This is a genomic window from Dactylosporangium sp. CA-233914, assembly GCF_050942935.1.
GTDB lineage: Bacteria > Actinomycetota > Actinomycetes > Mycobacteriales > Micromonosporaceae > Dactylosporangium.
In genome coordinates this window covers 7,395,112-7,452,782 of sequence record NZ_CP192030.1, presented here as the reverse complement: position 1 = coordinate 7,452,782, position 57,671 = coordinate 7,395,112, and the positions used below count along the sequence as shown (strand labels likewise).

Below are 57,671 nucleotides of genomic sequence, written 5' to 3'. Positions count from 1 at the left end.
GCAAAGCCTGTGCCTCGATCGGGTCACCCAAGGTGGTGCCGGTGCCGTGCGCTTCCACCGCGTCGACGTCGGCCGGTGTCAGTCGTGCGTTGGCGAGCGCCTGCCGGATCACGCGCTCCTGGGACGGGCCGTTCGGTGCGGTGAGGCCATTGCTGGCGCCGTCCTGGTTGACCGCGGAGCCGGCGATGACCGCCAGGACCCGGCGACCGTTGCGGCGGGCGTCGCAGAGCCGCTCCAGGACCACCAGGCCCACGCCCTCGCCGAGCGCGAAACCGTCCGCCGAGTCCGCGAACGCCTTGCAGCGGCCGTCGACGGCGAGGCCTCGCTGCCTGGAGAACTCGAAGAACGGGGTGGGCGTCGCCATCACCGCCACCCCGCCGGCCAGCGCCAGGGCGGATTCCCCGTTGCGCAGGGACTGGATCGCCAGATGCATCGCGACCAGGGACGACGAGCACGCCGTGTCGACGGTGATCGCCGGACCCTCCAAGCCCAGCACGTACGCCAGCCGCCCGGACGCGACGCTGGGAATGTTGCCGGTCGCCAGGAACCCGTCCAGCTCCGAGGCCGCGGTCACGTGCTTGACGTAGTCGGAGGCGCTGGCGCCGACGAACGTGCCGGTGTTGCTCTGGCGGAGGCCGTCCGGCCCGAGCCCCGCGTTCTCCAGGGCCTCCCAGGCGGTTTCGAGCAGGAGCCGCTGCTGGGGGTCCATGGCGAGGGCCTCGCGCGGGCTGATGCCGAAGAACTCGGCGTCGAACTCGGCCGCGTCGTGCAGGAAGCCGCCGTGCCGGGTGTACGTGGTGCCAGGCTGCTCGGGGTCGGCGCTGTAGTGGGCGTCGAGGTCCCAGCCGCGCTGCGCCGGCGGCTCGGTGATGGCGTCCGTGCCGGTCACGGCCAGGCTCCAGAGCCGCTCCGGGGTGTCGGCGCCGCCGGGGTACCGGCATGCCATGCCCACGATCGCGATCGGCTCGTGGGCGCTCTCCTCCACCTCACGCAGCCGGCGCTTGGCCTTCCGCAGGTCGGTGGTCGCCCGGAGCAGGTAGTCGTGCAGCTCGGCCGGGCTGATGGAGAGGGCGTTGCCGGCGGATTCCGAGCTCGTCATGCGTCACCGTCCATGGGGAGACCGAGTTCCTCGGCGAGTAGGCCGAACAACTGTTCAGTGGTTGCGGTCCGGAGATCGTCGTCGGCCGGCCGCACCGGACCACGGTTGTCGACGCGGCGCAGCAGCGCCTCGAGCCGGGCGATCACGGCGTCCCGGGACTCATCGTCGGCGGCCGTCACCAGCGTCGCCTCGAGCGCGTCGAGCTGGGCCAGGGCACGGTCGGAGGCCGACCCGGCGCCACCGGCCAGCGTCTTGTCGAGGTACGCGGCGAGATCACGGACCGTCGGGTGGTCGAAGACCAGCGTTGCCGGCAGTTTGAGGCCGACGTGGTGCCCGAGCCGGTTGCGCAGGTCGACCGCGGTGATGGAGTCGAACCCGATCTCCTTGAAGGCCAGGTCGGCATCCACCGTCTCGGCGGACGAGCGCCCGAGGACCGTGGCGACATGCCCGCGTACCAGATCCAGCAACGCCCGCTGCCGTTCCTCCGCCGTCAGCCGCAGCAGCGTCTCGGTGAACGAGGCGGCATCGGCCGCCGCGGCCCGCGACGGGACCGGCAGCAGCGGTACGAGCAGCGGCGAAACCTCGGCGTGCTGCCCGGGCGACGACGGCGACGAGACGTCCACCTTCATCGGCAGCAGGACCGGCTCCGCCGTCCCCGCCAGCGCGGCGTCGAGGATGCGTAGCGCGTGCCGGATCGGCAGCGGCAACACCCGGGAACGGCTCATCCTGGCCCGGTCCGCGCCGCTGAGGCCGCCAGCCATCCCGGCGCCGTCCTCCCACACGCCCCACGCGAGCGACGTACCGGCCAGGCCGGCGGCCCGTCGGTGCTGGGCGAGCGCGTCGAGGAAGGCGTTCGCGGCGGCGTAGTTGGCCTGGCCCGGGCTGCCCAGGACCCCGGTGGCGGACGAGAACAGCACAAAGGCGTCGAGGTTCAGGTGCCGGGTCAGCCGGTGCAGGTTCCACGCCGCGTCTACCTTCGGCCGGAGGACCCGCTGGAGCTGCTCGTCGGTCATCGCGGCCAGCGAACTGCCGTCGTGGATCCCCGCGGCGTGAACGACCGCGGTCAGCGGCCGCTCCGGCGGGATCGAGTCGAGCAGGCGGTCCAGCGCCTCCGCGTCGGCGGCATCGCAGGCGGCGACGTCGACCTGTGCACCCAGCCCGCCCAGCTCGGCCAGCAGCTCGTCGAGCTCGGGAACACCGCGCCCGCGCCGGCTGGTGAGCAGCAGGTGCCGTACCCCGTGCCCGGCCACCAGGTGACGGGCCACCAGCCGGCCGAGCGCGCCGGTGCCGCCGGTGACGAGGACCGTGCCGCGTCCGCCGATCCGCGCCCCGGCGGCGTCGAGCGTCGCCCGGCCGAGCCTGGGCCGCAGCACCGTCCCGGCCCGGACGCACAACCGCGTCTCCCCGCCGCGTAGCGCCTGGGGCAGCGCACGGTGCGACTCGTCGGTCCCGTCCAGGTCGACCAGGACGACGCGGCCCGGGTGCTCGGCCTGTGCCGTCACCGCCAGTCCCCAGACCGCCGCACCGGCGAGGTCGACGACGTCGTCGACCGGCTCCGCGGCCACGGCGCCGGAGGTCACCAGGGCGATGCGGGTGTCTGCCAGGCGTACGTCATCCGCCGACTCCCGCAGCAGGGCGAGCACGTCCCGGGTCAGCCGGTGGACCAACTCGACGGTCTCCCCGGATCGCCGCGTCAGCGGGACGACGAGCAGGTCGGGCACGGGCGCGCCCGCGTCCACACTGGCCACGAGCGCCGCGAGCGACTCGACCCGGGCCGCGCCCGGCAGGTCGAGCGCGCCCGACCGGTGGAGGTCGACGATCGCGCACCGCGGGGCGGCGAGTGGGAGGGCCGTCGGCTCGTCCTTGGCCCACTCCAGCCGGAACACCGTGTTCGCCGGGATGCGGGCCGCGCCGCCGAGCTCACCCGCCGGCACCGGCCGCGCCACCATGCCGCCCAGCGTCAGTACGGGCGCGCCCGCGGTGTCGGCCACGGTCATGGCGATGGTGTCCGGACCGCTGTTCTCGATCTCGACCCGCAGCCGCCGGGCGCCGGACGCGTGCAGGGCGACCTCCGTCCACGTGAACGGCATTCGTACGCCGGCTCCGTCGCTACCCGGCAGCAGGGCGGCCGGGTGCAGGGCGGCGTCGAGGAGCGCCGGATGGATGCCCCAGCCGGAGCTGTCGCTGTCGGCGGCCAGGCTCACCTCGGCGTACACCCGGTCGCCCGCTCGCCACGCCGCGGTCAGGCCGTGGAATGTCGGCCCGTACTCCAGGCCGCTGCTCATCAGCTCGGCGTAGAAGTCGCCGACCGGAACGGACGTCGCGCCGGCCGGCGGCCACGCTGCCGGTCGAGTCGCCGGTGCCGCACCCGATGCTGAGGCGAGCAGCCCGGCGGCGTGCCGGATCCATTCCCCGTCGCCGCCCCGCGACCGGATGGTGATCGGGCGGTGCCCGTCCCCGTCGGGAGCACCGACCTCGACCAGCAACGCGGGAGTTTCCGCGTCGGCGAGGACCAGCGGCGCTTCCAGGGTGAGCTCGCGCAGGTACGGGCACCCGGTGCGCTGCCCCGCGTGCAGCGCCAGCTCCAGCAGCACCGAACCGGGCACCAGGACGGTGTCGTGGACGGTGTGCTCGGCGATCCACGGGTGCACGTCGGGCGAGATCCGCCCGGTGAACGCCACCGACTCCGACTCCGGCAGCTCGATGGCGGCGGCGAGGAGCGGGTGTTCGCCGGAGGCTTGACCGAGGTCGGCGGGTTCGCTGACGGTGTGCGTGTCGTCAAGCCAATAGCGCTGCCGTTGGAAGGGGTATGTCGGCAGTGCCACGGGCTGTGGGGCGGGGTCGGGCAGTGGCCAGTTGATGGGGAGTCCGTGGACGTGTGCGGTGGCGAGGGCGGTGGTGAATGCGGTGTGTTGGTCGCGGTGTTGGCTGGGGATGGCGACCGGTGCGTGTTCCAGGTTCGGGATGAGGGTGGGGTGTGGGCTGGTTTCGATGTAGGTGTGGTGGCCGTCGCGGAGGAGGGCCTCGGTGGCTTGCTGGAATCGGACCGGGTGTCGGAGGTTGTCGTACCAGTAGTCGGCAGTCAACTCGGTGGGATCGATCCGATCGCCCGTCAACGTGGAGTAGATCGCGACCGCCGTTGGTTGGGGTGTGATGCCGGTCAGGTCGGTGAGGATCTGGTCTTTGATGATGTCGATGTGTGGGGTGTGGGAGGCGTAGTGGACTGGTAGCACGCGTGCCCGGATGCCGTTGTCGCGGCAGTGTTCGACGACCTCGGCGACGGCGTCGGGGTTGCCGGCGATGACGGTGCTGGTGGGTCCGTTGTAGGCGGCGATGTGGATGTCGGGGTGTTGGTGGAGCTGGTTTGGGGGGAGTTCGATGGCGGCCATGTCGCCGTGGCCGATGAGGGTGCGCAGGGTTTGGGAGCGGCGGGTGATGATGTGGGCGGCGTCGTGGAGGGTGAGGGCGCCGGCGGTGTGGGCGGCGGCGATTTCCCCTTGGGAGTGGCCGATGACCGCGTCAGGTGTGATGCCGTGGTGTCGCCAGAGGGCGGCCAGCCCGGTCATCACCGCGAAGAGCGCGGGCTGGACCAGATCGACCTCGGTGAGCCAGTCAGTGTTGTCGCGGTGGAGGAGTTCGTGGAGGTTCCAGTCGACCCAGGGCTGGAACGCTTCGGTGCAGGCGTCGAGGTGGTGGGCGAAGACGGGGTGGGTGGCGGCGAGGGTGCGGCCCATGCCGGCCCATTGGCCGCCTTGGCCGGGGAAGACGAACACGGTTTTGTGCCCGGCGCGGGCGATGCCTCGAACCAGGCCCGGGTGGGTGCTGCCGGTGGCGAGCGCCCGCAACGTCTGGTCCGGGTCGTGGCCGGGGAGGATGACCGCCCGATGCGGTAGGAGTGCGCGACCCGTGGCGAGGGTGTACGCGACTGCGGCCAGGTTCTTGTCGAGGTGCTCGACGAGTTGTCCGGCGGAGGCTGCCAGTGCCTGGTCGGTCTTGGCCGATAGGAGGAGGGGCAGGTCGGTGGTCGTGGGCTCGGCTGGCGGTTCCGGGGCTTGTTCGAGGATGAGGTGGGCGTTGGTGCCGCTGATGCCGAAGGAGGACACCGCCGCCCGGCGGGGCCGGCCGTGGTCGGGCCAAGCAACGGGCTCGGTCAGCAGCGACACCTGCCCGGACTCCCAGTCCACGTGGCTGCTGGGTGTGTCGACGTGCAGCGTCTTGGGCAGCACCCCGGCATGCATGGCCTGGACCATTTTGATGATGCCGGCGACACCGGCCGCTGCCTGGGCGTGGCCGATGTTCGACTTGATCGATCCGAGCCATAGCGGCTGGCCGTCGGTGCGGTCTTGGCCGTAGGTGGCGAGGAGTGCTTGGGCTTCGATGGGGTCGCCGAGGGTGGTGCCGGTGCCGTGGGCTTCGACCGCATCAACGTCGGCGGGGGTGAGGCCGGCGTTGGCGAGTGCTTGTCGGATGACGCGTTCTTGGGATGGGCCGTTGGGTGCGGTGAGGCCGTTGCTGGCGCCGTCCTGGTTGACGGCGGAGCCGGCGATGACGGCTAGGACGTGGTGGCCGTTGCGTTTGGCGTCGGAGAGGCGTTCGAGGACGAGGATGCCGACGCCTTCGCTCCAGCCGGTGCCGTCGGCTTGGTTGGCGAAGGATTTGCAGCGGCCGTCGGTGGATAGGCCGTGTTGGCGGGAGAATTCGATGAAGATGCCGGGTGTGGCGAGGATGGTGACGCCGCCGGCGAGGGCGAGGGTGCATTCGCCGTTGCGGAGTGACTGCATCGCCAGGTGCGTGGCGACCAGCGACGACGAGCATGCGGTGTCGATGGTGATGGCTGGGCCTTCGAGGCCGAGGGTGTAGGCGAGTCGGCCGGAGGCGACGCTGCCGGCGCTGCCGTTGCCTAGGTAGCCTTCGTAGCCGGTGGGGATGTGGTGGAGGCGGGTGGCGTAGTCGTCGTACATGACGCCGGTGAAGACTCCGGTTGGGCTGGTTTTGAGGCTGGTGGGGTTGATGCCGGCGGTTTCGAGGGCTTGCCAGGTGGTTTCGAGGAGAAGTCGTTGTTGGGGGTCGGTGGCGGTGGCTTCGCGGGGGCTGATGCCGAAGAAGTCGGCGTCGAACTCCGCCGCCGTATGCAGGAAACCGCCGTGGCGGGTGTAGGAGGTGCCGGGGTGGTCGGGGTCGGGGTGGTAGAGGGCCGCGAGGTTCCAGCCGCGGTCGGTGGGCATGCCGGTGATCGCGTCCGTGCCGTTCTCGACCAGCCGCCACAGCTCGTCCGGCGAGTCGGCACCCGGGTAGCGGCAGGCCATCCCCACGATCGCGATCGGTTCGTCCATCGCCGCTGCGATTGGCGTGGCTGGGCGCGGGTCGGTTGTGGTGGCAGGGGCGAGTCGCCGGGCCAGGTGGGTGGTCAGGGCGTGGACGCTGGGGTGGTCGAACACCGCGGTCGCCGACAACCGCAGACCCGTGGCGGCATTCAGCCGGTTGCGCAACTCCACCGCGGTCAGCGAGTCGAACCCGAGATCCTTGAACACCCGCTGCACCTCGACCCCGGCAGCATCCTGGTGACCCAGCACAGCCGCGACAGTGTCCCGCACCAGCTTGGCAAGCACCTGATACCGCCCGGCCTCGTCCAGACCCGCCACATCAAGCCGACCACCCCGCACCGGGCGACGCGAACCCGCCGGGACCAGGTCCCGCAGGATTGCCGGGAACGCCGGGTCGTGTACGCCGGCTCGTAGCGCGGCGGTGTCCAGTGTCGTGGCCGTGACTGCTGGCTCTGGGGTGACGATCGCCCTCTCCAGTAGGCGTAGGGCGTGGTCGGTGGCCAGGGGAATGAGGCCGCTGCGCGCGATGCGTGCGCGGTCGGTGTCGCTGAGGTGCGCGGTCATGCCGCTGGTGTGTTCCCAGTACCCCCAGGCGACGGAGGTGGCGGGCAGGCCGTGGGCCTGGCGGTGCTGGGCGAGGGCGTCGAGGAACGTGTTCGCCGCCGCGTAGTTGCCTTGGCCGGGGCTGCCGAGCACACCGGAGACGGACGAGTAGAGGACAAACGCGGCCAGATCCAGGTGTGCGGTGGCCTGGTGCAGATTCCACGCCGCGTCGACCTTCGGACGCAGTACGGTCTGCAGTTGCTCGAACGTCAGCCCGTGCACTGTCGCGTCGTCGAGGACACCGGCGGTGTGGAAGACCGCGGTGAGCGGGCGGTCGGCGGGGATGCCGGCGATGAGATCGTTGACGGCGTCCGGGTCGGCGGTGTCGCAGGCGACCACGGTGGCGGCGGCGCCGAGCTGCCGCAGACGGGTGGCCAGGTCGTCCGCGCCGGGAGCGTCGGGGCCGCGCCGGCTGACCAGCAGCAGGTGCTTCGCGTGGCCGCTGGTTGCCAGGTGCTCGGCCAGCAGCGCGCCGAGGGTGCCGGTGCCGCCGGTGATCAGCACCGTGCCGTCGGCATCGAGGTCCAAGGGGGGTGTCTGGCCGGCGGTGGTCCGAGCCAGGCGGGGCGCCAGCAGCTGGCCGTCCCGCACCGCCAGCTGCGGCTCGCCACTGCCGACCGCCGCGGCGATGTCGTCGGTGTCGGTGTCGATCAGCATGAACCGGCCGGGGTGTTCCGACTGGGCCGAGCGGAGGAGACCCCATACCGCCGCCCCGGCCAGATCGGTGACATCCTCGCCCGGCACCGCGGCCACCGCACCCCGGGTCAGCACCACCAACCGCGAACCGGCGCACCGCTCATCGGCCAGCCAGCCCTGCACCGCCCGCAACGTCTCCGCAACCAGGCGGTGGGTCCCGGCCACGACCTCACCGCCGCCCCGGACGGTGAACACCACCGCCTCCGGCACGTCCCCGACGTCGGCAAGCCCATCCAGACCCAGCATCGGGCCGGCGGTGACCGTCGGTGCGGGAATGGCGGCCCAGGTGGTGTGGAACAGCATATCGCGAGCCGGGGTACCGAGGTGCCCAGCCGGCAACGCCCGCACGGTGAGCGCATCGATCGTCACCACAGGTGACCCGGCCTGGTCCGCGGCCGTGACCCGGACCGTGTCCGAACCGGTGCTCTCCACCAGAACCCGGAGATGCCGCACACCCGCAGCATGCAGGGTGATGCCCGACCAGGCGAACGGCAACCGCACCCCAGACCCGTCACCCGCAAGCAGCGCGGCAGGATGCAGCGCAGCATCCAACAGCGCCGGATGCACACCCCAACCGGCGACGTCGACCTGCTCGGGCAGCGTGATCTCGGCGTAGGCGGAATTGTCGGCGCGCCAGACACCCGTGACGCCCTGGAACACCGGACCGTACTCCAGGCCGGAAGCCGCCAGATCGGTGTAGAAGTCCTCGATGCCAACGACGGTGGCCCCGGTGGGCGGCCACTGTGCGGGCAAAGCGGTCGGGGCGGAGGCCGGCGTGGTGGCGAGGATGCCCGTCGCGTGACTGACCCAGTCCTGGTCTCCGGTTCGAGAGCGGATGGTGATCCGCCGGTGTCCGTCGTCGTCGGCGGTCACCTCGACCAGGACGGCACACACCTGGTCGCCGATGAGTGTCAACGGCGCCTGCAGTGTGAGCTCGTGCAGGTACGGGTGGCCGGTGTGCTGCCCGGCGTGCAGCGCCAGTTCGACGAATGCGGTGCCGGGTAGCAGTACCGTGCCCTGCACCGCGTGGTCGGTGATCCACGGCTGGCCGGCCGCCGACAGCGTGCCGGTGAACAACACCGATCCGTTGTCGGGCAACTCGATCGCCGCGGCGAGCACCGGATGGTCCGCGCTGATCAGGCCGAGGTCGGCCGGTTCACCGGCGGCACGGCCAGGATGCAGCCAGTACCGCTGGCGCTGGAACGGATAGGTGGGCAGTGTGACCGGTGCGGGCGCCGGTTCGGGCAGCGGCCATCGCACCGGCAGGCCGTGGACGTGTGCGGTGGCGAGGGCAGTGATGAATGCGGTGGTCTGGTCGTGGTCGCGGTGCTGGGTCGGGATGGTGACCGGGTCGGTGAGGGTGTCGGCGGTGAGGGTTGTCAGCACGGCGTCGGGTCCGATCTCGAGGAATCGGGTGACGCCGAGTTCGTGTAGGCGTTCGGTGGCGGTTGTGTATTCGACGGTGTGGCGGATGTGCCGGACCCAGTAGTCGGGGTCGGTGGGTTCGCCGGGGAGGGTGGATACGACCGGGATGGCCGGTGGCTGGTAGTCGATGCCGGCGGCGATTTCACGGAACTGGTCGAGGATGGCGTCGGTGTGGCTGGTGTGGAATGCCCGGTCGACGTGCAGTCGGCGGGTGCGTACACCGTCGGTGGTGAGTCGTTCGGCCAGGGCGGCGATCGTGTCCGGGTTGCCGGCCAGGACGTGGGCGGTGGGGCTGTTGTGGGCGGCGACCTCAACGCCGTCCAAATAGGCGTCGATGGTGTTGGTGGTGACGGCGAGCATTGCTCCGGGTGGGAGTTGTTGCATCAGTGTGCCGCGGGCTGTGACCAGCCGTGCCGCGTCGGTGAGGCTGAAGACGCCGGCGATGTGGGCGGCGGTGATCTCGCCGATGGAGTGGCCGGTCAGGTAGTCGGGGGTTAGGCCGAAGTCTTGTAGCAGGCGGTACAACGCGACCTCGTAGGCGAACAGGGCCGGCTGCGTGTAGCGGGTCTGGGCGAGCAGGTCGGTGTGGGCGCCGAACATGACCTCCCGCAGTGGGTGTTCCAGGAGCGGGTCGAACACCGCGCACACCTCGTCGAGGGTGGTGGCGAAGACCGGATAGCGGTCGTAGAGGTCGGCACCCATACCCGGGTGCTGGGAGCCCTGGCCGGTGAACAGGAACGCGGTGCTGCCGTGAACCGAAGTGCCCTGGACCACGCCCGGATGCGGTTCCCCGCCGGCCAGGGCTCGCAGCGCGGTGGCCGGGTCGTGGCCGGGGAGGATGACGGCCCGGTGTGGCATGAGTGCGCGGCCGGTGGCGAGGGTGTACGCGACCGCGGCGAGGTTCTTGTTGAGGTGCTCGGCGAGTTGTCCGGCTGAGGCTGCCAGGGCTGTCTCGGTCTTGGCGGACAGGAGCAGGGGCAGGTCGGTGGTTGTCGGTTGGGTTTGTTCAGCTGGCGGTTCCGGGGCTTGTTCGAGGATGAGGTGGGCGTTGGTGCCGCTGATCCCGAACGAGGACACCGCCGCCCGCCGCGGCCGCCCGTGATCCGGCCAGACCGTCGACTCGGTCAGCAGCGACACCTGCCCGCAGTCCCAGTCCACATGAGACGACGGGGCGTCCACGTGCAACGTCTTGGGCAGCAAGCCCACGTTCATGGCCTGGACCATCTTGATGATGCCGGCGACACCGGCGGCGGCTTGGGTGTGGCCGATGTTCGATTTGATCGATCCGAGCCATAGCGGCTGGCCGTTGGGGCGGTCTTGGCCGTAGGTGGCGAGGAGTGCTTGGGCTTCGATGGGGTCGCCGAGGGTGGTGCCGGTGCCGTGGGCTTCGACCGTGTCGATGTCGGCGGGTGTCAGTCGTGCGTTGGCGAGTGCTTGTCGGATGACGCGTTCTTGGGAGGGGCCGTTGGGGGCGGTGAGGCCGTTGCTGGCACCGTCCTGGTTGACCGCTGAACCCGCGATGACGGCCAGGACCCGGTGGCCGTTGCGTTCGGCGTCGGACAACCGCTCCAGCACCAGGATGCCGACGCCTTCGCTCCAGCCGGTGCCGTCGGCCTGGTCGGCGAACGACTTGCACCGGCCGTCCGCGGACAGACCCCGCTGCCGGGAGAACTCGATGAAGATGCCCGGTGTCGCCAGCACGGTCACACCGCCGGCGAGGGCAAGGGTGCATTCGCCGTTGCGCAGCGACTGCATCGCCAGGTGGGCGGCGACCAACGACGACGAACACGCCGTGTCGATGGTGATGGCCGGACCTTCCAGGCCGAGGGTGTAGGCGAGTCGGCCGGAAGCAACACTGCCGGCGCTGCCGTTGCCCAGGTAGCCTTCGTAGCCGGCGGGGATGTGGTGCAGTCGGGTGGCGTAGTCGTCGTACATCACCCCCGTGAACACCCCGGTCGGGCTGGTCTTGAGGCTGGTGGGGTCGATCCCAGCGGTTTCGAGGGCTTGCCAGGTGGTTTCCAGGAGGAGTCGTTGTTGGGGGTCGGTGGCGGTGGCTTCGCGGGGGCTGATGCCGAAGAAGTCGGCGTCGAACTCCGCCGCCGTATGCAGGAAACCGCCGTGGCGGGTGTAGGACGTCCCCGGGTGGTCGGGGTCGGGGTCGTAGAGGGTTGTGAGGTTCCAGCCCCGGTCCGTGGGCATGCCGGTGATCGCGTCCGTGCCGGACTGGACCAGCTGCCACAGTTCCTCGGGGCTGTCGGCGCCGGGGTAGCGGCAAGCCATCCCCACGATCGCGATCGGCTCGTCCATCACCGGCGCGACCGGCGTTGCCGTGCGAGGCCCGGCGGTGGTCGGCACCAGTTGCTGCGCCAGATGAACGCTCAGCGCATGGACGCTGGGGTGGTCGAACACCGCGGTCGCCGACAACCGCAGACCCGTGGCGGCATTCAGCCGGTTGCGCAACTCCACCGCGGTCAGCGAGTCGAAGCCCAGATCCCGTAGGGCGCGGTCCGGGTCGATGCTCCTCGAGTCCTGATGGCCCAGCACGCTGGCGACGGTGTCCTGCACCAGTTTGGCGAGCACCTTGCGCCGTTCGCCGCCATCCAACCGCGCTAGGTCCAGCAGGTCGGCACGCCCGGCACGACGCGACCCCGCCGGGATCAGCCCGCGGAGGATCGCCGGAAACGCCGGATGCTGCACACCGGCCCGCAACGCGGCGGTATCCAGTGTCGCGGCCGTGACTGCTGGCTCTGCGGTGACGATCGCCGTGTCCAGCAGGCGCAGGGCCTGATCGGTGGGCAGGGGAATCAGGCCGCTGCGGGCGATGCGTGCGCGGTCGGTGTCGTTGAGGTGTGCGGTCATGCCGCTGGTGTGTTCCCAGTACCCCCACGCCACAGCCGTAGCGGGCAGCCCCTGGGCATGGCGGTGCTGGGCCAGGGCGTCGAGGAACGTGTTCGCCGCCGCATAGTTGCCTTGGCCGGGGCTGCCGAGCACACCGGAGACGGACGAGTAGAGGACAAACGCGGCCAGATCCAGGTGTGCGGTGGCCTCATGAAGGTTCCACGCCGCGTCGACCTTCGGGTGCAGTACGGTGTGGATCTGGTCGGCCGTGAGGCCTTCGAGGGTGGCGTCGGCGAGGACGCCGGCGGTGTGGAAGACCGCGGTGAGCGGGCGGTCGGCGGGGATGCCGGCGATGAGAGCGGTGACGGCGTCCGGGTCGGCGGTGTCGCAGGCCGCCACGGTCGCCGTCGCGCCGAGTTGCCGCAGGCGGGTGGCCAGGTCGTCCGCGCCGGGGGCGTCGGGGCCGCGTCGGCTGACCAGGAGCAGGTGCTTCGCGCGGCCGCTGGTTGCCAGGTGCTCGGCCAGCAGGGCGCCGAGGGTGCCGGTACCGCCGGTGATCAGCACCGTACCGTCGGCATCGAGGCCCGGCGGTGGTGTCTGGTCGGCGACGGTCCGGGTCAGGCGGGGTGCCAGCAGCTGGCCGTCCCGCACCGCCAGCTGCGGCTCACCACTGGCCACCGCCGCGGCAACGTCGTCGGTGTCGGCGTCGACCAGCACGAACCGGCCCGGGTGCTCCGATTGGGCGGAGCGGATCAGGCCCCATACGGCGGTGGCGGCCAGGTCGGTGACGTCCTCACCGGGGGCCACGGCGACCGCGCCGTGGGTGTGGATGACCAGCCGGGAATCGGCGTGGCGGTCGTCGGACAGCCAGTCCTGCACCTTCCGCAGGGTCTCCTCGACCAGCCGGTGGGTGCCGGACACGACCTCGCCGCCGCCCCTGACCCGGAGCACCTCCATCGGGCTCGGCGAGGACGTGGACACGGGCGCGGGAACGGTGGTCCAGGCGGTGTGGAACAGGGCGTCGCGGGCCGGGGCGCCGAGGTGTCCTGCGGGCAGGGTCCGCGTCGTCAGTGCGTCGATCGTGGCGACGGGTGCACCGGCCTGATCCGCCGTGGTGACCCGGATGGTGTCCGGGCCGGTACGTTCGACCGCGATACGCAGCCGCCGGGCGCCGGTGGCGTGCAGGGCGATGCCCGACCAGGCGAACGGCAACCGGACCTCGGACCCGTCACCCGCGCCGGGAAGGAGCGTGGCGGGGTGCAGCGCTGCGTCGAGCAGCGCGGGGTGGATACCCCAGCCGGCGACGTCGACCTGCTCGGGCAGCGTGATCTCGGCGTAGACGGAATCGTCGGCGCGCCAGACACCCGTGACGCCCTGGAACACCGGACCGTACTCCAGGCCGGCGGCGGCCAGATCGGTGTAGAAGTCCGCCAGTTCCATCGGCGCGGCGTCCGGTGGCCAGGTCATCCCGCTGTCCGTGGGTTCGGTGCCGGGCGTGGTGGCCAGGGTGCCGGTGGCGTGACGGGTCCAGCCCTGCTCGCCGGCCCGGGAGCGGATGGTGATGGCGCGGTGTCCGTCGTCGCTCGGTGGGCCGACCTCGATCTGCAGGGAGCGGGACTCGTCGCCGGTCAGGGACAGTGGCGCCTGCAGCGTGAGTTCGTGCAGGTGCGGGTGGCCGACGTGGTTTCCTGCGTGCAGGGCCAGTTCGACGAATGCGGTGCCGGGTAGCAGCACCGTGCCCCGCACCGCGTGGTCGGCGATCCACGACTGGGTGTCCAGCGAGATGCGGCCGGTGAACAGCGTCGTGTCGCTGTCGGGTAGGTCGATTGCGGCGGCGAGGAGTGGGTGGTCGCCGGGAATCTGGCCGAGGTCGGCGGGTTCGCTGAGGGTGGTGGCGGCGTTGAGCCAGTACCGCTGGCGCTGGAACGGATAGGTGGGCAGTGTGACCGGTGTCGGCGCCGGGTCAGGCAGCGGCCACCGTACCGGCAGGCCGTGGACGTGTGCGGTGGCCAGGGCGGTGATGAACGCGGTGGCCTGGTCGCGGTCGCGGTGCTGGGTCGGGATGGCGACCACGTCGTCGAGGGTTTCTGCGGTCAGTGTTGCCAGCACCGCGTCCGGGCCGACCTCGAGGAACCGGGTGACGCCCAGTTCATGCAGTCGTTCGGTTGCCGAGCCGTACTCCACGGTGTGGCGGATGTGCCGGACCCAGTAGTCGGGGTCGGTGAGTTCGCCGGGGAGGGTGGATACGACCTGGATGGCCGGCGGTTGGTAGTTGATGCTGGCGGCGATTTCACGGAATTGGTCGAGGATGGTGTCGGTGTGGCTGGTGTGGAATGCCCGGTCGACGTGCAGTCGGCGGGCCCGTACACCGTCTGCGGTGAGCCGTTCGGCCAGGGCGGCAATCACATCCGGGTCGCCGGCCAACACATGGGCGGTGGGGCTGTTGTGCGCGGCGACCTCAACGCCGTCCAGATACGCGTCGATGGTGTTGGTGGTGACGGCGAGCATTGCTCCGGGTGGGAGTTGTTGCATCAGTGTGCCGCGGGCTGTGACCAGCCGTGCCGCGTCGGTGAGGCTGAAGACGCCGGCGATGTGGGCTGCGGTGATCTCGCCGATGGAGTGGCCGGTCAGGTAGTCGGGGGTCAGGCCGAAGTCTTGTAGCAGGCGGTACAACGCGATCTGGTAGGCGAACAGGGCGGGTTGGGTGTAGCGGGTCTGGCCGAGCAGGTCGGTGTGGGCGCCGAACATGACCTCCCGCAGTGGGTGTTCCAGGAGCGGGTCGAACGCGGCGCAGACTTCGTCGAGGGTGGTGGCGAAGACGGGGTAGTGGTCGTAGAGGCCGGCGCCCATGCCGGGGTGCTGGGAGCCCTGGCCGGTGAACAGGAACGCCAGGCCGCCCTGACCGGTCATCCCGCGGACTAGGCCGGGATGCACACCGCCGTCGGCGAGGGCTCGCAGCGCGGTGGCCGGGTCGTGGCCGGGGAGGATGACGGCCCGGTGTGGCATGAGTGCGCGGCCGGTGGCGAGGGTGTACGCGACCGCGGCGAGGTTCTTGTTGAGGTGCTCGGCGAGTTGTCCGGCTGAGGCTGCCAGGGCTGTCTCGGTCTTGGCGGACAGGAGCAGGGGCAGGTCGGTGGTCGTGGGCTCGGCTCGCGGCAGTTCCGGGGCTTGTTCGAGGATGAGGTGGGCGTTGGTGCCGCTGATGCCGAACGACGACACCGCTGCCCGGCGCGGCCGCCCGTGATCCGGCCAGGTAACGGGCTCGGTCAGGAGGGACACCTGCCCGGTGTCCCAGTCCACATGGGACGACGGGGCGTCCACGTGCAGGGTTTTGGGCAGCAGGCCGATGTTCAACGCCTGGACCATTTTGATCACGCCGGCGACGCCGGCGGCGGCTTGGGTGTGGCCGATATTCGATTTGATCGATCCCAGCCACAGCGGCTCGTCACTGGTGCGGCTCTGCCCGTAGGTGGACAGCAGTGCCTGTGCCTCGATGGGGTCGCCGAGGGTGGTGCCGGTGCCGTGCGCCTCGACCGCATCAACGTCGGCCGGTGTCAGCCGCGCGTTGGCGAGTGCTTGTCGGATGACGCGTTCTTGGGATGGGCCGTTGGGTGCGGTGAGGCCGTTGCTGGCGCCGTCCTGGTTGACGGCGGAGCCGGTGATGACGGCGAGGACGTGGTGGCTGTTGCGTTTGGCGTCGGAGAGGCGTTCGAGGACGAGGATGCCGACGCCTTCGGAGAACGCGGTGCCGTCGGCCTGGTCGGCGAACGGCTTGCAGTGGCCGTCCGGCGAAAGTCCCCGCTGGCGGGAGAACTCGACATAGGGGGTGGGCGTCGCCATGACGGTCACGCCGCCGGCGAGCGCGAGGGTGCATTCGCCGTTGCGGAGCGACTGCATGGCCAGATGGGTGGCGACCAGGGAGGAGGAGCAGGCGGTGTCGATGGAGATTGCTGGGCCTTGGAGGCCGAGGGTGTAGGCGAGTCGGCCGGAGGCGATGCTGCCGGCGCTGCCGTTGCCGAGGTAGCCTTCGTATGCTTCGGGGGCGTGGTGGAGGCGGGTGGCGTAGTCGTTGTAGATGACGCCGGTGAACACTCCGGTCGGACTGGTCTTGAGGCTGGTGGGGGCGATCCTAGCGATTTCCAATGCCTGCCAGGTCGTTTCCAGCAGGAGTCGTTGTTGGGGGTCGGTGGCGGCGGCTTCGCGGGGGCTGATGCCGAAGAAGTCGGCGTCGAACTCCGCCGCCGCGTGCAGGAACCCACCATGCCGGGTGTAGGACGTCCCTGGGTGGTCGGGGTCGGGGTCGTAGAGGGCCGCGAGGTTCCAGCCGCGGTCCGTGGGCATGCCCGTAATCGCATCCGTGCCGCTCTCGACGAGCCGCCACAGCTCCTCCGGCGAATCGGCACCCGGATACCGGCAGGCCATCCCCACGATCGCGATCGGCTCGTCAACCGCGGCCACGACCGGCGCCGCCGCGCGAGGCCCGGCCGCCGCCGGCACCAGCTGCCGCGCCACGTGGTCGCTCAGGGCGTTGATGCTGGGATGGTCGAACACCACCGTGGCCGACAGTCGCAGCCCCGTGGCGGCGTTGAGCCGGTTCCGCAGCTCGACCGCCGTCAGCGAGTCGAAGCCCAGATCCCGCAGGGCACGATCGGGATCGATGCCACTCGCGTCCTGATGGCCGAGCACGGCGGCCGCGTGTGTGGCGACGAGCTGCCGCAGCACTCGGCCCCGTTCGTCGGGGGTTGTCCTCGCCAGCTGGTCGACCAGACCGTCGACCGGCCCCGTCGTGGCCGCCGTGCGCCGGGCCGACACCGGCGCGAGGCTGCGCAGGACCGCCGGGAACGCCGGATCGTGCGCGCCGGCCCGCAACGCGGCGGTGTCCAGGGTCGCCGTCACCACTGCCGGATGCGCGTTGCCGACCGCCGTCTCCAGTAGCCGCAGGGCGTGGTCGGTGGCCAGGGGGATCAGGCCGCTGCGGGCGATGCGAATGCGGTCGGCGTCGCTGAGGTGTGCGGTCATGCCGCTGATGTGTTCCCAGTACCCCCAGGCGAGGGAGGTCCCGGGTAGCCCACGGGTGCGGCGGTGCTGGGCCAGAGAGTCGAGGAACGTGTTCGCGGCGGCGTAGTTGCCCTGCCCCGGGCTGCCGAGGACGCCGGCGACCGACGAGTAGAGGACGAACGCGGCGAGGTCGAGGTGTTTGGTGGCGTGGTGGAGGTTCCAGGCGGCGTCGACCTTGGGGCGTAGGACGGTGTGGATGTGGTCGGAGGTGAGGGTTTCGAGCGTTGCGTCCTGGAGCACGCCGGCGGTGTGGAAGACCGCGGTAAGTGGCCGGGTGGCGGGGATGCCGGCGATGAGTTCGTTGACCGCGTCGGGGTCGGCGGTGTCGCAGGCGACCACGGTGGCTGCCGCTCCGAGTTGCTGGAGACGGGCGACGAGGTCGCCCGCGCCTTGTGGTCCGCGTCGGCTGGCCAGAAGTAGGTGTTTCGCCCGGCCGGTCTCGGCGAGGTGTTGGGCGAGGAGTGCGCCGAGGGTGCCGGTGCCGCCGGTGATGAGGACGGTGCCGTCGGGGTTGATGGGGGTGGGGTGGGTGAGGACGATTTTGCCGATGTTGTGGCCTTGGGCGAGGTGCCGGTAGGCGGTGGGGGTGTCCTGGACAGGCCAGGCGGTGTAGGGCAGCGGCTGTAGAACGTTGCGGTCGAACAAGTCGAGGAGGTCGGTGAGCATCTGCTGGATGCGGTCGGGTCCGGCGTCGAACAGATCGAAGGGCCGGTAACGCACGTCGGCCGGGTCGCGGAGGTCGGTTTTGCCCATCTCCAGGAAGTGGCCACCCGGGGCCAGGAGGTCGAGGGAGGCGGTGATGTGTTCGCCGGTGAGGGCGTTGAGGACCACGTCGAGGTTGGGGAACTGGTCCCGGTAGTCGAGGGTGCGGGACGAGGCGATGTGGGTGGGTTGGATGCCGAGCCGGTGCAGGGTCGGCCATTTGCTGGGGCTGGCGGTGGTGTAGATGTCGGCGCCGAGGTGGGTGGCGAGTTGGATGGCGGCCATGCCGACACCGCCGGCGCCGGCGTGGATGAGGATCCGTTGGCCGGGGCGCAGCTGGGCGAGGTGGTTGAGGGCGTAATAGGCGGTGAGGAACACGACGGGGACGGTCGCCGCTTCCGGGTAGGTCCAGCCGGCCGGGATGTGGGTGAGGAGGCGGGCGTCGGTGACGGCATGGTCGGCGAGAGCACCGAAGAACAGGCCCATGACCCGGTCCCCGACCGCCACGCTGGTGACGTCGGCCCCGACCTCGGTGACGATGCCGGCCGCTTCGGCGCCGATCACCGCGGCGCCGGGGTACATGCCGAGGGTCATGAGCACGTCGCGGAAGTTGACGCCAGTGGCTCGGATCGCGACCCGCACCTGACCCGGCTCCAACGCTGCGGGCCGAGGATTGTCGACGACGGTCAGTCCCTCCACGGTGCCGGGTGTGCCGACGTCCACGCGCCAGTGTTCGGTGGGGAGCTGGAGCCGGTGCACGGTGTGCAGCGGCCGTAGCCGCGGCACCCACATGGTGCCGTTCCGCAGCGCCGCCTGCGGCTCACCGCTGGCGACCGCGGCGGTGATGTCGTCGGTGTCGGTGTCGAGCAGCATGAAGCGGCCGGGGTGCTCGGACTGCGCCGAGCGCAACAAACCCCACACCGCCGCACCGGCCAGGTCGGTGACGTCATCACCGGGCACCGCGGCGACCGCGCCCCGGGTCAGCACCACCAGGCGGGAGTCCGTGTCGGTCAGCCAGGCCTGCACCTTCCGCAGTGTGTCCTCGACCAGGTCATGGGTGCCGGTTACGACATCGCCGCTGCCCCGGACCCGGAGCACGACCACGTCGGGCACGTCCTCGACGTCGGCGAGCGGCGCCGCCTGCTGCCATCCCAGGCTGAGCATGCTGTCGTCGCCACTGTCAGGGCGCTGCCCGATGCCGATGGCGGGCCGCGTGGCCAGGGCCTCGACGGTGGCGACGAGGGCGCCCGCCGGGTCGGTGGCGGTGACCCGGATGGTCGCGGGGCCGGTGTTCTCCAGCTGTACGCGCAGGTGCCGGGCGCCGGTCGCATAAAGCGTGATGCCGGTCCAGGCGAACGGCAACCGTACGCCGGGCTCGTCACCGATGGCCGGCAGCAGGGCGGCGGCGTGCAGGGCGGCGTCGAGGAGAGCGGGGTGGATGCCCCAGCCGGCGACGTCCACCTCCTCCGGCAGGCCGACCTCGGCGAACACCAGGTCGCCGGCCCGCCAGGCGCCCGCTACCCCCTGGAACACGGGGCCGTACTGCAGGCCGGTGGCGGCCAGGCCGGCGTAGAAGTCCTCGACGGGGATCGGCGTGCCCCCGGCGGGTGGCCAGGTCGTCGGCGTCGCGGGCGGGCCGGTGGGCGTGGCGTTCAGCGTGCCGGCGGCGTGGCGGACCCAGTCGCGGCCGGGCTCGCGCGACCGGACGGTGACGGGCCGGTGCCCGCCGTCGTCGGGTGCGCCGACCTCGACCTGCAGGTCCCGGACCTCCTGGCCGGCGAGGACCAGCGGCGCCTCGATGGTGAGATCATGCAGGTACGGGCAGCCGCCGCGATGCCCGGCGTGCAGCGCCAGTTCCACGAACGCCGTGCCGGGCAGCAGGACGGTGTCCAGCACCGCATGGTCGGCGATCCACGGCTGGGTGTCCAGCGAGACCCGGCCGGTGAACAGCACCGATCGGCTGTCGGGCAGGTCGATGGCGGCGGCGAGCAGCGGGTGCTCGGCCGATGCCTGGCCGAGCGCGGCGGGTTCGCCGAGCGCGGTGCCCGAGTTGAGCCAGAAGTGCTGCCGCTGGAACGCGTAGGTGGGCAGCACCACGGGCGTCGGGGCCGGGTCCGGCTGCGGCCAGCGGATCGGCAGACCGTTGACGTGGGCGGTGGCCAGCGCCGTCGTGAGGGCCGCCACCTGATCGTGGTCGCGGCGCTGGCTGGCGATCGCCACCGTCGGACCGTCGGGGCCGTGCGCGTCGAAGATTTGTTCCAGGCTCGGGATCAGCGTGGGGTGCGGGCTCGGCTCGACGTACGTGCGGTAGCCGTCGCGCAGCAGCGCCACAGCCGCCTGGTGGAACCGGACCGGTTGGCGGAGGTTGTCGAACCAGTAGCCGGCGGTCAGCTCGAGCGGGTCGATCCGTTCGCCGGTGAGGGTGGAGTAGATGGCGACATCGGTTGCCCGCGGGGTGATGCCCGCCAGGTCGTCCAGGATCCGCTCGCGCAGGTCCTCGACGTGCGGGGTGTGGGAGGCGTACTTCACGGCGAGCACGCGGGCGCTGATGTCGCGCCGGCGGCAGCGCTCGACCAGCTCGGCGACCGCCTCGGGAGCACCGGCGGCGACGGTGCTGGCCGGGCCGTTGTAGGCGGCGACGTACAGGCCCGGGAGCTGCTCGGCGAGGGCCGCTGTGTCGTCGGCGGACAACGCGACCGAGGCCATGTCGCCGTGTCCGATCAGTCCCCGCAGGGCCTGGCTGCGCAGTACCACGACCCGGGCGGCATCGGCGAGGGTGAGCGCCCCCGCGGTGCAGGCGGCGGCGATCTCGCCCTGGGAGTGGCCGATCACCGCGTCGGGCGTGATGCCGTGGTGGCGCCACACGGCGGCCAGGCCGGTCATGACCGCGAACAGCGCCGGCTGGACCAGCTCGACCCGGGTCAGCCAGTCGGTGTCCGTACGGTGCAGCAGTTCCCGCAGGTCCCAGTCCACCCATTCGGCGAACGCCTCGGCGCAGGCGTCGAGGTGCGCGGCGAAGACCGGCTGGGTGGCGGCCAGCTCGCGGCCCATGCCGGCCCACTGCCCGCCCTGGCCGGGGAAGACGAACACCGTCCGGTGCCCCGTCCCGGCCACGCCGTGCACCAGGCCGGGGTGTGGCGCGCCGGTGGCCAACGCGCGTAGCGCCGTGCGCCAGTCGTGGTCGGTCAGGACGGCGGCACGGTACGGCAGCAGCGCACGACCCGAGGCGAGGGTGTGCGCCACCGCGCCCAGGTCCAGGTCGGGGTGCTCACCCAGGTGCTCGGCCAGTTGCCCGGCCGAAGCGGACAGAGACGCCTCGGTCTTGGCGGACAGCAGCAGGGGCAGGCCGGTTTCGGCGGCGGGGACGTCCGCCGCGGCAGGTGCCTGTTCGAGGATGAGGTGGGCGTTGGTACCGCTGATGCCGAACGACGACACCGCGGCCCGGCGCGGCCGTCCGTGGTCGGGCCAGGCAATCGGCTCGGTCAGCAGGGACACCTGGCCGGAGTCCCAGTCCACGTGCGAGGACGGGGCGTCCACGTGCAGGGTCTTCGGCAGGACACCGTCGCGCAGGGCGTGGACCATCTTGATGATCCCCGCGACACCGGCCGCCGTCTGCGCGTGCCCGATGTTCGACTTGACGGAGCCGAGCCACAGGGGCTGGCCGTTGGTACGGTGCCGGCCGTACGTCGTCAGCAGCGCGTGCGCCTCGATGGGGTCGCCCAGCGGGGTACCGGTGCCGTGGGCCTCGACCGCGTCGACGTCGGCGGGGGTCAGGCCGGCGTTGGCGAGCGCCTGCCGGATGACCCGCTCCTGGGACGGGCCGTTCGGTGCGGTCAGCCCGTTGCTGGCGCCGTCCTGGTTGACGGCCGAGCCGGGGATGACCGCGAGCACCCGGTGGCCGTTGCGCTGGGCGTCGCAGAGGCGTTCCAGGAGCACCAGGCCGACGCCCTCGGCGAGGGCGAAGCCGTCCGCCTGGTCGGCGAAGGACTTGCAGCGCCCGTCCGGGGCCAGGCCGCGCTGGCGGGAGAACTCGACGAACACCCCCGCGGTGGGGAAGACCGTCGCGCCGCCGGCCAGGGCCAGCGTGCATTCGCCGTTGCGCAGGGACTGCATGGCCAGGTGTACGGCGACCAGCGACGACGAGCACGCCGTGTCGATCGTGACCGCCGGGCCCTCGAGAGCCAGCACGTACGCCAGCCGGCCGGACGCGATGCTGGCCGTACTGCCGGACAGGAGGAACCCTTCCAGCTCGGCGAACTTGTGCCCGACCCGGGGCGCGTAGTCCTGGGCGGCGACGCCGGTGAATACGCCGGTGGGCGTCGAGCGCAGCGCCGCCGGCACGATCCCCGCGTTCTCGAACGCCTCCCACGCGGTCTCCAGCAGGAGCCGCTGCTGCGGGTCCATGGCCAGCGCCTCGCGGGGGCTGATGCCGAAGAACGCCGCGTCGAACTGGGTGGCGTCGTGGAGGAAGCCGCCCTCCCGCACGTACGTCGTGCCGGGCCGATCCGGGTCGGGGGAGTACAGCGCCTCGAGGTCCCAGCCCCGCTGCGCCGGCGGTTTGCCGATGGCGTCGGTGCCGGACAGCGCCAGGCGCCAGAGCCGTTCGGGGGTGTCGGCGCCGCCCGGGTACCGGCAGGCCATCCCGACGATCGCGATCGGCTCGCGGGCGTTGGCGACGAGCCGGTCGTTCTCCCTCCTCAGGCCCTCGTTCGCCTTGAGGGCAGCGCGCAGCGCGTCAACGACTTTGGCATCTGGCGTGGTCATCCGTGGTGCTCCTGAGTGTTCAAGAGGGCCGGGCGTCAGTTGTCGAGGGCGAGCCGGACGAGGTCGTCGACGTCCATCTCGTCGATGGACGCCTGGGCGGGCTGGTCATCGGCCGGCTGCCCGGCCAGCTTCAGCAACGTCTCCATGAGGCCGACCTCACGGAGCCGCTGCAGCGGGATCGCCGCGAGGAGCGCCCGGACCTGCGCTTCGTGTACGTCACCCGCTACGGCGGGTGCGTCCGCGGGGAACAGCTCGGCGAGAATGCGCCGCGTCATCGCCTCGGCGCTGGTGTGGTCGAAGACGACCGTGGCGGGCAGGCGTAGCCCGGTCGCGGTGTTGAGCCGGTTGCGCAGCTCGACCGCGGTCCGGGACTCGAACCCCAGGTCCTTGAATGCCCGCTGCGGGTCGATCGTGGACGGATTGTTGTAGCCCAGTAGGGCGGCCGTCTGCGCCTGCACGAACTGCAGCAGCAGCAGGCTTCGCTCGCCCGCGTCCACCCGGGCGAGCCGGTCCGCCAGCCCACCCACCGGGCCGGCCGTGCCCGCGACGCGGCGGGCGGCCGCGGGCAGCAGCCCGCGCAGCACCGCGGGCGGATTCGGGTCGAGCCGCAGCGCCGCCTGGTCGAAGACGGCGGCGACCAGCGCCGGGCGATCCGCGGACAGGGCGGCGGTCAGCAGCCGGAGCGGCTGCTCCTCGGCACCCCACGCGAGCGCGGTGGCGGCCAGGCCGTGGGCGCGACGACGGTGGGCGAGGGCGTCGAGGAACGCGCTCGCGGCGGCGTGGTCGGCGTCTCCCGGGCTGCCGAGCACGCCGGAGACCGAGGAGTACAGCACGAACGCGGCCAGGTCCAGACCCGCGGTCGCCAGGTGCAGGTTCCAGGCCGCCTCCAGCTTCGGCCGCAGCGCCGGCTCGGCCGCGGTGTGGAACACGGCCGTGAGCGGCCGGTCGGCGGGGACGGACGCGATGAGCGCCCTGACCGCATCGGCGTCGGCCGTGTCGCAGCCGGCCACCGTCGCCGCCGCGCCGAGCTGCCCCAGCCGGGCCACCAGTTCATCGGCGGCGGAGGTGTCCTGGTCGGGGCGGCGCACCAGGAGCAGTTGCTTCGCCCGGCCGGTGGTCACCAGGTGCTCGGCCAGCAGCGCGCCGGCGGCGTCGGTGCCGCCGGTGATCAGCACGGTACCGTCGGCGGCGAACCGCGGCCCGGATCGGCCGGCGGTGCCGACCCGCGTCAGGCGCGGCGCGAGGAGCCGGTCGCCCCGCACCGCGAGCTGCGGTTCACCGGCGCCCACCGCCGGTGCGATCTCATCCGTACTGGCATCGATGAGCACGAACCGGCCCGGGTGCTCGGACTGCGCGGAGCGCAGCAACCCCCACAGGGCGGCACCGGCCAGATCGGTGACGTCCTCACCCACGGCGGAGACGGCGCCCGACGTCAGCACCACCATGCGGGCGTCGGCGAACCGGGCGTCGGCCAGCCAGGCCCGCAGCGCCCGATCGACGTCCGCGACCAGCCGGCAGGTGCCCGCGACAACGTCCCCGTCCCCGTGTACCCGCAGCAGAACAGTGTCCGGTACCACCGCGTCGGACCGGGCCAGCAGAGCGCCGAATCCGGCCAGGTCGAACACCGGCCCCGGGGCGGGCGCGGATGCCACGGGAGCGGGCACGGTGACCCAGCCCATCTCGAACACCGGGTCGCGCCGACCGCTGCCCGCCATTGCGGCCAGGTGCTCGGCCGGCATCGTGTGCGTGGTCACCGTGCCGACGGTCGCGACGACATCACCGGCGGGGTCGGTCGCGGTGATGGCGATGCTGTCCGGGCCGAGCTGCTCCAGCCGGACGCGGAGCCGGCGGGCGCCGGTGGCGTGCAGGGTCGCACCCGCCCAGGCGAAGGGCAGCCGCACCGTGTGCCCGTCGGTGCCGCAGAGCAGGGCGGCGGGGCGGAGGACGGCGTCGAGCAGGGCGGGGTGGATGCCCCAGCCGCTGACGTCGACCTGCTCGGGGAGCACGATCTCGGCGTACACGCGGCCGTCCGCGTGCCACGCGCCGGTCACACCCTGGAACGCGGGCCCGTAACTCATGCCGGTGGTCGTGAGGTCGCCGGAGAGCGTTTCGAGGCGAACGGCGGTGGCTGCCGCGGGCGGCCACCGATCGGGCAGGTCCACCGGGGCGATGGCCGGTGCGGTGGTGAGGGCGCCGGTGGCGTGGCGAATCCAGTCCTCGTCCGCGGCCCGCGATCGGATGGTGATCGAGCGGTGGCCGTCGTCCGGCGGGCCGACCTCGACGTGCAGAGCGCGGGACTCGTCGCCGGCGAGGGTCAGCGGTGTCTCGATGGTGAGCTCGTGCAGGTACGGGTGGCCGGTGTGCTGCCCGGCGTGCAGCGCGAGTTCCACGAAGGCGGTGCCGGGCAGCAGGGCGGTGCCGTGGACGGTGTGGTCGGCGATCCAGGGCTGGGTGCCCAGCGAGATACGGCCGGTGAACAGGGTCGTGTCGGTGTCGGGCAGGTCGATGGCGGCGGCGAGGAGCGGGTGATCGCCGGGGGCCTGGCCGAGGTCGGCGGGTTCGCTGAGGGTGGTGGCGGCGTTGAGCCAGTACCGCTGCCGCTGGAACGGATAGGTGGGCAGCGCGACCGGTGCCGGCGCCGGGTCAGGCAGCGGCCACCGTACCGGCAGGCCGTGGACGTGTGCGGTGGCCAGGGCGGTGATGAACGCGGTGGACTGGTCGCGGTCGCGGTGCTGGGTGGGGATGGCGAGTGCGTCTGCGGTCAATGTCGCCAGCACCGCGTCCGGGCCCACCTCGAGGAACCGGGTGACGCCGAGTTCGTGCAGTTGTTCGGTGGCGGTGGCGTATTCGACGGTGTGGCGGATGTGCCGGACCCAGTACTCGGGGTCGGTCAGCTCTCCGGGGAGGGTGGATACGACCGGGATGGACGGTGGCTGGTAGTCGAGGCCGGCGGCGACTTCACGGAACTGGTCGAGGATGGCGTCGGTGTGGCTGGTGTGGAACGCCCGGTCCACATGCAGCCGGCGGGCCCGTACACCGTCGGCGGCGAGCCGTTCGGCCAAGGCGGCAATCGCATCCGGTTCACCGGCCAAGACATGCGCGGTCGGGCTGTTGTGGGCGGCGACCTCAACGCCGTCCAGATACGCGTCGATGGTGTCGGTGGTGACGGCGAGCATTGCTCCGGGCGGGAGTTGTTGCATCAGTGTGCCGCGGGCTGTGACCAGCCGTGCCGCGTCGGTGAGGCTGAAGACGCCGGCGATGTGGGCTGCGGTGATCTCGCCGATGGAGTGGCCGGTCAGGTAGTCGGGGGTTAGGCCGAAGTCTTGTAGCAGGCGGTACAACGCCACCTGGTAGGCGAACAGGGCGGGTTGGGTGTAGCGGGTCTGGGCGAGCAGGTCGGTGTGGGCGCCGAACATGACCTCCCGCAGTGGGTGTTCCAGGAGCGGGTCGAACACCGCGCACACCTCGTCGAGGGTGGTGGCGAAGACCGGATAGCGGTCGTAGAGGCCGGCACCCATACCCGGGTGCTGGGAGCCCTGGCCGGTGAACAGGAACGCGGTGCTGCCGTGAACCGAAGTGCCCTGGACCACGCCCGGATGCGGTTCCCCGCCGGCCAGGGCTCGCAGCGCCGCGGCCGGGTCGTGGCCGGGGAGGATCACCGCCCGGTGTGGCATGAGGGCGCGGCCGGTGGCGAGGGTGTGTGCGACCGCGGCCAGGTTTTCGTGGAGGTGCTCAGCGAGCTGTCCGGCGGAGGCGGCCAGGGCTGTCTCGGTCTTGGCGGACAGCAGCAGGGGCAGGTCGGTCGTTGTCGGCTGGGTTTGTTCAGCTGGTGGGGGTGCTTGTTCGAGGATGAGGTGGGCGTTGGTGCCGCTGATCCCGAACGAGGACACCGCCGCTCTCCGTGGTCGGCCGTGGTCGGGCCAGGCGGTCGGCTCGGTGAGCAGAGCGACCTGCCCGGAGTCCCAGTCCACATGGGACGATGGAGCGTCCACGTGCAGGGTCTTTGGCAGCACGCTGGCGTTCATCGCCTGGACCATTTTGATGATGCCGGCGACACCGGCCGCCGCCTGGGCGTGGCCGATGTTCGACTTGATCGACCCCAGCCACAACGGCTGACCATCGGCGCGGTCCTGGCCGTAGGTCGCCAGGAGTGCCTGTGCCTCGATCGGATCGCCCAGAGTGGTGCCGGTTCCGTGCGCCTCCACCGCATCAACGTCGGCCGGCGTCAGCCGCGCGTTGGCGAGTGCTTGTCGGATGACGCGTTCTTGGGATGGGCCGTTGGGTGCGGTGAGTCCGTTGCTGGCGCCGTCCTGGTTGACGGCGGAGCCGGTGATGACGGCGAGGACGTGGTGGCTGTTGCGTTTGGCGTCGGAGAGGCGTTCGAGGACGAGGATGCCGACGCCTTCGCTCCAGCCGGTGCCGTCGGCTTGGTTGGCGAAGGATTTGCAGCGGCCGTCGGTGGATAGGCCGTGTTGGCGGGAGAATTCGATGAAGATGCCGGGTGTGGCGAGGATGGTGACGCCGCCGGCGAGGGCGAGGGTGCATTCGCCGTTGCGGAGTGACTGCATCGCCAGGTGCGTGGCGACCAGCGACGACGAGCAGGCCGTGTCCACCGAGATCGCCGGGCCTTCCAGACCGAGGGTGTAGGCGAGCCGGCCCGACGCGACACTGGCGGTGCTGCCCGAGAGCAGGAAGCCTTCCAGGTCGGCGAACTTGTGGCCGGTGCGCGGTGTGTATTCCTGCGCCACCACACCGGTGAACACGCCGGTCGGTGTCGACTTCAGCGACTCCGGGACAAGCCCGGCCGACTCGAGCGCGTGCCACGCCGCTTCCAGCAACAAGCGCTGCTGAGGGTCCATGGCGAGCGCTTCGCGGGGGCTGATGCCGAAGAAGTCGGCGTCGAAGTCGGTCGCGCTGTCGAGAAAGCCGCCGTGGCGGGTGTACGACGTGCCGGGGTGGTCGGGGTCCGGGTCGTAGAGCGCCGCGAGGTTCCAGCCCCGGTCCGTCGGCATCGTGGTGATGGCGTCGGTGCCGGACTCGACCAGCCGCCACAACTCGTCCGGTGTGTCGGCGCCCGGGTAGCGGCAGGCCATCCCCACGATCGCGATCGGCTCGTCCGCAGCGGCCACGACCGGCGCCGCCACGCGAGGCCCGTCCGCCGGCACCAGCTGCCGCACCAGGTGAGCGACCAGTGCGTCGATGCTCGGGTGGTCGAAGACGATCGTGGCGGGCAGCCGCAGACCCGTGGCGGTGTTGAGCCGGTTGCGCAGCTCGACCGCCGTCAGCGAGTCGAAGCCCAGGTCCCGGAACGCACGCTGCGAATCGACCCCGTCAGCGGTGCTGTGGCCGAGGACGGCCGCGGTGTGGGCGGCGACGATCTGGTGCAGGAACCGCGTCTGTTCGTCGCTGCCCAGCCCGGCGAGCTGATCGGCGAACGTGTTGGTGGCGTTGACGACGCTGGTGGCAGCCGTACGGCGGGTGGTCGTTGCCAGGTCGCGCAGGATGGCGGGGGTGGCTGGGTCGTCACTGTGGAGGGTGTTGGTGTTGAGGGTGGCGGCGGTGAGGGCGGGGTGTGCGGTGTGTAGGGCGGTGTCGAGGAGTTGGAGGGCGTGTCCGGTGGGCATGGGTGTCAGGCCGGTGCGGGTGATGCGGGCGCGGTCGGCGTTGTTGAGGTGTGCGGTCATGCCGGTGGTGTTTTCCCAGTAGCCCCACGCCACCGCCGTGGCGGGCAGGCCGCGGGCGCGGCGGTGTTGGGCGAGGGCGTCGAGGAAGGTGTTCGCGGCGGCGTAGTTGGCTTGTCCGGGGCTGCCGAGGGTGCCGGCGACGGAGGAGTAGAGGACGAATGCGGCGAGGTCGAGGTGTTGGGTGGCGTGGTGGAGGTTCCAGGCGGCGTCGACTTTGGGGCGTAGGACGGTGTGGATGTGGTCGGGGGTGAGGCTTTCGAGTGTGGCGTCGTGGAGTACGCCGGCGGTGTGGAAGACGGCGGTGAGTGGGTGTTCGGTGGGGATGCTGGCGATGAGGTCGTTGACGGCGTCGGGGTCGGCGGTGTCGCAGGCGACCACGGTGGCTGTCGTGCCGTGTTGCTGGAGGCGGGCGATGAGGTCGTCCGCGCCGGGGGCTTGTGATCCGCTGCGGCTGACCAGGAGCAGGCGTCGCGCGCGGCGGGTGGTGGCGAGGTGTTCGGCGAGGAGGGTGCCGAGGGTGCCGGTGCCGCCGGTGATCAGCACCGTGCCGTCGGGATCGATCGGAATCGGATTGGTCAGGACGACTTTGCCGATGTTGTGGCCTTGGGCGAGGTGTCGGTAGGCGGTGGGGGTGTCTTGGACGGGCCATGCGGTGTGCGGCAACGGTTGCAGGGTGCCTTGGTGGAACAGGTCGATGAGGTTGGTGAGTATGTGTTGGATGCGGTCGGGTCCGGCGTCGAAGAGGTCGAAGGGTTGGTAGCGTGTGTCGGGGTTGTCGCGTTGGTCGGTTTTGCCCATTTCTAGGAAGTGGCCGTTGTTGGTGAGGAGGTTGAGGGAGGTGGTGATGTGTTCGCCGGTGAGGGCGTTGAGGACGACGTCGAGGTTGGGGAATTGGTTGCGGTAGTCGAGGGTGCGGGAGGAGGCGATGTGGGTGGGGTGGATGCCGAGTTGGTGGAGGGTGGGCCATTTGGTGGGGCTGGCGGTGGTGTAGATGTCGGCGCGGAGGTGGGTGGCGAGTTGGATGGCGGCCATGCCCACACCACCGGCCCCGGCGTGGATGAGCACCCGTTGGCCGGGTTGGACGTCGGCGAGGTCATGTAGGGCGTAGTAGGCGGTGAGGAACACGACGGGGACGGTCGCCGCCTGAGGGTAGGTCCAGCCATCGGGGATGCGGGTCAGGAGGCGGGCGTCGGTGACGGCGTGGTCGGCGAGGGCGCCGTGGAAGAGGCCCATCACCCGGTCGCCGACTGCCATGGTGGTGACATCTGGTCCGGTCTCGGTGACGACACCGGCGGCTTCGGCGCCGATGACGGCGGCGCCGGGGTACATGCCGAGGGTCATGAGGACGTCGCGGAAGTTGACGCCGGTGGCGCGGATCGCGACCCGCACCTCACCGGCCGCCAGGTCGCGGTGTCCGGCGTCGGTGGTGGTGACGGTGAGGCCTTCCACCGTGCCCGGGGTGGTGACCTGCACCCGCCACGGTCCGCCGGGCAGGTTGAGGCGGTGCACGGTGTGCAGCGGCCGTAGCCGTGGCACCCATATGGTGCCGTTCCGCACTGCCACCTGCGGCTCACCACTGGCGACCGCGGCGGTGATGTCGTCGGTGTCGGTGTCGAGCAGCATGAACCGGCCGGGATGCTCCGACTGCGCCGAGCGCAACAGACCCCACACCGCCGCACCGGCCAGATCCGTGACATCCTCGCCGGGAGTTGCGGCAACCGCGCCCCGGGTGAGCACCACTAGCCGGGCATCGGCGTGGCGGTCATCGGCCAGCCACGCCTGCACCTTGTGGAGCGTGTCCTCGACCAGGTCATGGATGCCGGCCACAACATCACCGCCGCCACCCCGGACCGGAAGCACGTCCTCGACGCTCGGACCGAGCGCGGGCGCAGCGACAGTGGTCCAGCCGGTCTGGAACAGCGAGCCACGCCCAACCACCTTCGGCTGACTGGCCGGCAGAGCCCGGACGGTGAGCGCATCGATCGTGACCACCGGCTCCCCGGCGGGGTCGGTCGCGGTGACCCTGACCGTGTCCGGGCCGGTGCGTTCGACCGTGACGCGTAGCTGGCGGGCGCCGGTGGCGTGCAGCCTGATGCCGGACCAGGCGAACGGTAGCCGGACTTCGGGCCCGCCGATGAGCAGTACCGCCGAATGCAGCGCGGCATCCAGCAGCGCAGGGTGGATGCCCCAGCCATCGACGTCGACCTGCTCCGGGACGACGACCTCGGCGAACGCCCGGTCATCGGCCCGCCACGCGGCCGTCACGCCCTGAAACACCGGCCCGTAGACCAGGCCGATGGCCGCCAGATCGGTGTAGAAGTCCGCCAGCTCCATCCGCGCGGCATCGGGCGGCCAGGTGAGCCCGCTGTCCACCGGCTCGGTGCCGGGCGTGGTGGCCAGGGTGCCGGTGGCGTGGCGGGTCCAGTCCTGCTCGCCGATCCGGGACCGGATGGTGATCGGCCGGTGTCCGTCGCCGTCCGGTGGGCCGGCCTCGACGTGCAGGGAGCGGATCTCGTCACCGTGCAGCGTCAAGGGCGTCTGCAGCGTGAGCTCGTGCAGGTGGAGGTGGCCGGTGTGGTGCCCGGCATGCAGCGCCAGCTCCACGAACGCCGTCCCGGGCAGCAGCACGGTGTCCTGCACGGTGTGGTCGGCGATCCACGGCTGAGCGTCGAGCGACAGCGTGCCGGTGAACAGGACCGTGTCGCTGTCGGGCAGGTCGACCACTGCGGCGAGCACCGGATGGTCCGCGTTCGTCAGGCCGAGGTCGGTGGGTTCGCTGGGCGTGGTGGCCGCGTCGAGCCAGTACCGCTGCCGCTGGAACGGATAGGTGGGCAGTGTGACCGGTGCCGGCGCCGGATCGGGCAGCCGCCACCGCACCGGCAGGCCGTGCACGTGTGCGGTGGCCAGGGCAGTGATGAACGCGGCGGCTTGGTCGCGGTCGCGGTGCTGGGTCGGGATGGCGACCACGTCGGTGAGGGTGTCGGCGGTGAGGGCCGTCAGCACTACGTCCGGTCCGACCTCAAGGAACCGGGTCACGCCGAGTTCGTGCAGGCGTTCGGTGGCGGTCGTGTATTCCACGGTGTGGCGGATGTGCCGGACCCAATACTCGGGGTCGGTCAGCTCCCCGGGGAGGGTGGACACGACCGGGATGGACGGTGGCCGGTAGTCGATGCCGGCGGCGACTTCACGGAACTGGTCGAGGATGGCGTCGGTGTGGCTGGTGTGGAATGCCCGGTCGACGTGCAGTCGGCGGGTGCGTACACCGTCGGCGGTGAGTCGTTCGGCCAGGGCGGCGATCGTGTCCGGGTCGCCGGCCAGGACGTGGGCGGTGGGGCTGTTGTGGGCGGCGACCTCAACGCCGTCCAGATACGCGTCGATGGTGTCGGTGGTGACGGCGAGCATTGCTCCGGGCGGCAGCTGCTGCATCAACGCACCCCGAGCCGCCACCAGCCGCGCCGCGTCGGCCAGCCCGAACACCCCGGCGATGTGCGCGGCGGTGACCTCACCGATGGAGTGCCCGGTTAGGTAGTCGGGGGTCAGGCCGAAGTCTTGTAGCAGGCGGTACAACGCGACCTCGTAGGCGAACAGCGCCGGCTGCGTGTAGCGGGTCTGGGCGAGCAGGCCGGTGTGGGCGCCGAACATCACCTCCCGCAGCGGGTGTTCCAGCAGCGGGTCGAACACCGCGCAGACCTCGTCGAGGGTGGTGGCGAAGACCGGCCAGTGCTCGTAGAGGCCGGCGCCCATGCCGGGGTGCTGGGAACCCTGCCCGGTGAACAGGAACGCCAGCCCGCCCTGACCCGCCACCCCACGGACGACACCCGGATGCACACCGCCATCGGCCAGCGTTCGCAGCGCCGCGGCCGGGTCGTGCCCGGGAAGGACCACCGCCCGGTGCGGCATGAGCGCACGGCCCGTGGCCAGGGTGTACGCGACCGCGGCCAGGTTCTCGTGAAGATGCTCCGCGAGCAGCCCGGCCGAGGCGGTCAACGCCGTCTCGGTCTTCGCCGACAGCAGCAACGGCAGATCGGATTCGGTCGCGGGAACATCCGCTGCGGCAGGTGCCTGCTCGAGGATGAGGTGGGCGTTGGTACCGCTGATGCCGAACGACGACACCGCCGCCCGGCGCGGCCGCCCGTGATCCGGCCAGGCAACCGGCTCGGTCAACAGGGACACCTGCCCGGACTCCCAGTCCACATGGGACGACGGGGCGTCCACGTGCAAAGTTTTGGGCAGCACGCCGGCATGCAGGGCTTGGACCATCTTGATGACGCCGGCGACGCCTGCGGCGGCTTGCGAATGGCCGATGTTCGACTTGATTGATCCCAGCCACAGCGGCTCATCACTGGTGCGGCTCTGCCCGTAGGTTGCCAGGAGCGCCTGTGCCTCGATCGGGTCGCCGAGGGTGGTGCCGGTGCCGTGCGCCTCGACCGCATCAACGTCGGCGGGGGTGAGGCTGGCGTTGGCGAGCGCCTGCCGGATGACGCGTTCTTGGGATGGGCCGTTGGGTGCGGTGAGGCCGTTGCTGGCGCCGTCCTGGTTGACGGCGGAGCCGGCGATGACGGCTAGGACGTGGTGGCCGTTGCGTTGGGCGTCGGAGAGGCGTTCGAGGACGAGGATGCCGACGCCTTCGGAGAACGCGGTGCCGTCGGCTCCGTCGGCGAAGGACTTGCAGCGGCCGTCGGCGGACAGGCCGCGCTGGCGGGAGAACTCGATGAAGCGGGCCGGGGTCGACATGATGGTCACGCCGCCCGCGAGGGCCAGAGTGCATTCGCCGTTGCGCAGCGACTGTATCGCCAGGTGCGTTGCTACCAATGACGACGAGCAGGCGGTGTCGATGGAGATTGCTGGGCCTTCGAGGCCGAGGGTGTAGGCGAGTCGGCCGGAGGCGATGCTGCCGGCGCTGCCGTTGCCGAGGTAGCCTTCGTATGCTTCGGGGGTGTGGTGGAGGCGGGTGGCGTAGTCGTTGTAGATGACGCCGGTGAAGACGCCGGTTGGGCTGGTTTTGAGGCTGGTGGGGTCGATCCCGGCGGTTTCCAGGGCCTGCCAGGTTGTTTCCAGCAACAACCGCTGCTGGGGGTCGGTGGCGGCGGCTTCGCGGGGGCTGATAGCGAAGAAGTCGGCGTCGAATTCGGCGGCCGCATGTAGGAAGCCGCCGTGGCGGGTGTAGGACGTCCCCGGGTGGTCGGGGTCGGGGTCGTAGAGGGCCGCCAGGTTCCAGCCGCGGTCCGTGGGCATGCCGGTGATCGCGTCGGTGCCGGACTGCACCAGCTGCCACAGCTCCTCGGGGCTGTCGGCGCCCGGATAGCGGCCGGCCATGCCCACGATCGCGATCGGCTCGTCCCCGGCCGGGACGGCGGTCGGCGTGACCACGGGAGCGGGTACGGCCTCCGCGGTGAGCAGTTGCGCCAGATGGGCGGTGAGGGCCTGGACGCTCGGGTGGTCGAAGATCGTGGTGGCCGGCAGACGCAGGCCGGTGGCGGCGTTGAGCCGGTTGCGGAGCTCCACCGCGGCCAGGGAGTCGAACCCGAGGTCCTTGAACGCTCGCTGGGGATCGATCCCGTCCTCGTCCCGGCGGCCTAGCACGGCGACGGCGTTGGTGGTGACGATCTGGGTCAGCACCTGCGTGCGTTCGTTGCCACTGAGCCCGGCGAGCCGGCCCGCCAACCCTTCGTCGGTGCCACCGGGGCGGCCGGCGGTGGCGACGCGCCGGTTGGCCACCGGTGCCAGGCCCCGCAGGACTGAGGGCAGCGCGGGATCGCCGGCGCGAGCGCGTACCGCTGCCAGGTCGACGGTGGCCACGAACGGAGCGGGGTGCGCGCTGTCCAGCGCGGCGTCCAGCGACCGCAGTGCCAGCTCATTGGCCAGCGGATGCAGGCCGCTGCGGGTGATGCGGGCGCGGTCGGCGTCGTCGAGGTGTGCGGTCATGCCGGTGGTGTGTTCCCAGTAGCCCCACGCCACCGCCGTGGCGGGCAGGCCGCGGGCGTGCCGGTGTTGGGCGAGGGCGTCGAGGAAGGTGTTCGCGGCCGCGTAGTTGCCCTGCCCAGGGCTGCCCAGCACGCCGGCGACCGACGAGTAGAGGACGAACGCGGCGAGGTCGAGGTGTTGGGTGGCCCGGTGGAGGTTCCAGGCCGCGTCGACCTTGGGGCGCAGCACGGTGTGGACCTGATCCGGGGTGAGGCTTTCAAGCGTGGCGTCGGCGAGGACGCCGGCGGTGTGGAAGATGGCGGTGAGTGGGTGTTCGGTGGGGATGCTGGCGATGAGGTCGTTGAGGGCGTCGGGGTCGGCGGTGTCGCAGGCGACCACGGTGGCTGTCGTGCCGTGTTGCTGGAGGCGGGCGATGAGGTCGTCCGTGCCTGGGGCGTGTGGTCCGCGTCGGCTGGCCAGGAGGAGGTGCTTGGCGTGGCCGGTTTCGGTGAGGTGTTGGGCGAGGAGGGTGGCGAGGGTGCCGGTGCCGCCGGTGATGAGGATGGTGCCGTTGGGGTTGATCGGAGTCGGGTGGGTGAGGACGATTTTGCCGATGTTGTGGCCTTGGGCGAGGTGTCGGTAGGCGGTGGGGGTGTCTTGGACGGGCCATGCGGTGTGCGGCAACGGTTGCAGGGTGCCTTGGTGGAACAGGTCGATGAGGTTGGTGAGTATGTGTTGGATGCGGTCGGGTCCGGCGTCGAAGAGGTCGAAGGATTGGTAGCGTGTGTCGGGGTTGTCGCGTTGGTCGGTTTTGCCCATTTCTAGGAAGTGGCCGTTGTTGGTGAGGAGGTTGAGGGAGGTGGTGATGTGTTCGCCGGTGAGGGCGTTGAGGACGACGTCGAGGTTGGGGAATTGGTTGCGGTAGTCGAGGGTGCGGGAGGAGGCGATGTGGTCGGGGTCGATGCCGAGTTGGTGGAGGGTGGGCCATTTGGTGGGGCTGGCGGTGGTGTAGATGTCGGCGCCGAGGTGGGTGGCGAGTTGGATGGCGGCCATGCCGACTCCGCCGGCGCCGGCGTGGATGAGGATGCGTTGGCCGGGTTGGAGGTCGGCGAGGTCGTGGAGGGCGTAGTAGGCGGTGAGGAATACGACGGGGACGGTTGCGGCTTGGGGGTAGGTCCAGCCGGCCGGGATGTGGGTGAGGAGGCGGGCGTCGGTGGTGGCGTGGTCGGCGAGGGCGCCGTGGAAGAGGCCCATCACCCGATCCCCGGGCGCTACGGTCGTGACATCGGGCCCGACCTCGGTGACGACACCGGCGGCTTCCGAACCGATGACCGCCGGCCCCGGGTACATGCCGAGCGTGATCAGCACGTCGCGGAAGTTGACGCCGCTGGCTCGTACGGCGACCCGAACCTGACCCGGCTGCAGTGCTTCGGGACGGCCGTCGTCGATGACGGTCAGCCCTTCCACCGTGCCGGGGGTGCTGACGTCCACGCGCCAGCGTTCGGCGGGGAGCTGGAGCCGGTGCGCGGTGCGCAGGGCACGCAGCCGCGGCACCCACACCGTGCCGTTGCGCACCGCCACCTGCGGCTCGCCGCTGCCGACCGCGGCGGTGATGTCGTCGGTGTCGGTGTCGAGCAGCATGAACCGGCCCGGATGCTCCGACTGCGCGGAGCGCAGCAGACCCCATACCGCGGCGCCGGCCAGGTCGGTGACGTCATCACCCGGCACTGCGGCGACCGCGCCCCGGGTGAGCACAACCAGGCGCGAATCGGTGTCCGCCAGCCACGCCTGCACCTTCCGCAGTGTCTCCTCGACGAGGTCGTGGGTGCCGGTCACGACCTCGCCGCTGCCCCGGACCGGAAGCACGACCGTCTCGACGCTTGGACCGGGCGTGGGTGCGGCAACGGTGGTCCAGTCGACGTGGAACAGCGTGTCGTGGCCGGGCAGGCTGTCCAGGTGCCCCGGCGGGATGGGGCGGACGGTGAGCGCGTCGACGGTGGCGACCGGCTCCCCGGCGGGGTCGGTCGCGGTGACGGTGATCGTGTCCGGGCCGGTGCGCTCCACCACGACACGCAGCCGGCGGGCGTCGGTGGCGTACAGACTGATGCCGGACCAGGCGAACGGCAACCGCAGCCCGTCGCCGGCGCCCGGGAGGAGCGCGGCGGCGTGTAGCGCGGCGTCGAGCAGCGCGGGGTGTACGCCCCAGCCGGCGACGTCCACCTCCTCCGGCAGAGCGACCTCGGCGTACGCGCGGTCGCCGGCCCGCCACGCGGCGGTCACGCCCTGGAACACCGGGCCGTAGTCCAGGCCGGTGGCGGCCAGGTCGTCGTAGAGGCCGCCGACCCGCACCGGCGCGGCATCCGCCGGCGGCCAGTTCGTGCCCGCTCCGGCCGGCTCGGCGGGGACCGCGGCGGTCAGGACGCCGGTCGCGTGCCGGACCCAGTCCTGTTCGCCGGTCCGGGAGCGGATGGTGATCGGCCGGTGCCCGTCGTCGCCCGGGGCGGCGACCTCGACGAGCACGGCACGCGTCTCGTCACCGTGCAGCGTCAGTGGTGCCTGCAACGTCAGTTCCCGCAGGTGCGGATGGCCGGTGTGGTGCCCGGCGTGCAGCGCCAGTTCGACGAACGCGGTGCCGGGCAGCAGTACCGTCCCCTGCACCGCGTGGTCGGCGAGCCACGGCTGGGTGTCGAGCGACAGCGCGCCGGTCAGCAGCACCGACGTGCTGTCGGGCAGGTCGATCGCCGCGGCGAGCATCGGGTGGTCGGCGTTCGTCAGGCCGAGGTCGGCGGGTTCGCCGGCCGAGCGTCCCGGCTGCAGCCAGTACCGCTGCCGCTGGAACGGATACGTCGGCAGGGCCGCCGGCAGCGGGGCGGTCTCCGGCTGGTCCCACCGCACCGGCAGGCCGTACACGTGGGCGGTGGCGAGGGCGGTCGTGAAGGTCGCCGGCTGGTCGTGGTCGCGGCGCTGGCTGGCGATGGCGAGCATGCCGGTGCCGGACGGGCTGTGCTCCTCGAAGGTCTGTTCGAGGTGCGGGATCAGGATCGGGTGGGGACTGACCTCGATGTACGTGTAGTGGCCGTCGCGGAGCAGTGCCTGGGCGGCCTGGTAGAACCGGACGGGCTTGCACAGGCCGTCGAACCAGTACTCGGCGGTGAGGCGGGTGGGGTCGATCCGGTCGCCGGTGAGCGTCGAGTACATCGCGATGCCGGTCGGCTGTGGCGCGACGCCGGCAAGATCGGTCAGCACCCGGTCCCGTAGCGGTTCGGCGTACGGCGTGTGCGAGGCGATGCCCACGGGCAGCACGCGGACCCGGATCTCGCGTTGCCGGCACTGCTCGACGAGGTCGGCGATCGGCTCGGCGGCACCGGCGACGACGGTGTTGGCGGGCCCGTTGTAGAGGGCGATGTGCAGGTCCGGCCGGCCGTCGACCAGCGCGGTCGTCTCGTCGGCGGAGAGCTCGAGGGAGGCCATGTCCCCGAGGCCGGCCAGGGGGAGCAGGGCGCGGCTGCGCAGGGCGATGACGCGGGCGGCGTCGGCGAGGGTGTACGCCCCGGCCGTGTAGGCGGCGGCGATCTCGCCCAGGGAGTGCCCGACCACCGCGTCGGGGGTCACGCCGCGGTGGCGCCACATGGCGGCGAGGCCGGTCATGACGGTGAACAGGACGGGGTGGAGCAGCTCGACCTGGGTCAGCCAGTCGGTGTCGGTGCGCCGCATGACCTGCCGCAGGTCGAGCCAGGGGGCGAACGCCTCGGCGCAGGCGTCCAGGTGGGCGGCGAACACCGGGTCGCGGTCGGCCAGCTGCAGGCCCATGCCCACCCACTGGCCGCCCTGGCCGGGGAAGACGAACACGGTCTTGTGGCCGGCCGCGTTCGCGGCGCCGTGGACGACGCCCGCGGCGGGTTCGTGCCGCGCCAGCGACTCCAGTCCGCGGATCACCGCGCCAGGGTCGTCGCCCACGACGACGGCCCGGTGGGGCAGCAGGGCCCGACCCGTGGCGAGGGTGTGTGCCACCGTGCCCAGGTCGAGGTCGGGGCGGTGCCGGAGGTACTCGGCGAAGCGGTCCGCCGTGGCCGTCAGCGCCTGGTCGGTCTTGGCGGACAGCAGCAGCGGCATCGCCACGGTCGTGGGCGCGGCGGTCGCGGGCGGCGCCTGTTCCAGGATCAGGTGGGCGTTGGTGCCGCTCATGCCGAACGACGACACCGCCGCCCGGCGCGGCCGTCCGTGGTCGGGCCACGCGACGGCGTCGGTCAGCAGGGCGACCCGGCCGGAGGTCCAGTCGACGTGGCTGGTGGGGGTGTCGACGTGCAGCGTCCTGGGCAGTACCCCGGCCCGGATCGCCTGCACCATCTTGATCACCCCGGCCACGCCGGCGGCGGCCTGGGTGTGCCCGATGTTCGACTTGATCGACCCGAGCCACAGCGGCTGGTCGCCCGGGCGCTCCTGGCCGTAGGTGGCGAGGAGGGCCTGCGCCTCGATCGGGTCGCCGAGCGGCGTGCCGGTCCCGTGCGCCTCGACGGCGTCGACGTCGGCGGGGCTCAGCCCGGCGTCGGCCAGCGCGGCCAGGATGACCTTCTGCTGTGCCGGGCCGTTGGGGGCGGTGAGCTGGCTGCTGGCGCCGTCCTGGTTCATCGCCGAGCCGCGGATGACCGCGAGGATGGGGAGGTTCCTTTCGCGGGCGCGGCTGAGCGTGGTCAGCAGCAGCAGGCCGACGCCCTCGCCCCAGGCGGTGCCGTCGGCGCCTTCGGCGAATGCCTTGCAGCGTCCGCCCGCCGACAGCGCGCGGTTGCGGGTGAACTCGGTGAACGGCAGCGGCGTGCTCATGACGGTCGCGCCGCCCGCCAGGGCCAGGTCGCACTCGCCGGCGCGCAGGGCCTGGCCGGCCAGGTGTACCGCGACCAGGGACGACGAGCAGGCGGTGTCGACGGAGATCGCGGGTCCTTCGAGGCCGAAGGTGTAGGCGACGCGGCCGGACGCGACGCTCGAGGCGATACCCGTCGACAGAAGCCCCTCGAAGCCCACGGGGGTGTCCGGGAGCAGGGGGAAGCCGTAGTCGGCGATCATGACGCCCGCGTACACACCGATGTTGGCCCGGCGCACGTCGTGCGGGGAGAGGCCCGCGTTCTCGAAGGACTTCCACGCCGTCTCCAGCAGCAGCCGCTGCTGGGGGTCCATCGCCAGGGCCTCGCGCGGGCTGATGCGGAACAGATCCGGGTCGAACATGTCCGCGTCGCGTACGAAGCCGCCCTCGCGGGTGTACGTCCGGCCGGGCTGGTCGGGGTCGGGGTGGTACAGCCGATCGACCTTCCAGCCCCGGTTGTCCGGGAACGGCGACATCGCGTCCCGGCCGTCGCGGACCAGGTCCCACAGGTCCTCGGGGGAGCGGACGTCGCCGGGGAACCGGCAGGCCATGCTCACCACCGCGATCGGCTCGCCGTCCCGCGCGGTCGCGTCGGCCAGCCGCTGCCTGGTCCGCTGAAGCTCGGCGGTCGCCCGCCGTAGGTACTCCCGCAGCTTCGCCTCGGTGGACAACGGGTCAGCTGACTGCTCAGCGGTCATGACTGGGGCGCTCCTCGACATCGACGCCACGCTGCACGGGGATTCCTGCACCGGGGGAGCCGGCGTGCGCGGGCTGCCTCCCCACTGTCCGAGCCGGGCTAACGACGTCCTTAGCCGCCACTAAATTGCCGATCAACGGGGCCGGCCGGCGCCGGGGCTTAGGCGGGGCTAAGCACCGCTTAAGTGGCGGGCGGCTAGATCGGAGGGTTCTTGCACGACCTGGTCCGATCCGGCGGGATGCTTCCACGCCGATGCCGCGATGCCTGAAAGGTGCTCACATGGTCGGCGAAACCGTCAAAGACATCTCCCAGGAACAGGTGCTCGGTTCCTACGAGAACCTGGACCCTGATCGCCTGCTGGCGAAGCGCAGCTCGTACATGAACCGCGGATACTGGGCGGGCGACTGCCCCGACATGGACGAGGCCAGCGAGGCACTGGCCCGCCTGCTGGCCGAGTCGGCGGGCTTCCAGCCGGGCGACCGTGTCCTCGACGCCGGGTGCGGGTGGGGCGACCAGGACTTCTTCTGGGCCACGACCTGGAACCTCGGGCACGTCACGGCGCTGAACATCGGCGCGAAGCAGGTTGCGACCGCGACCAGGCGTGCGCAGGAGAAGGGCCTGTCGGGGGTGGTCGAGTTCAAGCAGGCGTCGGCGACCGACCCGCTGCGGCCCCACGGCGAGTTCGACAAGGTCGTCGCCCTGGAGTCGGCGTTCCACTTCAACACGCGGGAGACGTTCTTCCGCAACGCGTTCGAGGCGCTGCGGCCCGGGGGTGTACTGGCCACCGCGGACCAGCCGAAGCTGGACTCCTTCGACTTCGCCGGCCTGAGCGCCGACGAGGAGACCGCCATCCGAACCAGCATCTTCGCGGGCATCCCGCCGGTGGAGAACTGGTACGGCTCGGTGGAGTACGCCGAGCGGCTCGCGACCGCGGGGTTCGTGGACGTGCGCATCACCTCGATCCGTGAGCATGTGTACGAGCCGTTCCTGAACTACTCCATCGCCGCGATGCACGAGGCGGCGTACGCGGCGCGGGTCGGGGACAAGAACATCGAGCTGGCGCAGCGCCTGCTGAGCAACGAGGCCGGCCTGCGCCGGAGCATCTCCGCCCTCGACTACGTGATCGCGGTGGCGAAGAAGCCGCTGTAGTCCCGCACCGCGGAGGGCCTGTCGCGCGGCGTGCGACAGGCCCTCCGTCCTGTGCGCAGCAGCGCCCGGCTCACAGGTCCGTGATCAGCCGCAGGTGCCCGGGTGGGTCGGCGATGGCGACCAGGTCGTGCCGGAACACCGCCTCGACACCGTCGTCGGAGACTTCGATGAAGCCGTTGGTCGCGTAGAACGGCTTCATCCGGGTGTTCTTCGGCGAGTAGCGGTACACGGCCTGGACGGCCCGCGCGCCGTTGGCGTGTTCGTGCCGCAGCAGTGCGGACAGGCACGCGTTCTCGATGCCCCGCGCGAACACCCGGCAGCTGAGCAGAAAGTTGTCGATGTGGGTGACACCGTCCGCACGCCGGCACAGCACCGCACCGACGAGCCCGTTGTCGGCGAACCGGTCCGCGGACCGGATCGTCAGCACGGAGTGGTCCGGCCGGCCGGCCAGATCGCGCACCTCGGCGGCCTCCAGCCGGCGCAGCCCCATGTTGAACTGGTTCGTCCGCTGCGTCAGCTGCGCCACCCGCGGCACCTCGGCCTCGGCGACCGCGGCGAACCGCACCGTGATCCCGAGCTCGCGCAGGTACTGCCCGATATCGGTGAACGTGCCGGCGAACTCCTCGCGCCGCAGCTCGACCCGGTACTGCTCGGTGCGGCCGAGGTCCTCGGCGGTCAGTTCCCGCACGCCGAACCAGCGGTCCGCGAGCAGCTTCTCCAGGTGCAGCGCGGGCTCCGGCCCGACCTCGATCACCTCGACCTCGGGCAACGCCCGCCGGACCAGCGCGCATTCGTACGGGCTGTCGTCGACGAAGACGAAGCTGCCCGTCGCCAGGTTCAGCGCCCGGGCCAAGGATTCGATGTTGTCGTGCTTGGGCTCCCAGTTGGCGATCACCCGGACGAAGTCCTCGTCGCGCAGCACCATCCCGGGGTGCTCGCCGAGCACCCGCCGCACCGGCTCGGCGTCGTTCTTGCTCACCACGGCGAGCAGGATGCCCTGCGACTTCAGCTGCGCGACCGCCCGCTGGAAGGCGGCGAACGCCTCCCCCCGGGGGCCGGGCCCGATCTCGATGCCCTCGGCGCCGTCGTCGCCGAGGATCCCGCCCCACATCGTGCCGTCGAGGTCGACGACGAGACATTTCCTGGTCTGGCCGGCCAGCTGCCGGGCGAGGTGGCCGACCTCCCGCGCGTAGCGGCCCAGCAGGCCCGCTCCCAGGTGAGCCTTGACGTACTGGCTCATCTGCCGGTCGCAGACGGGTGTCCCCCCGGCGATCAGCGGGTCGAGGTCGACGACGACGACCGAGGAGCGGCGGGTGCCCATCCGCAGCAGCCGCGCGTTCGCCTCCCGCCACACCGCCCCCAGCTCCGCGCGGTGGCGATCACTGGTCAGCAACGCCGGCAGGTCCGGCGGCAGCGGGAGCGTATTGAGCACGAGCAACCTTCCGGGCGCGGTCTCGAACCGCTCGGTCAGCCGGTCGATGAGGCCCACCTTCTCGGCCAGCACCCGCTCGGCGTCGGCCACGGTCCACGGGGTCGGCAGCTCGTCGAGGACGATGTGCGGATCGAGTACGCACAGCACGATGTCCGGGCGGGAGCGGTACAGCTCGCTGTCCGGGTCGAGCAGCTCCGGCAGGTACGTGTCGAAGCTCGCCGTGTAGGGCCGCAGCAGCAGGCCGTGCCGCGCCAGTTCGGCGGTGAGCGGGGGGAGCAGTTCGGAGAGTGTGCCGTGCCCGGTGACGGCGACGTTGAGGACCGGCTGCGCCGGGTGGTGGCGCAGCACCTCGTCCGCGTCGAGGCGGGACAGCAGCCGGCCGGCGCGCGGCAGCTCGCCGTGCGGCACGCTGCGCAGCAGCGCGCGCACCCGCGGGTAGTCCGCCACCGGGTCGCCGGTCCGTAACACTGTGAAGAAATCGGCGTGGGGATCATCGCCGCCGGCCGGGCCGGGTCGTGCCGTCGTCGTCCGGTCATGACTGAACGACATGGTGAACGCATTGTTCATTCGATTGACTCCGCCTCACCGTTGCTCGCGCCGGACGATTTCCTGTCACCCGGCGCGGATCACGTGGAATTTCGACGCTCGGGGCGATGCTCACGGCGTCTCGCGGATTGAATATCGCCGGGCCGTCCCGCGCTGCGCCGGACGGTCGCCCGGATCGCGATCAACTCACGCCGGATACCAGCATCACGCCCGGGCGCTCCAGCCGCGCATCTCCGAGCAGGATCGCGTGTTGTAATTCCCGCAGTGCGTTTCCGGGCTCGAGGCCCAATTCGTCGACCAGGGTCTGCCGTGCGTTCTGGTACACGCGCAGCGCGTCGGCCCGCCGGTCGGCGAGGTACAAGGCCAGCATCAGTTGCTGGTGAAATCGCTCCCGCAGCGGATGTGCTTCGGTCAGCGCGTACAGCTCCGGAATGGTGTGCGGGGCCCGCCCCAAGGCGATCGTCGCGTCGATGAGATATTCCGTGCAGGCCAGTTTGGCCTCCTCGAACCAGGCCACGAACGTGGAGATGCTCGGGCTTTCCCGCAGGTCGCTCAGCACCGGCCCGCGGCAGCGGGCGAGGGCGCTTTCGAACGCCTCGGCCGCCAGTTCGTAGGCCTCGCGCCGGATGTGCTCCTGACCTGCCCGGACGTCCTGCTCGAACAGGTCGACGTCCACCTCGGCGGATCCCTTGGACAGCATGTAGCCGCCGGCCGACGTCTGAATGTGGCCCCTGTTTCCGTTGCCCCACAGAAAGCGGCGCAGTTGCGAGATGTACACGTGGATGGCCGCATTCGCCCGGCGCGGCATTTTGGTCGGCCACAGCTCCGCGAAGATCTGCTCGGTCGTCACCACCTGATTGATTCGCAAAATCAGGATCGTCAGCAGCGTATTGATCTTTCGAGCCTTCGGCTGCAGAACCTGGCTGTCGTGGATGACCTGCAGTGGGCCGAGGATCTCATACCTCATAGCAACCTCCCCGCCTTCTCTATGAGGTTTACCCATGACGCGACGCACTCCGAGTGGTATCGGCTACGTCGCTGATACCGCCCGAGGCGGAAGTCTTGGCGTGATCGGCTCTGGCCGCAATATCGATGAGCAGCGATCTGTATCGGACACTAACACACGCTGTGGCCGGGATCGAGGTTCTTAGTTTTCAGAATCTATCGAGTGTCTGACGTTTCGACGACCCGTTGCCCACCCTTCGGTCGTGCAGCGCACCGAGCGGGGAGGTAGCCGCTCGGCGTGCTCACCGCGGCGAGGCCGCCGCCGGGACCGGTGTCCCCGTGCCGAACCGCATCGCCTCGTCGAGCCGCCCCCGCCGCAGCGTCACGGCGTCCACGAGGTAGTTCGCGGGCATCCGGTACGGATGCCGGTCGCCCTGCCTCGGGAACTCGTGGATGGTCCGCCGCACGTACCCGGCGGCGAAGTCCAGCAGCGGCCCGGTGCCCACCGACGCGTCGCTCTGCGGGGCGCAGTGCACGTAGCCGCGCTTGCCCATGTAGGCCAGCAGCCGGCACACGTACTGGCTGACCAGCTCGACCTTGAGGGTGTACGACGCGTTCGTGTACCCGGCCATGAACGCGAAGTTGGGCACGTCCGTCAGCATCATGCCCTTGTAGGCCACGGTCCGCGGGAAGTCGACCTCGCGCCCGTCGACGTACAGCCGCGCACCGCCGAACGGCAGCAGCCTCAGCCCCGTCGCCGTGACCACCACGTCGGCGGGCACGTCCGCACCCGACGCCAGCCGCACCCCGTCCGCGGTGAAGGTCTCGATCTCGCCGGTCACGACCGAGACCGCGCCCCGGCCGATGGCCGCGAAGAGATCGCCGTCCGGCGCCACGCACATGCGCTGGTCCCACGGGTTGTAGCGGGGCGTGAAGTGCGTGCCGATGTCGTAGCCCGGCGGCAGCTGCTCCGCGAGCTTTTTGCGCAGCCGCTGCTTCACCAGCTCCGGCCGGCGCCGGCTGAGCTGGTAGCTCGCGCTCTGCGCCAGCACGTTCTTCCAGCGCACGATCGCGTACGCGACCCGCTCCGGCAGCACCCGGCGCAGCCGGGGCAGCAGCTTCTCCTCGCTGGGCAATGACACGACATAGGTGGGGGAGCGCTGGAGCATGGTCACGTGGGCCGCGCTGCCGGCCAGCGCCGGCGCGAGCGTGATCGCCGTGGCGCCGCTGCCGATGACGACAACGCGCTTGCCCGCGTAGTCGAGGTCCTCCGGCCAGTGCTGCGGGTGCACGACGCGGCCGCGGAAGTCCTCGATGCCGGGGAACTGCGGCGCGTGACCGGCGTCGTAGCGGTAGTAGCCGGCGCACGAGAACAGGAAGCCGCAGGTCATGCGTACCGTCTCGCCCGTGTCGACGCGGTGGGCGACGACGCTCCAGCGGGAATCGGCGCTGGACCACTCGGCGCGCAGGACCCGGTGGTTGAAGCGGACCGACTCGTCGACGCCGTACTCACGGGCGGTGTCGCGCACGTAGCGCAGGATCGACCCGCCGTCGGCGATCGCGGTCGCGCCGCGCCACGGCCGGAACCGGTAGCCGAGCGTGAACATGTCCGAGTCCGATCGCACGCCCGGGTAGCGGAACAGGTCCCATGTCCCGCCGATCGCGTCCCGCGCCTCGAGGATGGCGATCGTCTTGGCGGGCAGGGCGCGGCGCAGACGGCAGGCTGCGCCGATGCCCGCCAGGCCCGCACCGATGATGAGGACGTCGACGTGGTCGGGTGAGGTCATCGCGGCAGCTCCGGTCCGGCACGGCGGGATTGGTAAGGGAGCAGCGTGACACCGGCCGCTTATTCCCACCTGAAGCGGCTGGTCCCGGCGGTGCGCACGGCGGGCTTAGCCCGAATTAAGGGCGGCTCCCTAGCATCGCGTCCATCAGCGACGGAGGCGATGTCGATGTTATGGGATGAGCTGTACATCGCCGGGGTCGGCGCGTTCCTGCCGCCCCCGGTGAGCACGGACGTGGCGGTCGCTGCCGGGCACATCACCGACCGGCACAGCAGGGAGCTCGGGTACACCTCGGTGCTCGTCTCCGACGGGCCGGCGCCCGCGGAGATGGCGGTCGCGGCGGGCCGGGCGGCGGTGGCCCAGTCGGGGCTGGCCCCGGCCGAGTTCGGCCAGGTGCTGCACAGCACCACGTGGTTCCAGGGCCGCATGATGTGGCCGACGGCCACCTACGTGGCGAACGAGACGCTCGGCACCGCCGTGCCCGGGGTCGAGCTGCAGCAGCGGTGCAACGGCGGCATGGCCTCGCTGGAACTCGGGGCGGCCTTCCTCGCCGGCCGGACCCGGGGCAGCGCGGTGCTGCTGACCACCGGCGACCGCTTCAGCGAGCCCGCCATCAACCGGTGGAACTCGCACAGCCGCACGTTCTTCGGCGACGGCGGCACCGCGATGGTGCTCGCCCGCGGCGGCGGGTTCGCCCGGGTGCTGTCCACCGTCACCCTGACCGACAACCTCTTCGAGGGCGCGGCCCGCGGTACCGCTGCGTTCGACGAATGCCCGCCACCGCCGGAGGAGACCATCAACCTGGCCGCCCGGCACAAGGAGTTCATCGTCGGCAAGAACCCGGTGGAGATCCTCCCGCGGATCCGGACCGTCCTGACCAGCACGTGGCAGACGGTGCTCGCCGAATGCGACGCCAAGATGGACGACGTGCGGCGGGTGATCGAGCCCGCCTCCCACTCCGGCGCATCCGACGACGAGTTCGCCGCCAGCTACGGGTGCCCCCTGGCGAAGAGCACCTGGGAGTTCGGCCGGACCACCGGCCACCTCGGCAGCGGCGACCAGTTCGCCGGCCTCGACTTCCTCGTCCGTACCAAGCAGGTCGCCGAGGGTGACCTGGTCCTGCTGATCGGCGGCGGCACCGGGTACACCTGCACCGCCGCGCTCATCGAGATCCAGGCCGTGCCGGACCCCGTCCCGGCCGGGCCGCCCGCGCCCAACTGACCGGCGACGAACACTGATCACGAAAGGTCGCGGCACATGACTTCGACGCAGCACAGCGCACCCGCCTACCCGTTCGGCGCGTACGAGCGGCTGGACCTGCACCCCCGCTACGGCGAGCTGCGCAGCACCGAGCCGGTGGCCCGGGTCGCCATGCCCTACGGCGGCGAGTGCTGGCTCGTGACCGGATACCAGGAGGCCCGCGTCGTCTTCGCCGACCCCCGGTTCAGCCGCGCCGCCACCGTGGGCCGCGAGGACGTCGCGCGCCTCACCCCGCAGCCGCTGTCCGCGCGATCGCTGCTGGGCATGGACCCGCCCGAGCACACCAGGCTCCGCAGGCTCGTCGCCAAGGCGTTCACCCTGCGGCAGGTCGAGCGCCTCCGCCCGCGCGCCCAGGAGATCGTGGACGGCCTGCTCGACACGATGGAAGCGGGCGGTCAGCCCGCCGACGTGGCCTCGACCCTCGCCTGGCCGCTGCCGGTCACCGTCATCTGCGAACTGCTCGGCGTGCCCACCGACGACCGTAACCGGTTCCTCGCCTGGACCGAGCAGTCGCTGTCACCGTCGGCGGCCGGCGTGCAGGACGTGGCCGCCGCCCTCGCCGAGCTGCACAAGTACATGGGCGAGCTCGTGGACGCCCGCAGCGGGGAGCCCGGCGACGACCTGCTCGGCGAGCTGATCAAGGCGCGGGACGAAGGGGACCGGCTCACCCACCCCGAACTGGTCGAGTTCGGAGTCGTCCTGCTCGTCGCCGGGTACCGCACGACGGCGAACCAGGTCGGCAACATGCTGTTCACCCTGCTGTCCCAGCCGCAGCTGTGGCAGCAGCTGCTCGACGACCGCACGCTGGTGCCCCGCGCCGTCGACGAGCTGCTCCGGCACATCCCGCTGACCGTCGGTACCACGTTCCCCCGCGTCGCCACCGAGGACGTCGAGCTCGGCGGCAAGCTCATCAAGGCGGGCGACACCGTCGCCGTGCACCACCACGTCGCCAGCCGGGACGAGTCGGTGTTCGACCGCGGCGACGAGATCGACCTCGGCCGCGCGCACAACCCCCACCTGGCCTTCGGGCACGGGCCGCACCACTGCGTGGGGGCCTCGCTGGCGCGGATGGAGCTCGGCGTCGCGCTCGACACCCTCCTGCGGCGGTTCCCCGGACTGCGCCTCGCGGTGCCCGCCGACGAGGTGCCCTGGCAGGAAGGGCTCATCCGCGGGGTCAAGCAACTGCCCGTGCGGTGGTAGCCGCAGCCCCGTCCGATCGCGAAGGTGGAGATGTCGACCATCGTTTTCGACCAAGAATTCCGGCGCGTCGCCAAGCAGTTGGTCGACGCGGCCGTCGACGACTACTACAACCCGTACAAGACCTTCGACTGGCCCGGCACGATCGATGTCGGCGACGGGCTGTGGCTGTCCGCGGACCTGATGACCGTGGCCGGCACCGACGCGGCCCGCACACTCGAGCGTGACACGCTGCGCGAGCTGTCGAAGTGGGAGAGCATCCATTTCTACAGCCTCAACGTGCACGGCATCCGCGAACTGCTGCAGGAGGTCGTCGCCCGGGTCCAGACGGACGGCTTCCTCGACGCCACCGAGTTCTTCCACCACTTCATCGGTGAAGAGAACGAGCACATGTGGTTCTTCGCCGAGTTCTGCCACCGCTACGGCGGCAAGGTGTACCCGGCCATGAACATGCCCTTCCCGCAGGTCGAGCGCACGCCGCTGGGCCACGCCTTCGTGGTGTTCAGCCGGATCCTGGTGTTCGAGCAGATCGTCGACCACTTCAACAAGCGGATGGGCGGCGACCCGGACCTGCACCCGACCATCCAGGCGATCAACCGGATCCACCACCAGGACGAGTCCCGGCACATCGCCTTCGGGGCGCAGATGGTCCGCGTACTGTTCCGCGAACTGCAGCGGCAGGGGACACCGGAGGAGGTCGAAGACGTGAAGCAGTACGTCCGCCGCTATGTCGACGCGTCGATCGCGTCGCTCTACAACCCGGCGGTGTACGCCGACGCGGGCATCGCCGACCCGCTCGGCTTCCGGCGCAGCCTGCTGGCCGACGCCGCACGCGTCGGCGCCCACCGCCAGATCCTGCGGCGGACCCAGGACGTGTTCGGCCGGCTGGGTGTGCTCCCCGCGGCGGTGACGTCATGACCGCGCGTGGGCCGGTCGAGCTGGCCACCGGCGCCGTCGTCCTCAGCGGCGCCCACGCCGATCTGTTCCTCCACGTCGACCGGGCGTTCGCCGCGCTCGCCGCCGAAGTGGGCGCGGACAACGTCGTGCCCGCCGGCCTGGTCGCGGACAAGCTGCTGGAGCGGATCGACTACTTCCGCAACTTCCCGCATCTGGGGCTCGGGACGTACCGGTTCGCGCCGGACGCCCTCGACGGGCTCGCCCAGGGCGACCGGCCCGGCGGCCCGCCGATCAAGCCCACCGGCGACTTCCTGCCGTCCGCCACCTGCTACTCCGTGTTCGGCGCCCTGGACGGGCAGGAGCTCGACGCGCCCCGCACGTACAGCGCCGTCGGCCGCTGCTACCGCAACGAGGCCGCCTACGACGGCCTGTCCCGCCTCCACTCGTTCACCATGCGCGAGATCGTCTACGTCGGCGACGCGCCGGGGGCGGACGCGTTCCGTGCGCGGTTCCAGGAGCGGGTTCTGGCGCTGGCGTCCCGCTGGGGTGTCCCGCTGCAGCGGCAGGCAGCCTCCGACCCGTTCTTCCTCAAGGACTCCCGAGCCCTGCTGACCGCGCTCGACCCGGTGAAATGGGAGCTCGTCGACGACGCCGGCGTCGCCGTCGCCTCGCTCAACAAGCACCGCAACTTCTTCGGCGAGCGGCTCGGCATCACCGTCGCCGGCGACCACGCCGTCACCAGCTGCACGGCCTTCGGCCTCGAGCGGTGGGTTGGGGCGCTCACCCGCGTGCACGGCACCCCGTCGGACGCGCTCCACCATCTGACCACCGCCCGAACGGAGGAGGCTGTATGAGCGGCCAGTCCATGGAAACCGTGCGCAGCTGGCTCAAGGAGCACGCCGAGGGCGTCGACGACGACACCGACCTGATCGAGAGCCGGATCGTCGACTCCATGACGTTCATCGAGTTCGTGTACGTTATCCAGGCCGCCTCCGGCCAGCAGTTCGAGCTTGACGCGGTCACCCTGGAGGACCTGCGCACACTGAAGCGGGTGGAGGCCCGGTTCTTCTCCTGACCGCCGGCGCCGCGGCGCACGCCCCGTCCTGCCCGGCTACGCCGCGTCGCTCGCGATCGCGGTGACGACGAGGCCGGCCCGGACCATCCAGCGGCCGGTGAAGCCGGTCAGCCCCACGCCGTTGACCACGGGACCCGGCACCAGGAGACGGGCGGTGAAGCCACCCCGCTCCGGGTCGACGGTGATGTCCGCGTCCTCGAACCCCAGCCAGCGCCCGGCCAGCGGGAACCACGCCTTGTAGACGCTCTCCTTCGCGCTGAACAGCAGCCGGTCCCAGTGCACCGCCGGGTGCGCGGCACACAGCGCGGCCAACCGCCGCCGCTCCTGCGGCAGCGTGACCGCCGACAGCACGCCGTCCGGCAACGCGGCGTGCGGCTCGGCGTCGATGCCGATGGTGCGCAGGTCCGTGGCACGGGCCAGCGCGGCGGCCCGATAGCCGTCACAGTGGGTCATGCTGCCGACCACACCGTCCGGCCACCGCGGCGCGCCGGAGGCCCCTGGCAGCACCGGTACCGCGGGCAGGCTCAGCCCGGCCAACGCCCGGCGGGCGCACAGCCGCGCCGTGCGAAACTCCCGCCGCCGCTTGTCCACCGACCGGGCGATCACCGCCTCCTCCTCCGGAAACAGGTCGCCCTCGACATCGCCGAACACCTCGGACACGACGACGCGGGAGGGCAGAATCTCCTCGATCACGTAGGCCCCGGGCGCAATCGAATGCTCACAATGCGCCAGGCTACCTGTTCAGTCCGTAGTTATCGATGCCGGTTGGCATGCGTCGTTCGTCACCCACGCCAGCCGGCTCAGGCGGTCGCCGCCGGTGAAGCAGTGCGGGCGGCAGGTCGAGCAGGCCGGCGACCTGCAGGCGGCCCGGGATGACCAACACGCCGATCCATCATGCGCCGGGAAACGCCCAAGCGGCGGCTCGACTGAGCAACCGCGACGGCGCCGGCCCCGGCGCAATCTCGCACTATCCCGTCGGTACTCGGCCGCGACGATCCTGCATTGCCCGGAACCGCGTGGGTCGAGTCAGACACCATGCATACTTTGTTCGAGGAAAGCTGATACGTTGCAGTCGGGCAGCGTGGAGGGCCCGCCCTCTCAAGTTCCGTCGAAGAAGTGAATAGAAACGGGCAAGTGGATCTTCATTGGTCCAGGTCGACAAGTATGCTCCCCGCGCACGCGGGGATGGTCCCGAGGCGTGGCGGGACGGGGTCGTGCCCGGGTCGTGCTCCCCGCGCACGCGGGGATGGTCCTAAAGTGGTTCAATGGGAAGGCCCAAGCGGCTGGTGCTCCCCGCACACGCGGGGATGGTCCCCCGGCGTCGATGGCCGCAACCAGGGTGGTCGCGTGCTCCCCGCGCACGCGGGGATGGTCCCCCGGAGCGGACGGTCGCCCGTGCGACGTACGCATGCTCCCCGCGCACGCGGGGATGGTCCCCGGCGCCGCAGGTACTTCTCCAGGCCAGGGTCGTGCTCCCACGGACGCGGGATGGTCCCTCGGGCGGGATGGTTTGGGTGTGCCAGTTGCCGTGCCCCCGCGTACGCAGGGAAGGTCCCAGCACCCACGGCGCCGGCTGGTCGTACGCGCCGTGCTCCCGGCGCACGCGGGGAATGGTTCGCTGGTGCTGCTGCCCCCGATCATGCGGATACCGTGCTCCCCGTGCACGCCTGGGTAGTCCCGGACCGTGAAAGCGTCCGTACTTGCTCGAGTGCTTCCCGTGTGCACGCGGCCATGGTCTCTGGAAACTGGATGACGTTGGAACGGCACGAGGAGGCTGTCCGGGCGGTTTCTCCGTGCGCGTGGAGGTACCCGGGCGTGGATTGTGGCTTCTGCGCGTTGCTCGGAGGTCGTCTATGCCGAACCGAATGTGTCGGGGGCTAGGTTGTCGACGTTCGTTTCGGTCGGCGGGTGGTCGAAGTGTGGTTGTCGACGACTGTGAGGATGCCTGCGGCCAGGGCTTCGCCGATCTCGCGTGTCAGGACGGCGCCGGTCGCTGCGGCTTGTTCGAGCTTGCCACGGAGCTCCGCGAGTCGTTGGAACGCCTGCCCGTACGTCTGCTGCTCCTGGATGCTGAGCACCGCAATGGTGAGGCGCTTGAGGTCGACGCGGAGCGATCCGCCGCTGAGGCTGGACGTGCGGGTCGTGACGCGCAGGTTGTCGCCGCGTGCCAGGAGGCCGGCCACGAACCAGGGGTCGAACAGAGCGGGGTCGATCCGCAGTGCCTGGACGCTCGGGCCGAGCTGGGCGCCGATCTGTTCGGGCGTGGCCACGCGCGCGATGATCTCGCGGGACAGGACGGGGATGAGGATGTCTCCGATCTGGACCCGGTCCAGGTCCGCGCGGTCATGTTCGCCGGGCCCGGTCGGACCCGTGCCGGAGGCGACGTCGGTCGCTGTGAGCGCCGCGTTCTCGACGACAGGTTCGTTTGGCCGGCCTCTGGGCGCTGGGCGCAGGATCGTCATGCTTCCGGCACGGACGAGGTCGGCGAGGTTCGCCTGTGGGGCGGTGCGCAGCGCGGCGCTCGTCGTTCGTTGGACCGCAGGCAGCAGTGTCTGGATGCGGGTGAGCAACCGCCCGAGCTCGTCGATTCCGGCCATGGTCCGATCGGGGTCCACGGCCTGTTCGGGCTGTGGAGGTAGGTAGCGCTGGGGGGTCAGGTCGACCTGATCGTTGAGGACGGCGATGGCGGGCACGGCGATGTGCACGCCGGGCATGTCGGTGTGCCGCCCGGTCCGGTGGTCGTGCCAGGCGGTTGTGACGAGGTCGGCGAGCGGCTGGCCGGTGCCGGCGGCATCGATGAACAGCAGCCGGTCGGTTGCTGGCTGGTGTTCGTCGGGCTGGACAAGAACCCAGATGTGCAGGCCGATGCCGGCCGGTGGCATCAGGCCGGCCGGGAGAGCGACGACGGCGCGTAGGGCGCCGCGGCGGACCAACTCGGCGCGGATGCGGCGGCCGGCGGGGCGGAGGGCGGCGGCCGGCGGCATGAGAACGACGGCGGTGCCGCCGGGGGAGAGATGGGCCAGTGCGTGCTGGACCCAGGCCAGTTCCGCTTCGGTGCGTGGCGGCATGCCGTAGACCCAGCGGGGGTCGTAGGCGAGCCGGTCGTGGCCCCAGTCGTGGATGCCGAACGGGAAGTTCGCCACGACGACGTCGGCTCGGGTGTCCGGGTAGGCGTCGGCGAGCAGGCTGTCGCCGACCTGCAGGATGGGCGGTGGGGCGTGTTCGGCACGCCGGTGGACGAACCGGAGGCGGATCAGGGCGATCAGCGCATAGTCCGGTCTGATCTCTTGACCGAGGCATTGTGTGGTTAGGGCCTGGTCGGCGGCGATGCGCAGGATCGAGCCGGTGCCGCAGGTGAAGTCGAGGATACGTTCGCCGCGCCCCGCGATGCCGAGCATCACCGCGGCGACGGTGTCCGCGGTGGTGGCCAGGCCGGACATGGACTGGGCCGAGGTGACGTACCGCTGGTGCAGGTATTCGAACGCCGCTTCCGGATCCTGTTCGCGTGCCAGCGTGTCGACGGCCTGCAGGAGCGTGGTCAGGTGTGGGCTCCACCGCGCGGGCAGGATCCGGCCGGTCAGTGCGGCGAGGTCGGGGTCGATGGCGCGCAGCCGGGCAGCGAGCTGTTTCGGGGTGACCAGGCCGCCGGTGGCCGGGCCGGCGAGCAGGTAGGCACCGGCGATGCCGAGGGCGTCGCCGATCTGCGCCGCCGGTTGGTAACTCTCGATGTGTCGCCAGGCCAGCTGTTCGGTGCTGGCCTGGTGCAGCTTGCCCTGCCGGTGCAGCCACTGCTCCACCTCGTACGCGTTGAAGCTGGGGCTGGCCGGGGTTCCGCCGACCGGGGCGGGGAAGTCCGCGTATCGGCGGCGCCAGTTGCTGACCGCTGCGCGGCCGACGCCGGCCAGCTTGGCGATGCCGCTGGCGGTGAGGGTGCTCCGGTCGTCGATCACCCGTGAACACTATCATGCAGGATATGTTTGTGGTTGCAGTTCACAGAGCTATCGTGTTGAGTGTCTCTGGGGACAGCAGCCAACCGGGAGGGGTCGTGGCACGCCGCGGACGCAGCACCACCATCGGCAAGTTCGCCAAGTTCGAGCACGACCGCCGGGTTTCCGAGATCCGGATCCTCGGCGAGCTACTGCGCGGCGAGCGGCGCCCGACGCCGCCGGTGTCGTACCGACGACTGAAGGAGGACCATGAACACAATTGTTCGTACCAGCCCTGCCAGCTCCCGCACCGGCATTCGAGCCCGTCACGTTCCTAGCTGACGGCGTCCGCAGGTTCACCCGCCGCACCCGCGACACCGTGCCGTACGAACGGGTCCGGCTCGACCCCGTCGTGGGCGCCGCCATCGCGGACGCCTACGCAGCCGCTCCGGGGCGTGATCCGCGGGCGTTCGACGCCTATGCCGCACTGTGTGCCCAGACGCTGCGGCAGTACCAGTTCCTGATCGGCCGGACCGAGTTCGGCGGGCTGGGCGTCACCGTGCAGGTCGTTGACGAGGACCCGTACCACCACGCCGCGGCGATGCTGGAGGACCTGGGTGAACGGCGGCTCCGCGTGTTCGCCAGTGCGGCCGGCGGCAACCCGCATCCGTATCTCAGCGACGGCGAGAACGACATGTTCCGCGCGGTGCACGACGCGTTCGGTCATGCCGCCAGCGGCCGTGGATTCGACCCGCACGGTGAGGAGGCCGCCTGGCTCAAACACGGCCGGATGTACTCCCCGCTGGCCCGCCGCGCGCTGGCGACCGAGATCCGCGGGCAGACCTGTGCCCTGACGTTCCGCGGCGGCGGCCGGTTCCCGCAGCAGAAGGCCGTCCTGCTGCCGCGCCGGTTCAGCGACCCGCGGTCGGTGTGCATCGATCGCGGGTCGCCCCGCTGGTCAGCCGGCGGAGCGCAGCCGCTCGATCTCGTCGGCTAGCTGCCGAACCAACGCGCCGTCCGGATCGGCGGTGGGCGGCAGTTGGCTGAGCAGTTCGTTGAGCAGCGACAGCGCGCGGTCGGGCTCGCCGGCGGACTCGTGGGCCCGGGCGATCTGCAGCGTGGTGGCGACCACGAGCGGATGGCTGTTGCCGTACTCGCGACTTTGCCAGCGGGCGAGCTCCCGCCATCGGCGGGCGGCGAGCCGAAATTCGCCACGGGCGGCCAAGCGCTGGGCATCGGCAGCCACGCGTTGCGGGTCGAACGGATCTGGCCGGTTCAAGGTCGTGGTTGTTGGGGCCGGCTGCCGGCCGACCACGGCGGCATATGCGCGTACTGCGTCGACGCCGTCAGTGACGAAGGCGGGCATCGGCGGCAGCGCCGCGGCATGTTCGACGAGGGCGTCGTAGACGTCGGTGGCGCTGGCCGGGCGGTCGTCCGGCTGTTCGGCCAGCAGGGCGTGGACCAGGTCGTCGAGCGCATCCGGGATGTCCGAGCGCATCCGCGACGGCCGGGGCGGCGGCTCGAACAGCTGGCGTTGCAGCAGGATCGCCGTGGTGACCTCGTCGAACGGCGGCTCGCCGGTGAGCAGGTGGAACAGGATGCCGCCCAGGCCGTACAGGTCCGTGCGGTGGTCGACCGGCGTGCCGTTGATCTGCTCGGGCGCCATGTACCCGAGGGTGCCGAGGCTTTCGCCGGTCCGGGTGATCCGGGAGTAGCGCTGGTCGCCGTGCATCGCGGCGAGCCCGAAGTCGATGACCTTCACGGCGCCGCTCGGTTCCAGCATGACGTTGCCGGGTTTCAGATCGCGGTGCACGAGGCCGAGCTGTTCCGCGGCGATGAGAACACTGCTGATCTGTGCGCCGACGGCGCATACCCACGGGATTGGCAGCGGCCCCTCACCGTCGACCACGACGTCCAAGGCGTCACCGGTGATGTGCTGCAGGATGAGAAACGGGCGGCCCTTGTGCTGGCCGAGGTCGAAGACGGCGGGCACGCCGGGATGGTTCAGCCGTGCGGTGAGCTGCGCCTCGCGCCGGAACCGGCGCATGAGACCGACGTCCATGGAGCCACCGACCACTTTGACGACCACAGCCCGGTCGAGCAGCGTGTCCCGGGCCGGCCAGACCTCGCTCATGCCGTCGTGCGGAAACGGCAGGCGGTCGACCTGGTACCGGCCGTTGAGCAGCTCATGCGCCAGCACGGCAACGAGTCTAGCGACGTCGCGGCGACAGCCGGAATCGGCGGTTCGTTCGGATCACTATCCATCGGCCGCTCGTTCGTGAACTAGATCCATAATGGATTTGCTTGAAGTCATAGTTCACAATATCCTGACCGCTGCCGATGCGCGGGGCCGACGACCTGGGGGAGGGGACGGCATGGCCGAACTGGCCATCGATGCGGAGTTCCTACGCCGCTACGCCGAACTCGAGCGTCCGGTGCAGCACGCGGTGATGGCGGCCATCCGGAAGTTCGCCGAGCACACACACGCCGGAGCCCACCTCGAGAAGCTGACCGGCGCGCGCGACCCCAACGTGCGCACCATCCGGATCACGCGGTTCTGGCGCGGCGTCGTCGTCGCCCTCGGCGGTGCGCGATACATGCTCAAGGACGTCCTGCCGCACGACGACGCCAACGCGTACGCGCTCAGCCGGACCTTCACGGTCAATCAGGCCCTCGGTGTCCTGGAGGTCCGCGACCAGGCCGGCATCGAGAACTTCGCCCGCACCCTGCCGGACGAGCCTCCCGGCGAGGCGCTGTTCGATCAGGCGTCCAACGCCGAGCTCAAGCGCCTGGGCATCGACCCGGACCTGATCCCGCTCCTTCGGCGGATCAACAACGAGCAGCAGCTGGATGCTCTCTGCGCACGCCTGCCCGAAATCCAGTCCAGGGTCCTCACCGGGCTCGCGTCCGGCATGTCCGCCACCGAGGTCTGGGCCGAACTCGCCGACCAGATTCTCGCCGGCCGCGACGTCGGCGAGGTCGACCCCAACGACCTGACCGCCGCGGCCCGGCGAACCCCCGACCGCATCGCGTTCGTGTCCGGGCCGGTGGAGCTGGTCGCCATCCTGTCGCACCCGTTCGATCTATGGCGGGTCTTCCTGCACCCGATCCAGCACGACGTCGCCTACCGCGAGACCTACGCCGGTCCCGCCCTGGTCACCGGCAGCGCCGGCACCGGCAAGACCGTCACCGGCCTGCACCGCGCCGTCTTCCTCGCCGGCCGGCTCCCCGACGACGGCTCCAAAGTCCTGCTCACCACCTTCACCCGCGCCCTCGCCGACGCCCTCGACCGGCAGCTGTACCGCCTGACCGACGACCCGGCGGTGCGGGCCCGCATCACCGTCATCAGCGTCGACCGACTCGCCTACGACATCGTCGCCCGAACCCGGAAGGTCACCGTCGCCGCCGACGACATCCTTGACCCGCTGTGGGCCGACGCCGCCGTGAGCCGGGCCGGCCGGTTCAGCCGGTTCAGCGGGGCCTTCCTGCGGCGGGAATGGGAACAGGTCATCCTGGCGCGGCAGCTCACCAACGCCGAGGAGTACCGGACAACGGCGCGCGCCGGCCGCGGCGAGGCACTCCGCGGGGCCCAGCGCGACCAGGTGTGGAACGCGATCCAACACGTCGTCGACCAGCTCGCCCGACGCCGCCTGCGCACCCATACCCAGCTCGCCGACGAGGCCGCCGAGATCGTCAGCCGCGGCCCCGCACCGTACCGCCATGTCGTCGTGGACGAGGCGCAGGACCTGCACCCCGCGCAGTGGCGGCTCCTGCGAGGCCTGGTCGCCCCGGGCCCCAACGACCTGTT

15 protein-coding genes, 2 pseudogenes and 1 CRISPR repeat array (2 of these 18 only partly in view) are annotated in these 57,671 nt (G+C 71.2%); of the genes and pseudogenes, 8 read left to right on the top strand and 9 right to left on the bottom strand.

Going from position 1 to position 57,671, the window contains the following annotated elements:
* The 3 genes and pseudogenes from ACQPY0_RS33300 to ACQPY0_RS33290 form a co-directional block, all read right to left on the bottom strand.
* Nucleotides 1–973 (bottom strand): annotated as a pseudogene (locus tag ACQPY0_RS33300) (SDR family NAD(P)-dependent oxidoreductase) (its annotated part extends 4,814 nt beyond the left edge of the window); the annotation flags it as partial.
* A gap of 122 nt (nt 974–1,095) precedes the next feature.
* On the bottom strand, nt 1,096–22,509 hold the full coding sequence (locus tag ACQPY0_RS33295) for an SDR family NAD(P)-dependent oxidoreductase (RefSeq protein ID WP_432969465.1): 21,414 nt from the start codon (nt 22,507–22,509) through the stop codon (nt 1,096–1,098).
* Between the two features lie 272 nt (nt 22,510–22,781).
* A pseudogene (locus tag ACQPY0_RS33290) lies at nt 22,782–39,584 on the bottom strand (SDR family NAD(P)-dependent oxidoreductase); the annotation flags it as partial.
* Nucleotides 39,585–39,931: 347 nt separating this feature from the next.
* On the opposite strand from ACQPY0_RS33290, the gene ACQPY0_RS33285 reads away from it, so the two are divergent.
* Nucleotides 39,932–40,801 carry an SAM-dependent methyltransferase gene (locus ACQPY0_RS33285; RefSeq protein ID WP_432969462.1) on the top strand — a complete coding sequence of 290 codons (870 nt, stop codon included), beginning with the start codon at nt 39,932–39,934 and terminating at the stop codon, nt 40,799–40,801.
* Nucleotides 40,802–40,871: 70 nt separating this feature from the next.
* Here the strand turns inward: ACQPY0_RS33285 and ACQPY0_RS33280 are convergent, their stop codons facing one another.
* From ACQPY0_RS33280 to ACQPY0_RS33270, 3 genes are all read right to left on the bottom strand, one after another.
* Nucleotides 40,872–42,800: an HAD-IIIC family phosphatase gene (locus ACQPY0_RS33280; protein WP_432969459.1), complete on the bottom strand. Its 1,929-nt coding sequence runs from the start codon at nt 42,798–42,800 to the stop codon at nt 40,872–40,874.
* A gap of 160 nt (nt 42,801–42,960) precedes the next feature.
* Nucleotides 42,961–43,746 carry an AfsR/SARP family transcriptional regulator gene (locus ACQPY0_RS33275; RefSeq protein WP_432969456.1) on the bottom strand — a complete coding sequence of 262 codons (786 nt, stop codon included), beginning with the start codon at nt 43,744–43,746 and terminating at the stop codon, nt 42,961–42,963.
* 280 nt (nt 43,747–44,026) lie between these two features.
* On the bottom strand, nt 44,027–45,511 hold the full coding sequence (locus ACQPY0_RS33270; protein ID WP_432969453.1) for a flavin-containing monooxygenase: 1,485 nt from the start codon (nt 45,509–45,511) through the stop codon (nt 44,027–44,029).
* Between the two features lie 159 nt (nt 45,512–45,670).
* Here ACQPY0_RS33270 and ACQPY0_RS33265 point away from each other — a divergent pair, with 159 nt between their 5' ends.
* Genes ACQPY0_RS33265 through ACQPY0_RS33245 form a run of 5 tightly spaced genes read left to right on the top strand, consistent with a single transcriptional unit; the run spans nt 45,671 to nt 49,937 of the window.
* Nucleotides 45,671–46,729 carry a ketoacyl-ACP synthase III family protein gene (locus tag ACQPY0_RS33265; RefSeq protein WP_432969450.1) on the top strand — a complete coding sequence of 353 codons (1,059 nt, stop codon included), beginning with the start codon at nt 45,671–45,673 and terminating at the stop codon, nt 46,727–46,729.
* Between the two features lie 36 nt (nt 46,730–46,765).
* Nucleotides 46,766–47,968, top strand: a complete 1,203-nt coding sequence (locus tag ACQPY0_RS33260) for a cytochrome P450 (protein WP_432969447.1) — start codon at nt 46,766–46,768, stop codon at nt 47,966–47,968.
* Nucleotides 47,969–47,998: 30 nt separating this feature from the next.
* A complete protein-coding gene (locus ACQPY0_RS33255; RefSeq protein ID WP_432969444.1) occupies nt 47,999–48,883 on the top strand; it encodes a diiron oxygenase in 885 nt (294 codons plus the stop codon).
* Nucleotides 48,880–49,716, top strand: coding sequence for a hypothetical protein (locus ACQPY0_RS33250; RefSeq protein WP_432969441.1), 837 nt, complete (start codon nt 48,880–48,882; stop codon nt 49,714–49,716). Before ACQPY0_RS33255 ends, ACQPY0_RS33250 begins: the two co-directional genes overlap by 4 nt.
* Nucleotides 49,713–49,937, top strand: a complete 225-nt coding sequence (locus ACQPY0_RS33245; RefSeq protein WP_432969438.1) for a hypothetical protein — start codon at nt 49,713–49,715, stop codon at nt 49,935–49,937. Before ACQPY0_RS33250 ends, ACQPY0_RS33245 begins: the two co-directional genes overlap by 4 nt.
* 36 nt (nt 49,938–49,973) lie before the next feature.
* Here ACQPY0_RS33245 and ACQPY0_RS33240 read toward each other — a convergent pair whose 3' ends face one another.
* Together ACQPY0_RS33240 and ACQPY0_RS33235 are read right to left on the bottom strand one after the other, a co-directional pair.
* Nucleotides 49,974–50,630, bottom strand: a complete 657-nt coding sequence (locus ACQPY0_RS33240) for a 4'-phosphopantetheinyl transferase family protein (protein WP_432969435.1) — start codon at nt 50,628–50,630, stop codon at nt 49,974–49,976.
* Between the two features lie 472 nt (nt 50,631–51,102).
* A CRISPR array of direct repeats spans nt 51,103–51,373; the repeat unit is 27 nt; unit sequence TGCTCCCCGCGCACGCGGGGATGGTCC.
* Between the two features lie 441 nt (nt 51,374–51,814).
* A complete protein-coding gene (locus tag ACQPY0_RS33235) occupies nt 51,815–53,887 on the bottom strand; it encodes an N-6 DNA methylase (RefSeq protein WP_432969432.1) in 2,073 nt (690 codons plus the stop codon).
* 256 nt (nt 53,888–54,143) lie between these two features.
* Here ACQPY0_RS33235 and ACQPY0_RS33230 point away from each other — a divergent pair, with 256 nt between their 5' ends.
* On the top strand, nt 54,144–54,860 hold the full coding sequence (locus ACQPY0_RS33230) for a hypothetical protein (RefSeq protein ID WP_432969429.1): 717 nt from the start codon (nt 54,144–54,146) through the stop codon (nt 54,858–54,860).
* Here the strand turns inward: ACQPY0_RS33230 and ACQPY0_RS33225 are convergent.
* On the bottom strand, nt 54,822–56,063 hold the full coding sequence (locus tag ACQPY0_RS33225) for a serine/threonine-protein kinase (RefSeq protein WP_432969426.1): 1,242 nt from the start codon (nt 56,061–56,063) through the stop codon (nt 54,822–54,824). The two genes, ACQPY0_RS33230 and ACQPY0_RS33225, sit on opposite strands and share 39 nt — an antisense overlap.
* 175 nt (nt 56,064–56,238) lie before the next feature.
* Between ACQPY0_RS33225 and ACQPY0_RS33220 the strand changes: the two genes are divergently transcribed.
* Nucleotides 56,239–57,671, top strand: the 5' portion of a protein-coding gene (locus ACQPY0_RS33220; protein WP_432969423.1) for a UvrD-helicase domain-containing protein. 691 nt of this gene lie beyond the right edge of the window; only the first 1,433 of its 2,124 coding nucleotides appear in the window; its start codon is at nt 56,239–56,241; its stop codon lies off the right edge, out of view.

What these genes read in the sequence shown, in the direction of transcription:
- ACQPY0_RS33295 (WP_432969465.1), bottom strand. Translation starts at nt 22,509, where the DNA reads ATGACCACGCCAGATGCCAAAGTCGTTGACGCGCTGCGCGCTGCCCTC.
- ACQPY0_RS33285 (WP_432969462.1), top strand. Translation starts at nt 39,932, where the DNA reads ATGGTCGGCGAAACCGTCAAAGACATCTCCCAGGAACAGGTGCTCGGT.
- ACQPY0_RS33280 (WP_432969459.1), bottom strand. Translation starts at nt 42,800, where the DNA reads ATGAACAATGCGTTCACCATGTCGTTCAGTCATGACCGGACGACGACG.
- ACQPY0_RS33275 (WP_432969456.1), bottom strand. Translation starts at nt 43,746, where the DNA reads ATGAGGTATGAGATCCTCGGCCCACTGCAGGTCATCCACGACAGCCAG.
- ACQPY0_RS33270 (WP_432969453.1), bottom strand. Translation starts at nt 45,511, where the DNA reads ATGACCTCACCCGACCACGTCGACGTCCTCATCATCGGTGCGGGCCTG.
- ACQPY0_RS33265 (WP_432969450.1), top strand. Translation starts at nt 45,671, where the DNA reads ATGTCGATGTTATGGGATGAGCTGTACATCGCCGGGGTCGGCGCGTTC.
- ACQPY0_RS33260 (WP_432969447.1), top strand. Translation starts at nt 46,766, where the DNA reads ATGACTTCGACGCAGCACAGCGCACCCGCCTACCCGTTCGGCGCGTAC.
- ACQPY0_RS33255 (WP_432969444.1), top strand. Translation starts at nt 47,999, where the DNA reads ATGTCGACCATCGTTTTCGACCAAGAATTCCGGCGCGTCGCCAAGCAG.
- ACQPY0_RS33250 (WP_432969441.1), top strand. Translation starts at nt 48,880, where the DNA reads ATGACCGCGCGTGGGCCGGTCGAGCTGGCCACCGGCGCCGTCGTCCTC.
- ACQPY0_RS33245 (WP_432969438.1), top strand. Translation starts at nt 49,713, where the DNA reads ATGAGCGGCCAGTCCATGGAAACCGTGCGCAGCTGGCTCAAGGAGCAC.